The following is a 50,068-nucleotide window of genomic DNA, read 5'->3' on the forward strand; positions in this document are numbered from 1 at the left end:
CGTTACCCGCTCGACTACTTTGAGGCCTGGGTCCGCAGCCTGGCCTGGCGAAGCGTGTCCCTGTTGGGTGGCTTGCTCTTCTCCCTGCAGCCGGCCGAGCCCCTCTGGGCCGCCCCCACCTTGCTGGGCATGACCCTGGCGGCTGTGGCCATGGCCGAGGCCGCCCGCGCGTTCAGGCGGTGGCACTGGCCTCGGCAATGGGCGGCCGCCCTGAGCCTCCTTTGCTTGGGGACTGGCGGTTCGCTGGCGCTGTCGGGGGCTGCGGTCGGCACGCTCCTGTTCCCCGGTTTCGTCGCGCTGACCTTGGCGCAAGCGCTGGTCGCCTGGGCGTTCTATCCCGCAGGTCAGGAAGAGCGGAGCCTTGGGCGGGCGCTGGTTTCCGCCTTTGCAGCCCTTTGGGTGCTGGAGTCACTCAGTTATCCCCTGTTGATTCTTTACTTTCTGCCGGGGGTCGCCCCCCTGTTGCTCGCTTCCGGACTGCTGGTGCTGCTGGCAGGAACGGGCATGATCATCTGGCTGTTCGAGCAGTCCCTGTCCCGCGCCGAGCAACTGGGCCGGGAGCTTCAACAGCGCAATACCGAGATGTTCGCCGCCCTGCAGGACCTGGCGGAAAGCCGCAGCCAGACCGCCATCTACACCACCATCGCTCGCGAACAAGCGGCGTTGGTGCGCCAGATCCTGCACGACCTGCGCAATGCGCACCAGGCGATGCAGTTCATCGCGGAGAGCCTGGCGGACGAGACGGCGTCGGAGCCCCGGGCCCAAACCTTGCTGCGGGCCCTGGAACGACAATTGACCTTTGTCTCGAGCTTCCTCAAGGAAAAGCTGGGGCGCTTGATGGATCCGTCCGGGACCCGCTTGGTGGGGACGCCGCTGGCCCCCGTGTTCGAGTCGCTGGCGGCGACCTTCGAGCCGATCCTGCGCACGAAGGGGCAACGCCTCGAGATCGACTTGCCGCAGACCCCCTGTCACCTGCGCCTCTCGGCGATCGAACTGGACCAGATCCTGGGCAACTTGATCCGCAACGCCCATCAGCACGCGGGGCCTGGCGTCTTGGTGCGGCTCTGGGTCGAGGCCGGAGACGGCTGGGCCACCCTCTATGTGGAGGACGATGGCGTGGGCATGCCGTGGGAGGTCCAGGCGCGACTCGGACGTTCCGCGCCCCGACCGGACGGCTCCGGCATGGGCCTGTTGAATGTGGACGAACTGGTCACCCGGGCGGGAGGGGCCTTCGGGGTGGTCAGTGAGCCCGCCCGCGGTAGCACCTTCCACGTCCGCTTGCCGACGCTCACCTGGGGCGGTGCGGAACGGGAGGTTTCAGTGGAGAAGTCTGCCCCGAGTGGCAAGTGATGATACGATGAAGTATCAAATAAGGGGGGCTGTATCATGAGAACGACTATCCTCGCCGTTGGCTTGCTCGTCTGCCTGATGGGCTGCCGAACCAAGACGATCGGTGCGGTGGACCCCTCCGTGGCAGGTGCTTACGCCGACTCGAGCCGTCTGATTGGCATGGATGCGGCGACTGCGACCCAAAAGACGGGCGATTCATTTGGCGCCTCTTCGGCAGCACCAAAGCCGAAGAGTTCCAGCCAGCCGTCACCCGTCCCTGACCAGCCGGCCAGTGACACGGCCTGTGCGGATCAGGCAGCGGCGGACGCCAAGCGACCTGCGGCTTGTCGCTGAGCCGGCAGGGCGACTCTCGTGCGTCGCGTCGAGGAGGCTGTCACCGACATTTTGACGGCTCTGACGCCGCTGGCTGCCGAGGCTGTCGACCTTCGTGATGCGGTGGGCCGGGTCTCCGCCGAAGCGGTGCGAGCCCCGGGGGCCCTGCCCCCGTTCGACAATTCGGCCGTGGACGGTTACGCCGTATGCCTGGCCGACGTCGCCACGGCTCGGCCAGACGCGCCGGTCCGGCTGACCTTGCTCGGAGAGTGTCCCGCGGGCCCCAGGCGGGAGGTGCCGTCCTTGGTGGCGGGAGCCGCCTACCGCATCATGACCGGAGCCCCGCTCCCGCCTGGTTGCGAGGCGGTCGTCATGCGCGAGGATACCCTGGAAGCCCCCGACCACGTGCAGATTCTCGCTTCCGCCGAGGGCGGCGAGAACCTCCGCCGGGCCGGGGAAGATGTGCAGCCGGGGCAACTGGTGATGCCCGTTGGCACCGCCGTGACGCCGGCTCATGTGGCCTTGCTTTCCGGACTGGGCCTCACCCGGGTGCAGGTGGTGAGGCGCCCGCGCGTGGCGCTGATCGCCACGGGGGACGAGCTGGTCTGGCCAGACCAACCTCTGCTGCCTGGCCAGATTCGGGCTGCCAGTGCCTGGGCCTTGGAGGCGCTGGTGGTGGCGGCAGGTGGGGTGCCTTTGCAGTGGGGCATCGTCGGCGATCGCCCGGAGGACTTGCAAGCCCTCTTTGCACGCGCGGACGAGGTCGACCTGATCCTCACCACGGGGGGCGTCTCGGTGGGCGACCATGACCGGGTGCGCGAGGTGTTGGCCGCGGTGGGCCGTGTCGATTTCTGGCGGATCGATATGCAGCCGGGGAAGCCCCTGGCCTTCGGTCATCTCGGGAAGACCCCTGTGATCGGATTGCCGGGAAATCCGGTCAGCAGTTTGGTGGGGTTCAGTTTGTTCGCGCGTCCGGCCATTCGGTGTCTGGCGGGACAGCGGCAGTGCTTGCCCCCGCCCCTGCAGGCGCGCCTGCGGGAGGCCCATCGAAAAACCGCTTCGCGACGGCAATATCTGCGGGCGCGGGTGCAGTGGTCGTCCGAGGGGTTCCTGGTGGAACTGTCGACCCGACAGGGCTCCCACCAGCTGTCCGGCCTGGCCTGGGGCAACGCCCTCGCGGTGCTGCCGGAGGGCCCTCATGATTACCTGGCCGGCGAAGCGGTCGAGGTGTTGTTGATGGAGGAACTGGAGGCTTATGCGGGTAGCGATCCTGACCCTCAGCGATAGCCGCAGCCTGGCTGAGGACCTGAGCGGGCAGGGGCTGGTCGACTACCTGGCCGCCTGGCCGGATGTCGAACTGGTGGAACGCGCCCTGTTGCCGGACGAACGCGACCAGATCGAGGCGGCGCTGATCCGCTGCGTGGACGACCTGGCCTGTGCGCTGGTGCTGACCACGGGGGGCACCGGCCTGGCACCTCGCGACGTCACGCCCGAGGCCACCGAGGCGGTCAGCGACCGCCTCGTTCCAGGCTTGGCCGAGCGGATGCGTCAGCTCAGCCTGCAGAAGACCCCGCTGGCGGCGCTCAGCCGGGCGGTGGTGGGGCAGCGAGGACGAAGCCTGATCGTCAACCTGCCGGGGAGCCCGCGGGGGGCCCGGGAGTGCCTCGAGGCGATCGCGGCGGTCTTGCCGCACGCTCTGGCGATCGCCGGGGGGGAACGTCCCCACTGAACCTGGGCCGCGCGGGCGCGCCGCGCAGCCTCAGAATCGGGGCGCCCTCAGGCCTGACGCAGGGCCGTGAACCCGAGGATGAGCGGGGTGTCGCGAAGTTCGCTCGACAGCGGCACTTCACTCAAGATCGGCCCAGCGGCCTGGAACAGGGACGCTGCACGCGCTTCGGCCACGTTCAGTGCGGTCGCTTCGCTGGCGGGCACAGCCACGAAATGCAGGGGCACGGGGCGGGACGGCAATGCCCGAGGCGGCACGGCGGCGTTGGGCTTGACGATGCGCCAGGCGTGGGCGGCGTCGGAAGAGGTGGTGATGGCCATTCCGCTTGGTTTCTCCTTGAGTGCAGCGTGGGACCCCCCCCTTGTACCCTGCCGGCTCCACGAATCCACCGTCAAGGATGTCGCGCACGACACAGGCCTGCTGCGCGTGGTAAGGAAGCACCATGATGAAACGTCTCCAGGAACACCGCCCGCCGGACCAGGCGCCACGGGTGCCTCCAATCGGTCGAACCGACGCCCTCGTGCTGGGGCTGGCCGCCGTGTTTCTGCTTGCCTTTGTGGGCCTCACCTGGGGCCAATGGCCCTTGCTCACGGCCGATTCAGCCCGAGAACTGTACATCCCCTTCCAGGTGCGGCATGGCGCCCTGATCTATCAAGATTTTTACCATCTGTATGGCCCCCTGGCGCCTTGGACCTGGGCGACTCTGCTGGGCTTGTTGGGCGAACGTCTGGAGGTCCTGTATGGGGCTTCAGCCCTCCACCTGATGCTGATCAGCGGCTTGCTCTACGCCGTCGCGCGCCAGGTTTTGTCTGCGCTCCCCGCGGCCGCGGTGCTCGCGCTGTTTCTGAGTCACTTTGCCTTGGGACGTGATCTGGAGGGCTACCTGTGGCCCTACACCTTCGCCGCCACTTTCGGGGTGGCGCTCGGGCTGGGGACCTTGCTCGGCCTGCTCCGCCATCTGGTCACGGGGCGACGGCGCTGGTTGGCCCTGGCAGGGCTGTGCGTGGGCCTTTCCTGCGTGACCAAGCTGGAATTTGGTTTCGCCGCGGCGGCGGTAGCGCTGGTGTACGTGGGCCTCAGGACCTGGCTGGCGTGGTGGCGAGAACGTCCCTGGACCCTGGCCGACCTCCTCGCGGGCGTCGTCCCCGCTTTGCTGGTGGGGGGAGGCTTGCTGGCCTGGTTGCTTCATCAGGTGCCCCTCTCGGTGGTGCTGGAAAGTGTGTGGCCCCAGCGTTTGATGGCCCTCTGGAACAGTCGCGACGCCTGGCGGGGGAGCCTCGTGACGTGGCGCTTCAACCTGTTCTGGCTGATGGTAGACCTGGCCGCCCTGGCGCTTGCGCTGCTCGGGGGACGCTTCTGGGCCTGGGGACGCCAGCGTCCGTGGCGGATGGCTCTGGGCTTGTTGCCCCCCTTGCTGCTCGCCGGCGGCCTGGCCGCCCGTCCTGAACGGTGGCAGTTCTGGTGGGAATGGGCCCACCGCGTCTGGGTCAGTCCCAGTTTCTTGCTGCTCCTCGCCGTGGCATTGGGGGCCTGCTGGCAATGCCGTGCCCGCGGACGTTGGCACGACGTGACCTTGGCCTGGTTGCTGCTCTCGCTTTATGGCCTGCTGATCACCACCCGCACGCTGTTTCACGGGATCAACGAGTACACCGGTTACCAGGCACCGGTCGCCCTGATCGCCTGGGTGGCGCTGGCCACGCAATGGGGGCCGCGCGCGCTCGGGTTGCGCTTGTCTACCTTGGGCCAGCGTCTGCCGCTCTGCCTTCTGCTCGCGGCTCTGATGGGGCGCCACGGCTTGGACCTGGCCAACACCTATGCGGTGCGAATGGTCCGGGTCGATGGCCCGGCGGGGTCGGTGTGGGCCTTACCGGAACACGCGGAGCCGTTCAATGCGACGCTGCGCTTTTTGAAGGCTTCGCTCAAGCCCGGAGAGCGTTTCGTGGCGGCGCCCATGGAGCCCAGTCTCTACCTGTTCGCGGGGCAGGACAATCCGGTCAAGGAAAACCAGATTTTTTACGGATACCTGACCACCCCCGACGAGGAGCTGGACTTTCTGGCTCGCCTGAAGGCCGCGAGGGTCGCTTACTTTGTCCTGTCCAACTTCGGTGAGGAACGCTGGAAGTTCGGCGTCGGCTACATGCCTACCCTGGGGGCCTGGCTGGCTAAAGACTGCCGGGTTGCGGCCGAATTCGGGCGAGGTGCCTATCGAATTCGCATCTTCGCGACGCCCTTCGGGCAGGCGGGCGTGCCGCCTCAAGGGGGACTGGACGGGGGCGGATAGCGCATCCGCAAGGTGGGGGTCACACCACCTGCCCGGATGATCTCCCGGTAGACTTCCACCGCGGGCGTCGGATGCCGGGTCAGGTCCTTGTTGCGAATGTCGATTCGCCACAGCCCGAAGCGCGGGTCAAAGGAGCCCCATTCGTAATTGTCGGTCAGGGTCCAGTACATGTAGCCGAGAATCGGCAGTCCCTCGTCTTTCAATTTTCGCAGGGCGTCAATGTGGGCCACGAGGTAGGCCTCACGGGTCCATCCATCCGAGCGAGGTTCGCGATTGCGGGTCGCGAATCCATTTTCCGCGAGCAGGATCGGCAGGCGGAAGGCCTCGTGGTACGCACGAATGATCCGGTCCATGTGTTCCGGGCGCACGCCCCAGCGCCAGGGTTGAACCGGGAAGGAGGTGGCCGCGCCGGCATCGACGGCCCCGTAGTAATGAAGCGCCAGATAGTCCAGATAGCGGACCCGCGGTCGCCCATCCCAGCCGCGGTGCTTGTCCAGCACCAGATTGAGCAATTGACTCGGCATGTAGTGAATCCCCCCATCTGCGATCGGAAAGAGGGCGTTGTATTCGGCCAGCGAGACGCGAGCGTTGCCATCGAGTCGATGGATGGTCTTGTAAGCCTCCACGTGGGCCGTGACCAAATTGGCCGTCGCGCGCACGGTCGAAACAGGCCCCATTCGGTGGGGGAGGGTCCAACCCATCATGTAGCCACCCAGAATCAAGGTGGCTGGCTCGTTAAACGTGATGTACCAGTCGATCTTTTTGCCGAATTCCCGGGTGACAAAAGCGACGTAACGATTGTATCGTTCGACGATGCGGGGATTCTCCCAGCCGGCCAGACCGTCGGCGCTCGCTTCCATCGCCCAGCGGGGCGTGGCGAAGTGGTGAAGCGCGATCACGGGGGTCATCTTGCGTTTGCGGATGCCGTCCAGCAGGCGATGGAGGTGGGCGACCTCGGCCCGGTCGAATTGGCCTTCGACCGGTTCGATCCGACTCCATTCGATGCTGGTGCGAAACGCATTCAGGCCCAGTGAGGCCGCGCGGTCGAGGTCGGCCTGCATGTGGCCCCGGAAGTTGGCGCTCAGTCCGCTGCGTTCAGGCAAGCGTCCCGACCGCTCCAGTTCAGCCCAATCCATGGCGGGATGGGCCCCATCGTTCTGATAATCCGACAGCGTCACGCCCCACAGGAAAGGGGTCTGGCCCACCGGGGCTGGCGGCAACTCATCGGCGCCTTGGGCCCGGGCCGTGGGGGCCGGCAGGTGAAGGCCCACCGTGACACCGAGGAACAACGAAACCAGCCAGCGGAATGAGGCCACGGTGCTTCCCCGAGACGGACCTTTGCGACACCTTCGTCATGATGCCGGAAGCGGGCATCGATGTCACGATCAGGCGGGCCGCCGCTTGGATCGCCGACGGGGGAGAGCCAGACGGCAAGGCCAACCTTGGTCCGTGATGAAGGCGGGTGATGGTGGTTCGAAATGCGGCTGAAAAGGGAATGAACCAGACATCCCCCCTCGGTTCTGTGCATGGCCACCTGTTTCTACCACCCCGAAGCCAAAGCCAAATTCGTCTGTCCGGATTGCGGACAGGACGTGTGTGATAACTGCCGAATCGAAGGCGGATTGCAGCGCTGTGGACATTGCGCGACGCATGGGCCGCCGGCGCGTCCTGAAGAAGCCGGTGCGGAAGGGTTCGCTGCCGACTATTCGGGGGGGAGTTTCGCAGCAGGCGATGAATTGGACGCCGCTTTCTCCTTCGCCGAGGGGGGAGTGGCAGTGGCCAGTGAACCACCCGGCGCCTCGCATGGCTTCGACGGTGCGCTGGTGGATGACCTCAGCTTTGGTGCCACGGATTTCGCTGGTGAGCCATCCAGCAGTGGGTTCGACGATTTCATGGCGGGCGTCACGGAGGCCATGCCATCCTCCTTCGGGGCTGGCGTGGCGGCGCAGCCTGTGACCGAGGACCTGGTGATGTGCTCGTACCACGGCGATGTCGTGGCGGAGATCCAGTGCCTGAATTGCTATCAACCCTACTGCCTGGCCTGCTTGCCCTCCGGGACCCAGTGCGCGCCTTGCAAGGCCGACCCTAGCGGCCGGGCCTTGCAAGCCGAATCCTTCGGGCCATCGTCCGTGACCGAAGTGGGCTACGAACCCGGAATGGACTTCGCGGCCAGCTACGCCGATCGCGGTGGGATTCACGAAGGGCTCGAGGTGGCCGCGCAGGCGGCTGAGGTAGCGGCCGCGCGGCCTCGAAAACCGAAAAAATCGGCCAAGAAGGGCCAGGCTGTGGCACCCAAAAAGGCGGCCAAGAAGTTCAAAGGCCCACGCCTGTCCCCGAAGCTGCTGGTCGGGGGCCTGGCTGCCCTGGCCCTGGTGGGAGGGGTTGCCTGGTGGGTCACCGTCGGGCAGCAGCGATTCTTCCCGCCTCCTCCGCCTTTCAAAGGGCCGACCAAAGTGGCCATCGTGTCACCCAAGGCGGCAACCATCCGAGGCGTGCAGCAAATCCAGCTTCAAGTGGCGTCGCCGCAGCAGGTGGAACTCGTGCTGGTGACCATCGACAAGAAACATTGGGCCAAGTTTAAAAAGCCTCCCTTCAAGAGCGAGTGGCCGACCAACGTCCACAAGCCCGGCAAGCACGAGGTGGAAGCCAAGGCGACCTACAAGCACGGGGTGACGGTCACCCACAAGAAGACCTACGTGGTCAAATCAAAGTAGAGGTAACGCTTGGCGCAGTGCCATTACCACCCGGAGTCGAGAGCCTCGGCCTCCTGTGCCCATTGTCGCCAGCAGATTTGCGACCGCTGTCGGCTGAATGGCGCCGTCGGCCGCTGCATGAACTGCCACAGTCAGGCCGCCAAAGGCGGGGGGGATGCCGCCGGCAAGCCCAAGCGTCTGTTCTGCACCAATCACGATGGCGTGCCGGTGGATCGGCGCTGCAAGAGTTGCAACAAACCTCATTGCCCAGCCTGTCTCAATGGGGCACAGCATTGCTTTCGCTGTGCCCTGGAACCACGGGCTCGGGGCACCGGGAGCCTGGCTCGGCGGGGCACCGGGAAACTCACTGGCGCGACGGGTGCGCTGCAGGCGATGGAGGACATGGCCCGGCCTCTCCCACCGGCCGTACGGGCCGGCCTCGCCGCCGCCGGTGCGCTGGTGGTCGTCGTGGTGCTCTTGGTGGGGTATGTGAAAGTGAAGGCCGCGCTGACGCCGCCGCCGCCGCCACCCCCCTACACTGGAGTGGCCAAGGTTGCGTTTTCCCAGCCGACGGGCGCCAGGCCGCTGTCGGGGAACCAGGTCATCAAGCTGTCAGTTGCGGCACCCCAGCATCTGTCTTATGTGGAGCTGTCGGTCGACGGCAAGCACTGGGAGCGCTTCACCCGGCCGCCCTTCCAGACCGAATGGCCCACTCCTATCGTCAAGAACGGTCGCCACGTGCTGGAGGCCAAGGCTGTCTATCGCGGCGGCAAGCGCGTCGCTTTGGCGCGTCGGGTTTGCGTGACGCGCAATCGCTTCACCGCCCGCTGAGTCCCCTGGTCGTCATGGGCGGCGCGACCAGGAAGGTCACTGACGCCGCGGGAAAGGAGATCCCCCCGGCCAGGTCGAGCTCATCGGCTTCCAGGCGCTCGACCTCGTTCCAGGCGGCATTCCAGGGGTCAGTCAGTCCCGGTCGCGGCTGGAGCGTGTAACGCCGTCCGCGCGTCTCCGGCCGTGAGCTTCCCTTCAGCACGAGCTGGGCTTGGACAGGCTGGCGACTTCGGTTGACGACGAGCAGCGTGACCCCTCCATCCTGGCGCTGGGCGGCAGCCACGTGAAGCAAGCTGACTCGGGTGCGGCTGCCATCGGCTCCGACGTCCTCCCAAAAGCCGACATTCTGTACCTGAGAGGTCACGATCGTGTCGCCCCAATGATGTGCCAGCCAGCGGCGAAACGTGTAGATGGGAGAGGGCTGGGCGACCTGGTTTTCGGGAAAATAGAGCGAATCGGAGGCGCCACCACGGCCCGCATGCCAGGCGGCAAAGTCGGTGGTGATGGGCATAAGCTGGCGACCGTTCCGGCTCAGGTTGAAGGCCGTCACCACCGCATCGGCCGCATAGAGGGCACCGTACATCCCGGTGTTGCGAGGCAGGCCGCTGGCGGCGTGGAACTCGTCGTTCCAGATCTCGATGGGGTAGGGGGCCTGCGCAAGGGCTGGCATGATCTCGCGCGCCATCAACTCGGCCAGATAAGCATTCCCGGCCAGTTTTTCCCCGACCGGGTAACTGGGGTATCCGTGTAATTGCAGGGCATCGAAGCGGATTCCCTCGCGCTGAGCGGCCTGGATGAAATCGCGCACCATCTGCCCTTGCTGGCTCCAGAAGGTGTCGCGCAGAGGGTCGTGAGGCCCCCCCCAGAACACGTTGACCGCCGCCGCCAGCGCGACCTTGACCGGATGAGGACTGGCCTGCCGGACCTGCCTGACATAGGGAGCGGCGTTGGCCACGTAGCGCGCGATGTCCCGGGCCTTTTCGTGCCCTCGCACCACGCGCAACTGAACCTCGTTGCCAATTTCGAACAAGAAGGCCCCATCGGGCGGCGCGCTCTGCGCCCCGGAAAACGGGGGCCATTGCACGCGCAGCTCTGACCGCGCGCCATTCAGCCAGGCGGCCAGGTTGCCCGCGGCCTCTGGCGTGTCCGTGCCGAAATTGATGGTGACCAGCGGCTCGGCCTCCGCCTCGGTCGCTTCCTGCAGGCTGTAGCGGAGGTCGTCATAGGGATAGCCGTCCCAGGTGCTGTCCTGCCCATCGCGTCCCCAGTTTTCCAGGAAACGATAGCCGGTCAGGTACCAGTAGTCGTGCCGTCCATCGGTCGGCCCGTGTCCCGTGCGGTAGAGCCCCCGTCGCTGGGAGCGGGCGGGATAGCCGGCTTGCTGCAGTTCCGCCTGGTAGCGTTGGCCCCAGCGGGGCGCCAGTGCCTGTAACGCTTGCAGAAAGGCCTGGCGGTCGAACCCATGCACCCGGAACTGCCGATGGTTGTGGTTTCGATTGTATCCGTTGACGTAGGGACTGGCGGCGTGCAGAGGACGCGTCAGATCGATTTCGATGCGCGCGGTCGGCCGCGCGCGTGAACCCGCCAGTGGCGCAGGCGCTTGGACCGCCGACAGTGCGCCACGCCAGTTGGGCACCTGGCTACCACACGCGGCCAGAATGGCCAGACCGACGCCCGTGAAAATGGTCCATCGCACGATATGCTACCCCTCCCTGTCTGGCAGCTTAATCGAACAAGGTCCCATCACCAACAAAGAAGCATCGCCGTGCGTCTGCCACGCCGCCGGTAAGCGCCGCGCATGAGGGTGTCCGGGCGATCGCCCCCAGAGAAGAGGTGGACCTGCTTCGAACGCCATGAGCGCCGGGCCCCCTGTCCCTGGCTAACCTTGATTCAAATAGGGATGAAAGATCGCCAGCAGAGCCGCTTGGGCCTGCTCCAGGCTGATATTTTCCTCGACGCTCTGTCGCAGGAAGGCCTTGATCGGCTCGTTGAGGTCAATCGCCAGATCGATCTGGGGGTTGCTGCCGCGCTGGTAGGCGCCAATGTTGATCAGGTCCTGCGCGTTCTTATGAGTCGCCAGCGCTTCGCGCAAATAGCCGGCGGCCTGACGGTGGGACTCGTTCGTGATCTCCGGCATGACGCGGCTGACAGACTGCAGCACGTCGATGGCAGGGTAATGATTCTGAGCCGCGAGTTCGCGACTGAGGATCACGTGGCCGTCCAGAATGCCGCGCACCGCGTCGCTGATGGGTTCATTGAAGTCGTCGGCCTCGACCAGCACGGTGTAAAGTCCTGTGATGGAGCCTTGGGAGCCCGTCCCGGCCCGTTCCAGCAATTTCGGCAGGATGGCGAACACGGAGGGGGTGTAGCCCTTGGTGGCCGGAGGTTCCCCGATCGCCAGACCGACCTCGCGCTGGGCCATGGCAAAGCGCGTGACGGAATCCATCATGAGCATCACGTCTCGTCCCTGATCGCGGAAATGCTCGGCAATGGCTGTGGCGACCAGCGCGCACTTGATCCGCTGCAAGGCCGGCTGGTCGGAGGTCGCCACCACGACAATGGAGCGGGCCAGGCCCTCAGGGCCCAGATCGCGCTCGAGAAATTCACGCACTTCCCGGCCCCGTTCCCCCACCAGGCAGATGACATTCAACTCCGCCGCGGTGTTCCGTGCGATCATGCCGAGCGTGGTCGATTTGCCGACGCCGGATCCGGCAAAGATTCCCAGGCGTTGACCGCGACCGCAGGTCAGCAGCCCATCGAGGGCGCGCACGCCGAGGGAGAGGGGCTGCTTGATGCGGGCCCGCATCAGAGGATTGGGGGGGGCGCTGTCCACCGGGATCCGGCTCAGCTGGCGCAGCGGAGGGCCGCCATCGATCGGGCGCCCGAGGCCATCGAGGACCCGCCCCAGCAACGCGTCGCCCACCGGGACACTGAGCGGGCGTCCCGTGGCCACCACCTCGGAGCCAGGACGAATGCCTGCCATCTCGCCCAACGGCATGAGCAGCAGGCGATCGCCTCGAAAACCGACCACTTCAGCGGCCAGGGGGGGGCTGCTCGCCTCGGTGGCAATCAGGCAGATTTCGCCCATGCGTGCCGAGGGTCCATCGGATTCCACCACGAGGCCCACAATCTGGGCCACACGTCCCTCGACCCGGATCGGGTCAAGTTTTCCGAGGATGCGAAACTGACGGCCAAGCAGGCCGCCACCGGGAGAGTCCGATTGGTCCAGTCCGGCCATCACGCGATCACCAGCCTCGGCCTGACTTGGTCTTCTTTTTGCCCAGCATGCGGGCCAGCGAATCGGTGGCCTGCTCCAGATTGGGTTCCTGGTTGCGGTTGCTGGCGACATTGGGCAGCAACTGGTCGGCGGGAATCCGAGATTCCACGCCGCTGAGCAACTCGTCGATGGCCTGGTCCCCGAGCGGGGCTTCCAGGTGTTCTCGCTTGGCCGCTATCGGCGGTGGCGCGGGAGGCACGGGAGCAGGCGCGGGGGTGGCTCGCGGGGTAGGTGCCGGGGGAGGAGGGGCGGCTGGGGCTGCCGGGGGAGGCACGCTAGGCAGGGGTTGCGCGGACATGGCCAGGGCGCGCGCCTGAGCTTGGGCCTGGGCCAGCACGGCGGCGGCCTCGGCCTGAGCCGCCTGCACGACTTGCCGGGCTCGGGCCTCGGCCTCCGCTTGCGTCGCGGCGTCCCGCCGCATCAGGGCTTCCATGTGCGCGGCCGGATTGGCAGACGAGGAATCAATGGTCGACAGCATCGCGCTATGACCGAGCGCCTGCACCGCCGCGGCCACCATGGGATCGACGCCACTGCCCTCGTCGACCCCCAGCTGAACATCGAGCAGGCTGGTGGCGACCTCGGCCAGCTGGGTGGACAGCCGGGCATCGATCAGGCCGGAGCGACTTTCCACCAGGCAGCCTCCCAGCCCGACGTTGCTGTCCGGCACGATATCGAGCTGATTGAGCCCATCGATGCTGAGCATCAGCTGCTGCTTCACCGCCACGATCTGGTCCATGTCCAGGGGATGGACGCGCAAGCGCACCTGGGTCTTGTCGATCAGATGTTGGATGGCCACCCGCGCCAAGGGAAGCGCCGCTTCCCGTCCGTGCGCGAGTTCGATCGGCAGAAGTTTGGCCGCGATGGCGATCGACAATTTGCTGAGTTCCTGAATCAGGTTGTCTTCCCGCTGAGCCATCTCGGCGTGGAATTGCGCGATCGCCTGAGACAGGGCCCCCAGGATCTGACCGTACTCCTGAACCACCGTGCGTTTGGCTTCCTCCAGACCCATCGCGTAGCCCTCGGCGTGGCCGCGTGCGCGTCCCTCATCGAGGGCTACCTGCCGGATCTGTTCGGCGTCCTCTTCGGCCAGCGCGATGATGGCGCTGGCCTTGTCCTGAGCGGCCGAAACCTGGGGTTCGGGGCTGCGCGACGCGGCGGGACCGAAGGGGCGTTCGGCACTGCGGCCCGGGGTGCGAATCGTGTAGGTGCCATCCTCGAAGGCCGAGACCTTGATGATTTTCGGACGGATGGGCGGCACGCTCGACATGTCAGTACACCAGGTCGTCCTGACCCGCCCGGCTGATCATGATTTCGCCCGCCTCTTCGAGCTTGCGAATCACGGCCACGATCTTCTGTTGGACTTCTTCGATATCCTTCAGGCGCACCGGGCCCATGTAGCCCAGTTCGTCCTGGATCATGCCGGACATGCGTTCGGACATATTTCTGAAGATCTTGGCCTTGACCTCGTCGTTGGAGCCTTTTAGCGCGAGGGCGAGGTCCTTCGATTCGACGTCCTTGAGCACGCGCTGAATCGAGCGGTCGTCGAGCAAGACGATGTCCTCGAAGACGAACATGAGCTTCTTGATCTCGTCCGCGAGCTCGGGGTTCTGCTCTTCCAGCGATTCGATGATCGTCTTTTCGGTCGAGCGGTCGGCGCGGTTGAGCACCTCGACCAGATTCTTCACGCCGCCCGCGTTGAAGAAGTCCTGTGACACGACGGCGCTGAATTTACGTTCCAAGATGCGTTCGACCTCGCGAATGATGGCAGGACTGGTGCGATCCATCAGGGCGATGCGGGCGGCCACATCACTCTGAGCCTCGGGGCTCAACCCGCCGATGATGGTGGCACTCTGCTCCGGCTTCAGGTAGGCGCAAATCAGGGCGATCGTCTGGGGATGTTCGTTTTGAATGAAGTTGAGCAGCTGGTTGGCTTCGATCCGCCGCATGAATTCGAAGGGAATGGTCGCGAGCTGGTCCGTCAGCCGGCCGAGCAATTCCGCTGCGCGGTCTGCGCCCAGCGCCTTGCTGAGCAGGTCTCGAGCGGTTTCCACCCCGCCCATGGCGGTGGAGCGGGACGCCTGGTACAGCGCGTAGAACTCTTCGAGCACCGCCCGCGAGACGTCGCCGTCGACCCGCCCCATGTTGGCGATTTCCATCGTGAGCTGTTCGAGGTCGTCCTGGTCGGTGACGTTGCGCAGGAGTTCGCTGGCCACATCTTCGCCCAGGCTGACGAGCAGGATCGCCGCTTTCTCCCGCCCGCTCAGCTCGTTGACGGTCTTTTTCTTGGTGGCCATCGCTCAACCTCCTCAGTCGTCTGCGTTGACCCAGGTCTTGACGAGCTGGACCGCGTCCTTGGGGTTCTGCTTGATATATTGCGCGAGTTCGCGCTGCATGTTCAAGAGCTTGGCGTCATCGGGCCCCGGTGGATTGCCAACCCGCGCGCCGACGGCTCCCAGCAGGGCCTGGCTCACTTCCTCGGCGCTCATGCCCTGCATCGCGTTCGCACCCAGTTCATCCATGACGGCCTGGCGGCGGCGGAAGGCCGTCGAGAACATCAGGAAGACGATCAGCGCCAGGACGATGCTGGTGACCAGCGTGGCGATCCGGATGCCACGCGACCACATCGCGTCGCTGGCCGCCTGCGCCTCTCTTGCCTTCAGGTCGACGCCCTTGAAGATCATGGGGTTCACGACCACCTTGGTCGAATTTTGAGGGTCGGGGATGCCCGCCGCGGCACCGACCATCTGCTTGATCATGGGCGTGAGGTCCGGCGGCGGTGCGGCGTTGGCCGCGGCCTGCTGGGCCGCACGGCCCCGTGGGGCGGGCGGGGGCGTGACGTCGTAGGCCACCGAGACGAGCGTGTCGCGCAGCACGGCCGGTTCTTTGATGCGGCGCTGCACCTCTTTGTTGGTGTTGTAGTTGCGGGTGTATTCGTTGTTGCTATAGAGCCCGTTCTGCCCGCTCCCGCCGCCCGGGTAGCTGTTCGGTTGAACATTTTCGGTCGAACCGGGTACGCCGCCGTCGGTGGCGGCTTGCCCGTTGTACTGCTCGGTCTTGCCGCGCTCCGAAACGAGCAAGCCGCCGGTTCCCCCTGGCAAGGAAGGCGCATAAGACTCACTGTTGGTCTCGATCTGGGCGAAATCCCAGACGGTGCTGACGCGCACGACCGACTTTTCCGGGCCCAGCACGTCATCCAGCATGGCCTGAATGCGGCGCTCCAGGTCGCGTTCGTACTTGCGCTTGAGTTCGAGCTGACGGGCCGACAGGTCCGTTCCGCTGACGTCAATGCCGCCGGTGCTTTCGGTGTAATCGCGGCCCGACGTATCGGTCACGAACACGTTCTGCTGCTTCAGGCGGGGCACGGCCTTCGCGACGAGATGCTGGATCGTGCGCACCTGGCCCGGTTCGAGTTGATTGCCTGTGCCCATCGAGAGCATGACGGAGGCGGTGGTGGGTTGCTCGTCCGCCACGAACAGCGATTCCTTGGGAATCACGATGTGGACGCGGGCCTTGTCGACGCCCTCGAGGGCCTCGATCGTGCGGGATAGCTCTCCTTCGAGCCCGCGCTGATAGTTGAGGTTGCGCTCGAAGTCCGTCGCAGTCCAGTTGGCGTTGCCATTGAACAGGTCCTGAAATCCGACCGTCCCCCCGCTGGGCAGGCCCTCGGAGGCCAGGGCCAGCCGAATGTCGTGAACCTGGCCACTCGGGACCCCGATCGCCCCGCCACTCAGCTGGTAGGGGATGTTGCGCTCCTTGAGTTTTTCAACGATCGCACCCGCATCCTTATCTGAGAGCCGCGTATAGAGGGTCACGTAGGCTGGTTGCTGCGCCCACATCACGAGGATGCCGAACAGCAGCACGACGGCCACGCTCACCCCGACCAACATCAAGCGCTGACCGGCGCTCATCTGATTCCAGAGGCGCCCGAGGTCTTCGCTCAATTGTTGAAAGAAGCTGTTCATGCCGTCCGCAGCCAACGCCTGAGTGCGCTGAAACTAGATCTGCATCCGCATGACATCCTGGTAGACTTCCACCAGTTTGTTACGCACCTGCAGCGTGAGTTGCATGGCCACGCTGGCCTTCTCCGCCGCGATCATCACGTCGTGAAGGTCGACATCGCCCCCAATGGCCGCTTCGTTTGCCAGTTTCTCCGCGCCCTGATTGAGGCGCGTGACCTCAGCCAGTCCCGACTTCAGAGGCGTCAGGAATTCGAACGGATTTCCGCCTTGGGCCGGGTCCTTCAGAATCGCGGAGCCTTCCGGCAGCTTCAAGCCATCGGCCCCGACCGCTTGCGGGAATTCCACAAAGGGCTGGGAAAGCTGGCTGACTGGCGCAATCGGGGGACGCATCTCCATGCTGGTGGGCAGGCCCACCGGTCCCGCTTCACTGCGGGAGGCCCCCAGGGCGCGCTCATAGGCCTGGCTGAAGGGCACCTTGCTGGGGCCACTCGGCAGGGGCTGAGGGGGCAGGTTAGGGAGGGCGATCCGGTCAAGGCCGGGAGCGGGTATTGGCAGCATTCAATCAGATCTCCAGTGCTTTTGCGGCCATGCCCTTGACTGCGTTGATGACCGTGACGTTCGCCTCGTAGGAGCGGGTGGCCGAGATCATGTCGGTCATCTCCTGGACCACGTTCACGTTCGGGAAGGCGACGTATCCGTCGGGATTGGCATCCGGATGTTGGGGGTCATAGACCATCCGAAGTGGACTTTCGTCCTCGAAAATCTTGGTCACGCGGACCCCGAGCGGCGTGCCCTTGGTCTGCCCTTCGATGTCGCGTTGCTGAACCTCTCGCGATTCAAGCGCCACCAGTTGTCGGCGGTAGGCCTTGCCATCCTTGCCGCGGGTGGAGTTCGCGTTGGCGATGTTATTCGAAATCACGTCCATGCGCAGGCGTTGGGCCGTCAGGCCGGACGCACTGGCGTGCAGGCTATCGAAAAAGCTCATCAGCGTGCCTCTCTCAGCATGGTCTTCAGCCCTTCGAACTTGTTACGGGCCAGGGTGGCCATCGTGTTGTAGCGCATGTTGGTTTCGGCCAGTTTGGCCATTTCGGCGTCGATGTCTACGTTGTTGCCGTCGTTGCGCTGGACCTCGTCCGATACCGTCGTCAGCACGGTGCGAACATCTTCGACGCGTTCGGCCATCGGGCCGAGACTGAAATGAAGGGGGTTGCTGGTTTGCATGGGCAGCTCTTCGCGACCTGCTGAGCCCTTCACGGCCATTCTCAGCTGGGCCTCGTAGGCCACCTCCAGGCGCTTGAAGCGGGGGGTGTCGACATTGGCGATGTTTTCGCCGAGCGCCCGCTGGCGCGCCGACAGCCCGTTCAGGGCCCGTTCGATGATGGGGATATTTCCGTAGAGCGATTCCAGCAAGGGCATTCCTCCTGGCCACACCTCGGCCCACAGACCACGGCGCTGCTCATCGTAACAACCGGGATTATGTGAATAATAGGAAACGCGTCACAAATCCGCCCAAGCTGCATATACCCAGGCCATTTCAGGCATCTGGAGCAACATAATGGCCATTTGTAAAGATTTAAGAAGCCGGCCCTTGGGGGGGCCGGCTGCGGGGCGATCAGCGACTGTGGTCGATGTAGTAGGCGGGAGGGCTGCCTTCAATGCCGTAGGTATGGAGGGCTTGGAGTCCCATCTGGATGGTCTGGAGCTCCTCCAAGGTGCGGGCGGAGGCGGAGGCTAGCGCCGCTTGAAGTCGCTCGTCGGTGGCCAGCAGACTCTGGATCACTTCCCGAATCTGCGCGCGGGTTCTGGCTCCCAAGCTGCCCAGTTCGGACTCGCGGGCCCTGATCCCGGCGAACAGGCGTTCCCGTTCCGCGGTGGCGGCCTGGAACCCTTCCGAGTCATCCGCCTGGATCGTGTTCAGTTGCGCCTCGCCGGCCCGACGCAGAGCTTCATAGAGGGCCGGGAGGTCAGGCAGCGACATCATCACGCCGCGCCTGCGCCCAGCATGGTGGGCTGTGTCTTCACCACTTCGACCCAGGCCTCGCGCAGTTCGCGCAAGAGGCTGATGATCTCCCTGACGCCGGCCACGTCCCGTCGGATGTTCGACTGCACCAGGCGCCAGTTCATGTAGTCGTAGAGGCGGTAGAGGTTGTTGGCAATCTCGCCCGTCTCCATGTTCAGACAAAGCATCAGCTCGGTCACGATGTCCTGCGCGCGCAGGTTGGCTGTGTGGGCATCATTCCAGCGTTGTTGCTCCAGCGCGAATTGCGAGGTCAGCAGAAAGCGGATGGCTCCGTCGTAGAGCATGAGCAACAGTTTGCCCTGGCTGGCGGTCTCCAGGTTTGACTCTTGGTACTGCGTGTAGGGGTTGGAAAGCATGGGGGGCCTCGTGTACGGGGAAGGGCGGGCCTGATTCGACGGGTTCAGCGTTTCAGGTCGACATTGAGACCAGACAGTTCCTGTAGTTTCGCGACCATGTCCAACAGTTCCGAGTTGGGAAACTCCCGGATAATTTCCATGCTCTTGGGGTCCACCAGGCGCACCACGACCCGGTTGCTGCCTTCGTGGACGGCAAATTCGACGTTGCCGCCACCGCGCAATTTCTCGTTGGCGCGTTCGATCTCCGAGCGGAGTTGCTCGCTGCCGAGGGAGCCGCCCCGTCCGCCGCTGGCGTCCCCATCCGACCCGGTCTGCGTGGCAGGGGCGGGCTGAGGGGTCGACCCGAGCGCGGCGCCCACGGGGGCCATGCTGGGGGCTTCCTGGTTGGCTTGGGGCGCCACGCCGGGCATCTGCAGCGCGGGCGAGGCCATCAAGGGCGTGCTCGTCGTGATGTTCATGGCAAATTCCTCTGTGTGGTGGCCCCGGAGGGCCTGGCTCCTTCCTTGGTTCCACTCAGGTTATCGGCCATCGAGCAGGCCTGCTTTAGGTTGTTTGATCGGATTTTGCGATCCTGATCACGGTCGCGCGGGGCCTGCCCCCGTCAGGCCCCGCGCCACGGCTCATTTGGCGTCCATCCAGGTGGCCCCGCTGTGGATGTCGACGCGCAGCGGGACATCCAGGGCGAAGGCCCCCTCCATTTCCTGGCGAATCAGCGCGGTGACCTCCGGCAAGACCTGCGGCGCCACCTCGAACACCAGTTCGTCGTGAACCTGCAAGAGCATCACGGCCGGGAGGCCGGTGAGGCGGGGAGCCAGGCGCACCATGGCCAGCTTGATGATGTCGGCGGCCGTTCCCTGGATCGGCGCGTTGATGGCCATGCGTTCGCCGAAGTCGCGCACCTGGCGGTTGCTGGCATGGATTTCCGGGATGTAACGGCGGCGCCCTGACAGCGTCTCCACAAATCCGTCGCGCTTGGCCTGGGCGATCGTCCGGATCATGTAGTGCTGGATGCCCGGGTAACGGGCATTGAATCGTTCGATGAACTCGCGGGCCTCTTTGCGTGGGATTCCAAGGGCCTTCGACAGGCCGAAGTCCGACTGGCCATAGACGATGCCGAAGTTGGTGGTCTTGGCGCGGCGCCGCATCTCGGATGTGACCTCGGCGAGCGGCACGTTGAAGATCTCGGAGGCGGTCACGGCATGGATGTCGCGATCCTCCCGGAAGGCCTGAATGAACGTTGGATCGGCCGTGACGTGGGCCAGGATCCGCAGCTCGATCTGTGAGTAGTCCGCTGACACGATCACGCGGTTCGGCTCGCTCGGGATGAAGGCCCGGCGAATTTCTCGGCCCAGTTCCGTGCGAATGGGGATGTTCTGGAGATTCGGCTCCTGGGAACTGAGCCGGCCCGTCGCGGCGATCGTCTGGTTGAAGCTCGTATGCACCCGGCCCGTCGCCGGGTTCACCATGGTGGGCAGGGCGTCCACGTAGGTGTTTTTGAGCTTCACCAGCTGGCGGTATTCCAGGATTCGCCGCACCACCTCGTGGCTGTCGGAGAGTTCTTCAAGGACCTCGGCATCGGTGCTGGGACCGGTTTTGGTGCGCTTGATGACGGGCAGTTGTAGCTTCTCGAACAGCACCACCGCCAGTTGCTTGGGGGAGTTGATGTTGAAGCCGCCGCCCGCCAAGGTGTGGATCTCGCTCTCCGCTGCTGCGATGCGCGAGCCCAACGTCTCACTCAGGGAGGCCAGCCACGCGAGGTCCAGCTTGACGCCGTGTCGCTCCATCGCGGCCAGCACCGGCACCAGCGGCAACTCCACCTGGTCGAACAGGGCACGTTGTCCCCGTGCGTCAAGCAATGGATCGAGAAAATGACGCAGTTCGGCCGTGACGGCCACATCCGCAGCGGCATAGGGAGCCGCCTTGTCCAGCGGGACCTCTGCCATCGTGATCGCCTTCTGCCCTGTCCCGATCAGGGCCTTGATCTCGGTCATTTCGTAGCGCAGGTGTTCCCAGGCCAGTTCCTTCAGCGCATGGCTTTGCCGCCCGGATTCGACCAGGTAATCCGCGATCATCGTGTCGTAAGTGGGGGGAGCGATCACGAGCCCGTGCCGCGTCAGCACCTGCAGGTCGAACTTCTCGTTGTGGGCGACCTTGAGTTTGTGGGGGTCGGCAAAGGCGGGAGCCAGCGCGGTGCGCACCGCTTCCCATTCCAAGTTGGTCGCGCCCGCGTGTCCGAGGGGGATGTAAAAGGTGCGGCAGGCGGCGACGTCAGGACCGCCCACGGCGATCGCCAGCCCCACCAGATCGCAGCGCAGGGCCTGCAGCCCCGTCGTCTCGACGTCGTAGACGAAGGTCTCGGACTGGGTCAAGGTATCGACCAGCTGCGCCAGCGCCGTCGGGGTGTCCACCAGGGTCAGGTTCAGGGCCAGCGGCCGGGCCACCTGCACCACCGGCTCGGGGGTCATCGGCAGCGCGTCGAACAGGCCCGCCTGGCCTGCCTGGTTGAGTGGCGCTGCGCCCACGCCCGCGCTGACGACCGACGGCACGGTGGCACCGGCCGGGGCAAAAGCGGCCAGCGATTGTGGCAACTGCCGAATGATGCTGGTGAATTCCAGTGCTTCGAGGGTCTGCGTCAGACGGCCGAGATCGGGCATGGTCAGATGGCAGCGCGCGGCATCGAAGCGAATCGGGGCATCCCGATCGATCGTGGCCAGTCGCAGGCTGAGCTGAGCCAGTTCGGTGTGGTCCCGAAGTTTCTCACCGAGCTTACCGGGGACCTCCCCCAAGTGCTCATACAGGTTGGCAATCGTGCCGTAGGCCTGCAGCAGCTTGACGGCGCTTTTCTCCCCTACCCCGGGGACTCCCGGAATGTTATCGGAGGCATCCCCCATCAGGCCCTTCAGGTCCGGGATCTGGGCCGGCGTGACCCCCATCTTGGCCAGCACGGCGTCGGGACCGAAGACCTCCAGGTCCCCCACCCCGGAACGCGGCAGCAACACGCTGGTGCGCTCGCTGACCAGTTGGAAGGCGTCGCGATCGCCCGTCAGGATCTCGACGTCGAATCCCTCGGCCTCGGCTTGGCGGGAAAGCGTGCCGATCAGGTCGTCTGCTTCAAAACCGTCCAGTTCGTACATCGGCACGTCAAAGGCGGCCACCACCTCCCGCAAGGGAGCCATTTGCGCGATCATGTCGTCGTCCATCCTGGCCCGGTGTGCCTTGTAACGGTCATAGGCCTCGTGCCGGAAGGTCGGCGCCGCGCGGTCAAAGGCCACTGCCAGGCAGGTTGGCCGCAGGTTGCCGACGGCCTCGAGCATCATCTTCACGAAGCCGAAGATGGCCCCGGTGGGACGCCCATCGCGGGTGGCGAAGCCCCGTCGCATCAAGGCGAAGTAGGCCCGGTAGGCCAGGGCATGACCGTCGATCAGCAGCAGACGAGGCGGGGTGGGCATGGAACCTCCGGGCAGGGACGGCCCATTGTACCCCAGGCCCTTCCGCCTCGGCTTCGCTCAGTGACCGGCGCCGATGCGGTTGGCTGCCGCCCGCTGCGCCTCGACGGCGCGGGCACGCAGCGGCTCCCACCAGGCTGCGTTGGCCTGGTACCAGGCGATCGTCTCGGCCAGGCCTTGGGCGAAGTCGAAGCGGGGACGCCAGCCCAACTCGCGTTCGATCTTGCTGGCGTCGATGGCGTAGCGGCGATCGTGCCCCGGACGGTCCTGCACGTGCCGCACCAGGCTGTCCGGTTTGCCGAGGGCGCGCAGGATCAGGGCGGTGATGGCCTGGTTGGTCTGCTCGTTGTGCCCCCCGATGTTGTAGACCTCGCCGGCTTGCCCCGCTTCCAGCACGCGGGCGATCGCCCGGCAGTGGTCCTCCACGTGCAGCCAGTCGCGGACGTTCAGCCCGTCGCCGTACAGGGGCAACGGCTCATCGTGCATGGCGTTGGTGATGAAGAGCGGAATCAGCTTCTCCGGAAATTGATAGGGGCCATAGTTGTTGCTGCAGCGCGTGATCACGGTGTGCAGGCCGAAGGTCTCGTGGTAACTGCGCACCAGCAGGTCCGAGGCCGCCTTGCTGGCCGCGTAGGGGCTGTTGGGGGCCAGGGGCGAGTTCTCACTGAACAGCCCGGTCGGCCCCAAGGAGCCGTAGACCTCGTCGGTGCTGATGTGAACGAAGCGGGACACGCCCAGGCGCCGGGCTGCATCCAGCAGCACCACGGTTCCTTCCACATTGGTCTGCACGAAGGCGGTCGGGTCGCTGATCGAGCGGTCGACGTGGCTCTCGGCCGCGAAGTGCACGACAGCGTCATGGCCCGCCAGCAAGCTGTTCACCAGTCGGCTGTCGCGGATGTCACCGTGCTCGAAGCGGAAGCGCGGCTGGCTTTGCAGATCGCGCAGGCTGTTGAGGTTACCGGCATAGGTCAGCGCATCGAGGACCGTGATGCGGCAGTTGGGCTGCGCCTGCAGGAGCAGGCGCACGAAGTTGCTGCCGATGAATCCGGCCCCGCCGGTGACGAAAACTTTCATGGTCCTCTCCTTCTGGGGGGGGCGCCTCGCCGACGGCCTGAGCGACGGCCCTCGATTCAGGGCACGCGGAGGCTGGGCTCGACGACTGGCGGGAATTCCGGCAGGTATAGCTGGTCCGGCAGCGCCGGCAAATGACGGTCTTTGTCTGACAGCACCACTTCTCCAGCATCGACGGGCCAGGCGATGCCCAGACTGGCATCGTCCCAACGCACGCCCTGTTCCGCAGCCGGATCGTAGGGAGCGGTGCACTTGTACACCACGTCGGCTTGCTCGGACAGCACCAGGAAACCGTGCGCGAAGCCGGGCGGAATCCACAGTTGCTGGTGCCGATCGGCATCGAGTTCGACCCCCACCCACAGCCCGAAATGGGGAGAGCCCCGGCGGACATCGACGGCCACATCGAAGATGCGCCCGCGCTTGACCTCGATCAGCTTGCCCTGGGCGTTGCGCAGTTGATAATGCAGCCCCCTCAGGACGTGGCGTCGCGAATGGCTGTGGTTGTCCTGCACGAAGGGGGCTGTGATGCCTGCCTGCCGATAGCGTTCGGCGTGAAAGGTTTCCAGAAAGAATCCCCGCTCATCGTGAAACAGCCGGGGCTCGATCAGCGTCACCTCCGGATGGCGCGTGGGAACCAGCTTCATTCGGCCGTCCTCGCAACACTCAGGGCCAGATTGGGTGGCAAGCCGGCCTCCAGCAAGCGCAAGAGGTAGGCTCCGTAACCATTGCGGGCCAGGGGGGCTGCCAGCCGCGCCAGTTGCCGATCGTCGATCCAGCCCATGCGCCAGGCGACCTCCTCCGGACAGCCGATTTTCAGCCCCTGGCGCTCCTCGATCACCTGGATGAACTGGGAGGCCTGCAGCAGCGCGTCGACGGTGCCCGTATCCAACCATGCGAATCCGCGGCGAAGAATCTCCACCTGCAGCGCCCCGTGGGTGAGGTAGTGGCGATTGACGTCGGTGATCTCCAGTTCTCCGCGCGCAGAGGGTTTCAGGGCGCGGGCCACCTCGATCACGCTGTTGTCGTAAAAATACAGTCCGGTGACCGCGTAGTGGCTGCGGGGGCGGCTGGGTTTCTCTTCGATGTCCACCGCCCGCCCCGCGGGGTCAAAGCTCACCACACCATAGCGTTCCGGGTCCTGCACCCAGTATCCGAAGACCGTCGCCCCGGAGGGCCGGGCGCTGGCGGATTGTAGCAATTTGGAGAAGCCGTCACCGTAGAACAGGTTGTCCCCGAGGACCAGGGCCACCGGCGCCTCACCCAGAAAGGGGGCCCCGATCGTGAAGGCCTGAGCCAGACCGTCCGGCGATGGCTGCACGGCATACTGCAGCGAGAGGCCCCAGCGACTGCCGTCGCCGAGCAAGGCCTGGAATGCTTCCTGGTCGCGCGGGGTGGTGATGATCAGGATCTCTCGGATGCCTGCCAGCATCAGCGTGCTCAGCGGATAGTAAATCATCGGTTTGTCGTAGACGCCGAGCAGTTGCTTGGAGGTCGCGACCGTCAGAGGATGCAGGCGGGTGCCTGACCCCCCTGCCAGAATGATGCCTTTGCGTTGCATAGTCACCTCCCCGCCTGACCCCTTGGACCAGTTTACCCGTCAGCTGCCTTCTCCATCTTCGGTCGATTTGCACGAACTCCTAAGGGCGTATCGCTGAGGCGGTAGGGTTGGCCTCTCGTCGCCTCAACGCGGCGCCGGTTGGGTCGGTGCGGGGCGCAGGGTGATGTCCAGCACCACGCGGGCGCCTTCGCGCAGCACTTCCACGCGCACCACCGTCCCGGCCGGCTTGGCATTCAGGTAGGCCAGAAGGTCCCGGGCCGAGCGCATCGCTTGCTGGTCCACCTTGATGATGACATCGCCCGGCAAGACCCCCCCCAGCTTGGCGGGGCCATCGGGGGCGGTGTTGACCACCAGCACGCCCGCCTGGTCGTCCGCGCGGACATCGCGGATGGAGACCCCCAGCCAGGTGCGCTCCACCCGTCCGCGCTGTTTCAATTGCTCGATCACGGCCCGGGCGGTCCAGGCCGGAATCGCAAAACCGATCCCCTGGCCACGCGCCGCGACCGCAGTGTTGACGCCCACCACCTCGCCGGACAGGTTCAGCAGGGGGCCTCCGCTGTTGCCGGGGTTGATGGCGGCATCGGTCTGGATGAAGTTGACCCGCTCATTGATGGCAATGCCGCGATTGATCGCGCTGATGATGCCGGCCGAAACGGTGTGGGAGAGCCCCAAAGGGGAGCCGATCGCGACCACCCACTCGCCCACGCGGAGGTGGTCGCCCGGGATGAACTTCAGGGCCTGCAGGCCCCTGGCGTTGACCTTGATCAGGGCCAGGTCGGTGGCAGGGTCCGCCCCCAGAATGCGCCCCCGATACTGCTGTCCGGTGTGGGTGGTGACGCGAATGTCTGCCGCCCCGCGCACGACGTGATAGTTCGTCACCACCAGCCCACCGGGATCGATCACGAAGCCCGAACCCACGCCTTTTTGCTCCGGGGGCGCCGGCATTTCCTCGAAAAACATCTCGAACAGCGGATCACGGGCGGGGCGGGCGATCGTGTCGATGTTCACCACCGCCCCGTCCACCTGCTCCACCAGATCGGCGATCGCCGGGGCACCCCAGGGGGTGCCAGCTGCCAGCGCTCGCTGCGGTTTGCCGGGCTCGGTCAGGCCCGCCAAACTCCCCAGAAAGACGAGCCCGGCGAACAGCAGGCGGCAGGGAGGGAACCATCGCATGGCAGACATCCTTTCAGGAAACAGGTTCAGAACAGGGGGCCGGGAGGCGTCGCCGAAGCGCGCGGTCACGATATGTTACAATGATGCCAGACCGGGTCCCATGCGGCGCGGCCCGTGAACCTCGCTAGGCCCGGAAGGGAGCAACGATAAGCGGTTCACCGCGGGTGTTGTGGGGGTGCCCGGTCGCCTTTTTGGCCTGGCCGTGACGCGGGTCCGCGCCTCTGCTGTCCCGCAGGAGCGAGAAACGCACCGATGAAGGATTTCTACAAGATTCTCGGGGTGTCGCGTAGCGCCACGGATGAGCAAATTCGCAAGGCCTACCGTCGCCTGGCCCGTCGCTTTCATCCGGACCTCTCGCCGGATGATCCGGCCGCGCTCGAGCGCTTCAAGGAACTGGCCGAGGCCTACGAGACCTTGGGGGACGCGGCCAAGCGGCGGCGCTACGATGCCTCCGCCGCAGGCTGGCCTTTTTCTCGCTCCCAGCCCTCCGCCCAGCCTGGCGCGCCCTCGGCTTTCTCGGGCATCGAAGACCTGCTGACCGGGATTTTCGGCCAGCCCCTCGGGCCAAGACCGGGCCGACCGCGCAAGGGGGCCGACCTGCAGGCCGAAGCCAACATCACGCTCGAGGAGGTGAATCAGGGCACCACGCTCACCCTGTCCCTCACGCCGCCGTCGGGTGAGACGCGGCGGTTGCGGGTCAAGGTGCCGATGGGGATCGCGTCGAATACCCGCATTCGCGTGGCCGGCGAGGGAGACCCCGGGGATTTCGGGGGCCAGCCGGGGGACCTGTACGTCCGGGTCAATGTCAAACCTCATCCGGTATTTCGTCGCGAGGGCCTCGACCTGCACACCGATCTGCCGGTCTCGGTCTTCGACGCCGTGCTGGGGGCGCGATTGATGGTGCCGACCTTGACCGAGCCCGTCGAGCTGTCGCTCGAACCGGGCACCCAGGGCGACACGGTGCTGCGGTTGCGCGGGAAGGGCCTCAATGCGGCCCAGGGGGCGGCACACGGCGACTTGTTCGTGCACGTCGTGATCCGGGTGCCCAACCCGCTCTCGCCCCGAGACCGTGCCGACTGGGAGGCCCTGGCGGCGCGGGCCACCGACGCGCGCTCTGAGCGTCCCGTCTCGCCTGTCTAACGCGCACGCGGGCGTGCTACCATAAGCGAGCCTGCGCGTCGCTGGCTGTCCGCTGGGGGGCACCGAAGCCGCGTGAGGTGTGTTGATGGGGTCCCGTGTCACCATGGCGACAAGAACTCCGGACATCAAAAAACTGCTTCAGCACGTTCCCCTGTTCAGGGACCTGGACACGCCGGAACTGGAACAGCTCGCCTCATTGGCCCGGCACCGGGTGCTGGGCAAAGGCAACGTCATCTTTTACGAGGATGACCCGGGCACCAGTTGCTACCTGATCGTCAAGGGCAAGGTGAAGATTGTCGTCAATGCCGACGATGGTCGGGAGCACATCCTGGGGGTGCTGCAGGACGGGGACTTCTTTGGCGAGATGTCGCTGATTGACGGAGAGTCGCGCTCGGCCTCGGCGATCGCCGTGGACGAGGTCCAGATGGTCACGGTCCAGCGAGACGAATTTCTGAAGTTGCTGCGCTCGAACCCCGAAATCTCGCTCAAGCTGCTGGTGACGCTGTCCCAACGCCTGCGGGCCGCAGACCGGAACATGGAAAGCCTGGCGTTCCTGTCGGCTCCCGGACGGGTGGCCCGACTGCTGCTCGAACTGGCCAAGGAGCATGGGGAAGCCTCGCCGGAGGGTGTCGTGTTCACGCACACCATGACGCGGCAGGAACTGGCGAGCCTGGCGGGCACCAGTCGCGAGACGCTCACGCGGGTGCTCATGGACTATCAAGACCGTGGCATCATCTTGCTCGACAAGAACCGACTGGTCCTGCGCAATGAAGGTAAGTTGCGGGATATGATGGTCTGACGGCCTGGCGGTGCATCACAGCCGCTCGCCACGGAGGGCCCTATGCTGAGGACCGATCGGGAGGCTGAATCCGTGTTTCGTCGAAGCTTGTTCACCCTGGCATGGCTGCTGAGCGCTTGCACGCTGCCCGGTGCCCCCGCTGTCCCGGTCGCCTCGTCAGGGGCATGGAACCTGGACGTCTTGGCCGTGACGACCATGGACGTCGAAACCCAGAACCCGAAATATCGTGTTCACCTGCGCTGGCCGTCGGCTCCCAATGCGCGAATTTACGAGGTGGTGCGCAAGCTGGACGGCAAGCCGGCCAACGTCAAGGCCACCCTGACCACGCCGGGCTGGTTGGACGATGCGCTGGGGGCGGGGCAAAGCGCCAGCTACAAGGTGCATACGCTGTCAGGCGAGAGCAAGTTGCTGACGGCCTCGGATGAGCGCCCCGTGACGGTCCTCAAGAACGAGGTGCCGGCGCCTGTGGGGCTCAAACCGGCAGACAATGCCGTGCTGGGCGTGGGGGAATTGCCCCTGCTGAGCTGGGACCGCGTGGAGAATGCTGACTGGTACTACGTCCAGGTCAGCCGAGCCGACGATGACCGGATGGTCTATTCGGCGCTGACCACCAGCACCTCCCTGAAATTTGGCGATCGCAGTCCGCTGCAACTGGACAAGTTTCCCGACATCCTGCCCGTTCAGGCCAATGCCGGGATCGCCCGCGGGGTGGTCCACCGCTGGACCGTCTCGTCGGTCCGGACCACGGGCGGCTCGGATCCGGCACGGGTGACCGCCGTCGACATCCGTTCCTCCGAGGTGCATCGCTTCAGTCCGGGGGGCTGATGCCTGACCGGCCGCGCGTGGCGCTGTAGGCGCCCGTTTGCTGGCTGCTTTGCCCAGCCGGCTGGGACGAGTCTCACGAAGACCCCGGCCTCCGCATCCCTTACGCTGGCGGGCCCAGGGGACAAGGAGGCACGCCGATGACCATGCATGTGGACGAGGTGGATGAAGCCACCTGGCAGGCCGCCTGGCTGGCCTGTCCCGCCGCCACCTTCTTTCACTCGCCGGCCTGGTATCGCCTGGCGTGCGAGTTGGAGGGTGGCCGGGCGACAGCGCACCGATTTCGCTTTGCCGATGGCCGGGAGGCCGTGCTACCGATGCGTCTGAGCCGCTCTTTTCGGGGCCTGGTGTCGCGGGTGGAATGTGGCGTTCAGAACGGGTATGGGGGCTTGCTGGAAGCGCGTCCCCTGGACGGCGCGCAGCGACGGGCGATCGCCGCCTGGCTGACTTCGCGCTGGCAAGACGTCGTCTGGACGGGCAATCCCCACGATCCGTCGGAACCCTTCTGGGGCGCGGGGGTGGCGGCTCAGGATGAAACCCGCGTGGTCGACTTGCAGCCTTTCGCTGACCAGCTGGCCGCCTGTCACGCCACGCGACGTCGACATTGGCGCCGAGCGGAACAAGACCACCTCTCCGTGCGCCTGGTCGACGCGCCCGACGGTGCCTTGCTGCAGGCCATTTATTCGCTCTACCGCGACCACGCGACGCGCTGGCAGTACACTCGCTGGTTGCGCGAGGCATCTTATTTTCGTCAGCTGTTTGCCTGGGGCGGGCCGCACGTCCAGCTCGTCGTGATGTATCGCGAGGCCCATTTGCTGGGCTTTCAGATGGTGGCGACAGGCCCTGCGGCGGCCTTGCAGCTCAACCTGGCCACCGACCCGGAGGCGGCGGAGGCTCATGCCGGGACCTACCTGGCGCTGGAAACCATGCGACTCTTGCAGGCGCGCGCGGTGGCGCGGGTCGACTTGTTGCCGAGTGGACGCCTCACGACGGTCCGCCAGTACAAGGAGTCCCTGGGGGCCCGCCCGCTGCCCTTTCTGCGAGAAAGGGTCATGGGCCCTTGGGCCTCCGCGCTGAGGTCCCTGCGTCGCGGCGCCTGAACGGCTCTCGTTAGCAGGGACGACCCGCTTCGCGGCCGCTGGCCAGGCCGTTCATCCCACTTGCAGGTAGAACAGGAACTCCTCCACCTCGTCGTGGGGATAGTGTCGCTCGGCATGGTTGCGGTCCGCGCGGAAGCGTTTGTAGGGAATCCGCTTGTATTCGCGCACACCCGAAGGGCTTTTGGCGTCGAGCATGGCGATCAGGTCGGCCTCCGAAATCAGACCCTCGTTGCTGTAAGACAGCAGCAGATGGCGGCAACGCGCTTGGCTGATGAGGGTCGCCATGGCCTGGGTGGCCTGGCTGCCCCGGGTGAACGCCGAGGGGGCCTCTGCATCTGCGCGGAGCCCGGTCACGCCGACGGGTTCGAAGGCGTCGAGGTCCCAGCGGGCGATCGTCTCCAGCAGGTGGTAGTTGGTGTGATACTGGCGCCGGTTGTAAGGCGGGTCGACATACAGCACGCCGAGCTCACCCTCGCTGGCCAGCTCTTGCAACAACGCGACGGCGTCGCGCTGATAGGCGCGCTGGGGCAGGGACGAAGGCAGCAAAACGGGCAACTTCAGGCGGAGCGTCTGCCGGGCGCTGCGCTTGAGGCGCTTCAAGAAGGCCCCGTAGACGCTGGCTGTGTTGGCCACCGCGTCCATGGATTCGAGCAGTGACGCCAGCAGCACGTGGAACTCCTCGTCGGACAGCCAGCCCGCCTGTTGCCAGCGGCCAAGGGCGTCCCGCACCGCCTGGCAGGCCTGCCCATTCTCTCGGCTGAAATACTGGCGACCGGCCTCTCCTCCTTCGCAATACTGCTCGAAGAATCGGCCCTTGCTCGGCGGCAGGCGCTCCAGGAATCGCAGGACCGCCAGCAGGGGCAGGGCCTCACGCGGCAGGTCCGACGGGTTCCCGCTGGCCAGTCCGAAGGTCGGTCCCACCTGAACGGCCTCCGGACCGCTCGCGTGTGCTGCGCGCAGCGCTTCCAGCCCCTGCGCGATCACCGGTTCGTGGCGTCGCAGCTTGGCGAAGTCAGGCCAGGCGTTGGTCGCCACAAAGGCCATCTGCAGGGCATAAGAGTAACCCTGCATGTCGTTCGAGATGACCTGAAAACCTTGTTGCTTGGCCCACTGCGCCACGATGCTGGTGCCGGAGAACACGTCACAGAAGGTCTGGTCCCGGCGTACCTGATGTCGCCCGAGGATGGCCTCGATCTCACCCAGGAGTTTGAACTTGCTGCCGATGTAGTTCATGTGCCTAGCAGGGTACACCAAAATGCCCAGGCGCGGCGCCGGCACGCCCCTTGACCCGGGAGACGGTCACAGCGCCAGGAGCCGCCGCGTGTTACGAGGGAGACATGAAGCGTTTTGTCTTTCGATACCAGACCTTGCTGGAGGTGCGGGAGCGCCAGCAGGCCAAGGAGGAGGAAGTCCTTCAACGCCTGCTAGGTGCCCAGGAGCAGGAGCGCCTGGCCGTGTTGCGCCTGGAGGCCGAAGCGGAGGAGCAGCGAGCCGCCTTCAGCGGGGTGGTTCAGGGGCGTGTGGACGTGGATACGGTGCTGACCATGCACGACTGCCTGGCGGCCAAGGAACGGGAGATTCTCCGACAGCGCCAGGCCCACGACCTGGCCTGTGCACGGAGCGAAAACCAGCGTGAAATCTTGCTGGCGGCACTTCAGGCGGCGGAGGTGCTGCGCAAGCTGAAAGAGCGGGACTGGAACGCCTGGCGGCAAGCCTTGGAACGAGCCGAAACCGCCCAGCTGGATGAGCTGGCCACGCTGCGTCACACCCGGCGGGCACTCTGACCGTAGCGTTCTGAGCCGACGTCGGCGTCGACTCCGGCCCTTCGATGGAAGCCCGAAACGGGCCAGGCGGTAAGGGGCGGAACCCTCAACTTTCCGCTCTGGCCGCCGATAGATCCGAGGTGACCCGTTCTGCGCCCGTGCGCGATCCCAGAAAGAGGTGACCCTCCGTGCCGTTCACTCCCCCGATTGAACTGGGGGCATTGGCCGCAAGGCCAGCTCCCCGGCCCTCGGGCCCACCCAAGTCCGGCGCCGATTTCGGTGCGGCGCTGTTCGCAGCCGACCGACGTGACCCGGTTGCGCCAGTCCAGACTCCCGTCAGCCGACAGGTCGACTCCCCGGCGCGCGAGCCGGACAGAGAGAACAGCTTCTCCCCGCAGGCGGATGACGCCACCCAGGCGGCTGCTACCCCGGTGGAGCACGGCTCGGTCGAGGAATCCGGTCCCGACCAGCCTCAAACGAAGGCCGAGGCGGCTGCCGGCGGCGAGGCGGGTAAACCCGCCAGCGATACCTCCTCCGAATCGGCTGACCAGGCCTCCAAGCCCGACCAGGAGCAAGGGGCCGAGGGCCCGCCCGCTGCTGCTCCCAGTCTGGAAGATCTCGTGCTGGCTGGACCGGCCTTTCCGGTTGGGGTAGACCCCAACCTGGCGGTGGCCCCCGGTTTGATCGTCTCGTGGCTCAACGCGCCCACTCAGACGGTGGGGGGGACCACGGAGACGCTCTCCGGCGAATTTCCCCAGGCCTTGCTCACGGCTCCTGGCATCGCGGTGGAAGGCGGGGCGCAGGCGGCCGGCGCAACCGCGGGACTGACCTCCCTGCCACCAGCGACCGCTGATGCCCCGGACGCGGCGGAGTTTGCGGCCTGGTTGACCTCCACGCCTGAGGGCACCGCCGCGCAGCAATCGCTCAGGTCGACAGGCGCCCAGCGGGGGAGCGGTGAATGGCAGGCGATGGCCCAGGCCCTCGGTGTGACCCAGCTTCAGACCGAAACGAGCACCCCGGAGGGTGCCACGCCTGCCCAGGTCAGCGCTGGCGAGCCCGCGGCCATGATGATCAACTGGGCTCAGGCCGCCGAAGCGCCGGCCGAAGCCCCAGTCGCGGAAGGGTCGAATACCCTGGCGGCGTCGTTGGACGAGGGCCCCGCCCTCGAAACGGCCTCCCCCGCGATGCCCCAGGTCGACGTGGCTCTCGAGTCCGAGACGGAGCAGGTTGTCTCGACCGCCGCTCCGGAGGCCCGCCCCGAGACGGTCGGCCTGAATGCGCCCTCCGGCGACAAGGCCCTGGGGGACACCACCCGGACGGGGGCCGCGCCCGCGGCGCCTCAGACCCCGGTCCGGGCCGAGGAGGTGCTGCCTCAGATCTTGAAGCAGGCCGAATTGATGAAGGCCCAGCAGCAAAATACGCTCAAGCTCCAGCTCTACCCCGAGCATCTGGGCAAGCTTGAGATCAAGGTGGTATCCCATCAAGGGGTATTGAGTGCGCAGTTGACCGCCGACTCCACCCAGGTCAAGGGCTTGCTCGAAAACCAGGTGGTGGCGCTGCAACGCAGCCTCCAGGAACTGGGCCTGAAGGTCGACCGCGTCGAGGTCGCGCTGAACAGCGCAGGCTTGGGCGGCTTTGACATGGGCAGTTCCCCCTTCGCTGACCAGCAGCAACAGCAGCAGGGCCAGCGAACGGCCTCAGGGGGGCGCCAGGTGAATGACTACGGCACCTGGAACGGCAACGACGAGACCCTGGCGGAACTGGTGGCCACGCCTGGCGACCGGGCGCAAGGCATCGACTTCGTCGCGTGAGGGGGGGGGCCGCTCGAGCGGCCCTGCCCATTCAAGTCGACGGCACGCTTGGCCGACTATTGAACTGACAGCGCCGTGCGCGCTCGGTTCCGGTCAGCCCGGCAGAAAGGAACGCCACAATGGCCAATGACACTGCCCTGGTGGGCACCCTGAAGGACCTGATGGGCCAGGCTGAGACCCGCAGCAAGGCCAAGGCGGTCAGCAAAGAACTCGGCAAGGATGCCTTTCTGAACTTGCTGGTCGCGCAGCTCAAAAACCAGGATCCACTCAAGCCGATGGAAGACCAGCAGTTCATCGCGGAGATGGCGCAGTTTTCTTCCTTGGAACAGATGCAGAACCTCAACAAGCTGATGGCCAGCCAATCTCAGTTTTCCGCCTTGAGTCAGGCCAGCGGCCTGATCGGCAAGGAGGTCAAGCTGGTTTCCCCGGAAGCGGATGGCAAGGTCGTGACCGGGGTGGTCTCGGAGGTCCGGCAGATCGAGGGCGCCGTCAAGCTGGTGGTCAACGGCCAGGCTTACGACACGTCCTGGATCAGCACCGTCGCCCAACCCGGGGCCCAGCCCCCTGCGCCAGCGGCTCCCAAGGGCTGATTCGGGGAACACACGGTGGACGAGATCTATCTCAATCAGGCGCTGGGGCCCGTGGGGCCCCTGGGACCCGGGAGCAGTGCCCGCAAGCCTGCCCCGACCACCGGGCCGAGTTTCGGCAGCGTCCTGGCGGACAAGCTGGCGGCCCCCCCTCTCAAGCTCAGTGCGCACGCTCAGCAGCGCTTACAGTCGCGTCGCATTGACCTCGACGCCCAGGATTGGGCTCGCATCCATGACGGCGTGGAGCGGGCGGCGGCCAAAGGGGCGCGGGAGGCATTGGTTCTGAGTGACAAGGCGGCCCTGGTGGTGAGTGTGAAGAATCGCACCGTGATCACGGCCGTCGACCCGGCCGGTATGAAGGAGAACGTGTTCACCAACATCGACAGCGCCGTCATCATCTGAAACGAAACAACCGAGCAGGAATGCGATGGCTGGACCGACGCTTCACCGACCGTGAAGCCAGGAGGCCCTCTCGAGCGCCGAATGTGGCTCGAGCCTGCTCACCATCAACGGTATTCGCTTGCAGGTAACAGGAGGAAGTCCCCATGATTCGGTCCATATTCACCGGCGTGAGCGGGATGCGGAACCATCAAGCCCGCATGGACGTGATCGGTAACAACATCGCCAACGTCAACACATCCGGCTTCAAGTACAGTCGCGTCGCCTTCGCCGACAAGGTCTCGCAACTCATCAGCCCCTCGACGGCGCCTGGCGGTTCGATCGACCGCGGGGGCGTGAACCTCAAGCAGGTGGGCCTCGGCATGTCGGTGGCGACGGTGGACACCGTCAACACGCAGGGCACGATCCAGACGACGGGCAAGGTGACGGACCTGGCCTTGCAGGGCAACGGCTATTTCGTCATGCAGGATGGCCCACAGCGCTACTATACGCGCAACGGCGGGTTCGATTTCGACCGCAACGGCAACCTGGTGGCGCCGGGGAGTGGTCTGAAGGTCATGGGCTACCAGTCGGTCGAACGCAAGGACCAGGCGGGTGAGCCTTACCGGGAGATTGACCAGGCCGCGCCGATCCGGGAGGTCAAGGTGCCCAGCGGTTCCTTCATTCCGCCGCGCAAGACCACCGAGGTGGTGTTCAGCGGGAACCTCGATCAGCGCATCACGACCACGGCTCCGGTCAATGCCAACGACCCGCCGAACTACTTCGAGACCAGCACCGACGTGTTCGATTCGCTCGGCACCTCGCATGTGGTCACCTTCCGTTTCACCCACACGGCGGCTGGCGAGTGGACCTGGAACGTCATCAACAATGACCCGACCTATGTCGACCCGGCCTCTGGTAACCCTCGTGCGCCCTTGATGAAGCCGGCCACTGCGCCCAATCCCAGCGACAACAAGCTGGTCTTCGGGGCCAACGGCTTGCTGGTGGACCGTCCGCCGCCGTCGGCGACGCCCGGCATCCGTTACGACGCGGGCAGTGTCGAGATCGGCTGGAAGCTTCCGAGCGGCGACATCGCCAGCACCACGATCATTCCCAACTTCGGTTCTGAGGGCAAACCTGAGGGCGTGACCCAATTCGCGACGGCGTCCACCGCTGTGTCCACCGACCAGAACGGCTTTCCGCGCGGCGACCTGACGGGCATCACGATCGACAAGAGCGGGCTGGTCAGTGGTGTCTATTCCAACGGTCGGCAGCAGTTGCTGGCCCAGATGGCGATCGCCACCTTCGCCAACCCCGGCGGCTTGCAGAAGGAAGGTGACAACATCTTCATCAAATCCAACAACAGCGGCGACGCGGTGGTGCGTCCGCCCGGCCTGGGCGATGCCGGCACGCTGATTTCCGGTGCATTGGAGAATTCCAACGTCGACCTGGCCGAGCAGTTCGCCGACATGATCACCACGCAACGCGGATTTCAGGCCTCTTCGCGGGTGATCACCACCAGTGACGAGGTCCTGCAAGAACTGCTCAATCTGAAGCGCTGATCCAGGTGGGGGCGCGTCGCACCAGCGCGCGCCCCCCCGCCACCCAGATGACGGAATGCCTTGGCCGTGAGGCTTTCAGGCTGCTCGTCGGAAGTTCGGGGGTGAGCCGTGTTCATCCGCGGCATCGATTTTTCCAGACACAGCGTCGTGGTGGGGAGCCAGGCCGAGCAACCCACCCCGACCACGACCAACCCCAACACCCTGCAGAACAATCAGGTCGTCGAGGCGCGCGTGATCGCCGCCGCCGGCGGCGAGGCGACGCTGGACATTGCGGGCGAGCGAGTCGTGGCGGAAGCCCACACGGCATTGAATGTCGGCGACAAGCTGTTCGTGCGGGTCGAGATGCTGAAAGACGGCATGATCCGGCTGGCCATCCAGGCCAGCGCGCCGCAGGACGGCCACACGCCCAAGCTCCCCGAGGCAGCCATCGACACGTTTCTGCGGGAAGCCGGCTTGCCGGTCGACGACCGCAGTCGCCTGGTGGCACGGATCCTGATTGCCCGCGATGGCTCCCTCGACCGCGCCTCGGCCCTGCGCCTGCTGGCCGCGCTGAGGCCATTTGAACAGGCTGGGCCCAGAGAAACGGCCGCCGCGGCGCTGTTGCAGCGAGCCGGGGTGGCCCTGACGCCACCGACCATCGCCCTGCTGGCCGCCCGCGAAATGCCGGAGGCTCCGCCCAGGCTCGGCGCCATCTTGAGGGACCTGCTGCCGGCCGTGGCGGCCCGTGCGGCTGCACCGCGTGCCCCGGAGGCCGAGGCGGCGCGTGCCTTGCTGGTGTTGCTGCGTGGCTCGGCCCCCAGTGCCCCGGTGTCCGAGTTTCGGAAAAATTTCGAAGCCTGGATCAAGGCCCTCGTTCCTCAGGTCTACCCGTTCCGCGCCGGGGACGGCGGCAAGGCCGAGCCCGCCCGTCCGGAGGTGAGGCCGGCGGCTGCCGGTGCGGCGGCAACCGCTTCCGACGCGGTCGCGGAACCAAGCGTCTCAGAGGTCGAACGGCCACCAGCGGCGCCGGTGCGGGTACCCGCATCACAGTCCGGGGCGCCGGTACCGACGCATACTGAGACCAGAGCGGGCGGGCCCGCGCCCCGTGTTCCAGACCTCGCCAGCTTGCTTGAAGGCCTGGCCCGTGCGCTGGGCCCAGAGCACAAGGGGCTCAAGCAACGGCTGAACGAGGCCGTTGCGGAAGTTCGTTACATCCAGCTCATGCACACTGCCGCGCCCACGCCCTCTCAGCCCGAGCAACCGCTCGCCTTGCCTTTGTGGCTGCCTCAACTGGGGGGGCAGCAGGGCGAATCGGAATTGCAGGTGCACGCCAGGGCACAGGAGAACGCGCGCCCCGAGCCCTCGGACGTGAGCCGTCTGGTCTTCGTGCTGGACACCGAGCACCTGGGCACGGTGCAAGCGGACCTGGCGCTGTCCGACGGGGTCCTCAACCTGTCCCTCGGCCTGGCGGACCAGGCCGACCGTTTGTTCGTCGAGCAGCAGCTGGAGGAGTTCAAGGCGGCGATCGCCCGATTGGGCCTTTCGCCCGGCCGGGTCGGCACGCGCCTGGCTCGCTCCCTCCCGCCTGGCAGCCCGCGGGTGGCTGGCCTGGGGGATGTGTTGCAGTTCGACCGGAAGGTGTGACCATGGCTCCGTCCGATGACGCGACAGACGCCAAAATTCGCGCCGTGGCCCTGCGTTACGAGCACGGCATCGACGAGGCCCCCACCGTCGTGGCCCGCGGCGAAGGCCTGATAGCCGACCGGATCGTGGCGTTGGCGCGCGAGGCCGGGGTGCCGGTCGAGTCCAATCCTGAGCTGGCAGAAGCCCTCTCCCTGGTTGAAATCGGCACGGCCATCCCGGAAGACCTCTATCCGGTGGTGGCGGAACTCTTGGTTTTCATCACACGCGTCAATGCGCGGCGTGCCGCCGCAAAGGGAGGAATGCCGTGATCAACTTGACCCGCCTGACCGGGGCACCGTTCATTCTCAACTCGGATCTCATCAGCACCATCGAGGCCACGCCCGACACGGTGTTGAGCCTGACGACCGACCACAAGCTGGTCGTCAAGGAAAGTCCGGATGAGGTTGTGGCCCGGATTGTCGCCTACAAGCGTTCCATTTATCTGAATGGCCCGGAGGCCATCGCCAATCGTTAGCCAATGCGGGCGGCTGGTTCGCTCGTTGAACAAGGGGTTGAACGTCCATGGAAATTTCGACCGCACTGGGGTTGCTCGTCGGCTTCGGATCGATGCTGGTGGCCCACATCTGGGAAAACGGCTGGGACGTGATGGCCGTGTTGAGCTTGCTCAATCCATCCGCGGCCCTGATCGTGCTGGGCGGCACCCTAGGCTGCGCCTTGCTGGGTTTCCCGATGCACGAGTTGAAGAATCTGCCCACCTGTATGGGGATGTCCTTCAAGAAAAACGGCTTTGAAGAGACGGATATCGTCAACAAACTGGTTCGGTTTGCAGAAAAGGCTCGCCGCGAGGGCCTGCTGTCGCTGGAATCCGAGGTGCAGGCGGCCGGTGACCCCTTCCTCCAGAAAGGCATCCAGCTGGTGGCAGACGGTCTTGACCAGGACACCATCAAGGAAATGTTGGAGACCGAATTGGACTTCCTGGCGTCTCGTCACGCCGTTCCGGCCGCCATTCTGGACGGTCTGGGAGGCTTCGCCCCGACCATGGGCATCATCGGTACCGTGATGGGCCTGATCTCGTTGCTGGGCAACCTGGGTGGCTCGATTGAACAGATGGGCGCCGGGATTGCGGTCGCCTTCACGGCCACGCTCTACGGCGTGTGGACGGCCAACCTGCTCTGGCTGCCGATGGCGCAGAAGCTCAAACGCCGCAGTGAAGAAGAGATGCACGTGCGTGAGATTATGATCGCTGGTATCATCGCCATTCAGGCGGGTGACAATCCGCAGATTGTCGAGGAGAAGCTGAAGAGCTACCTGTCCCCCTCGCACCGCAAGCACATCGGCAAAGACAAGCATTGAGGAGCGCCTCCCCGGTCCATGAGCAGAAAGAAAAAGCACGGAGGACATGCCAACCACGAACGCTGGTTGCTCACTTACGCCGACCTCATCACGCTGCTGATGGCCTTTTTCGTGATCCTCTACGCGCTGTCGGTGACGGAACATCGGAAGGTGTCCGAACTTCAAAACGCCCTGCGCAATGCCTTTCATATCACCTCAGGGGCGGGTGAAGCGCCTATCAATGGCTCACCCAACGTGTTGGTCGGGGGCGCTACCCCGATGGACTTCGCGCTCATCGAGATGCAAAAACAAATTGAAAAGGCCTCCCGTGAAGAGGGGGCGCGTGGCGAGGACGGGGAACTCGCCATTTCAACCAAAATGACCGAGCGAGGGTTGGTCGTATCACTCGCGAGTAGCGCCTTCTTTGACGCCGGCGACGCCTATCTCAAGCCGGAAGCGGTACGTATCATGCACCGCGTGGCGGGTTTGCTGAAGCAGAGCAAGCGCAACATCCTGGTCGAGGGCCACACCGATAACACGCCCATCCGCACGCGGCAGTACCCGAGCAACTGGGAACTCTCCACCGCCCGCGCGACCAGCGTGGTGCGCTACTTCGTCGAGGCCCATCGAATCCCGCCGAACTGGTTATCAGCAGCGGGTTACGGGGAATACAAACCGATAGTCTCCAATGACAGCCCCGCGAATCGCGCCAAGAATCGCCGCGTCGACATCGTCATCCTGAAGACCGATTTCAAAGGCCAGCGCCCCGCGGGCCAGCTGTAGTTATGTTGCAGGTGTGAGGCACCCCACTGACTGGCGCCGCTTCCCGGGCGACGATGGGAGGGCGCTGGGCGTTTGACGAGGCCGGAATGCGATGGCAGAAAACCTGAAAAAAGACGGAAAAGACGAGAAGAAGAAGGGCGGGATGTCTCCCGACCTGAAGTGGATCGCGTTGGGCTTGGGATTCGCGCTGACCACGGTGGGGGCGACCTTTCTTGGCGTCCACTTTTATGTCTCGCGCTTCATGCTGGCAAAGTCCCAGATGGACGCCCAGGCCGTGGCCGCGATGCACAAGCACAAAGCGCGCATGCCCGGTCCGACCGTGCCGATCCTGACCTCTCAGATCGTCAATCTGAAGGGCGGACGCTTTCTGAAGTTCTCGGTGAGCTTCCAGTTCCTCGCCGACGAGGCGCTGTGGCCGACGGGGGGCGGCGGCAGCCACGGCGCCAAGGCCGTCAACCCGCTGGAGAAGTTTGAGGCGTTCTTCAAGGACACGGCCATCGAGACGATTGCGGGTTACTCCGCCGAGGAACTCAAAACCGATGCCGGTCGCATCGGGCTACGCAAGAAGCTCAAGGACAACATCAATCAGGGCTTGAAGCGGATGTATCCGCCGCCGCCCGACCCCCACGCGGCGCCCCATACCCCTCCCGAACCGGAAAAGAAACCGGCCGCGGAGGAAGAACCGCCTGCCGAGGAGGCCGGTGGGGGTGGTGGCGACGCTGCGGCTGATCCGCACGCGCCGAAGCCATTGCCGGAAGTCATGAACGTGTTCTTCACGGAGTTCGTCGTCTCTTAATCGACGAAGCCTGAACTCCCTCCGCGACGCTCTCCCCTCGCTGGAACCTGCGGCCCCCATGGCAGAAATTCTCTCGCAAAATGAGATCGATGCCCTTCTGTCGGCTTTGTCGACGGGAGAACTCACGGCCGAGAAGATGAACGAGGAGACGGGCGCGCGCGAGCGAAACGTCCGGGCCTACGACTTCAAGCGGCAGAACAAGTTTTCCAAGGAACACATTCGCACCCTGTCGATGATGCACGAGAACTTCGCGCGCATCCTCAGCACGGTGCTGTCGGCCCATCTGCGCATGGTGGTGCAGATCGAGGTGGCGTCGGTCGAGCAGCTGACCTACGACGAGTTCATTCGCTCGGTGCCGTCTCCTACCATTGTCAACATCTTCTCCATCGCCCCGCTGGTGGGAAACTGCATCTTCGAGATCAACCTCGATATCGCCTCGGCCATCATCGACCGGATGCTGGGGGGGCCGGGCAAGGTCAGTCGCATGCGACGCGACCTCACGGAGATCGAGCGGGCGCTGGTGGGCACCATCTTGCTGCGCGCCCTGGAAGCGTTCAAGGAAGCCTGGAGCACCGTGGTGAAGGTGCAGCCCAAACAGGAGTCCATGGAGACCAACCCCCGCTTCATCCAGATTGTGCCACCGACCGACGTGGTGGTGCTGATCACCTTCGAAGCCAAATTCGGCGAGTCCGCCGGACCGCTCTCCATCTGTATTCCTTACGTGGTGCTTGAACCGGTCATCAACATGATCAGTTCGCAAATGATGTTCACGCTCGCCAAGCAGCAACAGAGCCCCGAGCATGCGCGTGACATTCGACAGAAGGTTGAACAGGCGAAAATCCCGTTTCAGGTGTTGCTGGGCACCGCTGACCTGACGGTGGGCGATATTCTCAAGGTGGGGGTAGGCGACGTGGTGCCGCTCAATTCATACGTGGATGACGATCTGCCTGTCCTGGTGGCGGACAAGCTGAAATTCAAAGGGCGCCCTGGCCTGATTCGCAACAAGATGGCCGTGCAACTGACCCGCGTGATTGCCGACAGAGAACTGGATGACGAATGACTGAAAGCACCAACCCGACCCCGCTGGGCCCGCTGGAAGAGGCCGAACGGGCCTCCTTCTCGGATCTCAGCAATTACGCGCTCGGGGCAAGCGCGTCGACGATGTCCATGCTGCTGAACAAGACGGTTCAGTTTGCCGTGGCGGAGGTGCGTGCCGGCGCCTGGGAGTCCGTCGTCCAGGAACACGGCGAACCCATGTTGCTGGTCTCGCTCGATTTCCAGATCGGGCGTTCCTTCCCCCACCTGTTCTTGCTGAAACCGACTGACGCGGCCATCCTCTGCGACCTGATGATGGGAGGCGATGGCACGACCCCTCCCGCGGAGCTGGGAGATGAACACCTCTCGGCCGTGGGCGAGGCCTTCAACCAGGGATTGGGCAATGCCGCCAATACCTTGAGCACCTTGATGCTTCGTCGCGTCGGCATTTCGGCCCCGCGCATTGCCGTTGAGATGCCAGCGATGTTTGCCGCTGCCGCCACGCTCTTTCCGGACGGCGCCCTGACCTTGGTGCGGCATCAGTTCAAGATCGAAAACCTGCTCGACAGCGAGCTGCTCGAGCTGGTGCCGGACCAGGCCGCTCGTGAGATGGTCCAGATTCTCCAGCTGGCTGCCGACGACCCCGAGGCGGCCAAAGCAGCGGCCGAACGGGATGAGGCCGCCGCTGCAGGCGTGGCAGAAGCCACCGTGCCTCAAGCCTTTGCGGACGATCTGGCCGCCTCCGCGGTGTCGGGGGGCATGGCCGCAGGGCTCGCCGATCTGCCTGGCGGGCTTCCGCCGGGGGGCTTGCCGCCAGGGCTGTCGGACCTGCCTGGGGGGCTCGCGCCTGCCGGCTTGACGGCGGCCGCACCCGGGGCGCTGGAACTGGCCATGGCGGCGGGGGCCTTTCCCCAGCAGGACGCGGTGGCCGTCAAGCAGGCTCAGTTTGCGCCTCTCACGCGCCAGCCAAGCGGCGAGGGCATCAGCGGCCTCGACCTGATTCTCGACGTGGCGCTCAAGGTCACGGTTGAACTGGGCCGTACGCGCCTGCCCATTCGGGACATCCTCGACCTCGGCAAGGGCTCGGTCGTCGAACTTGACAAGCTGGCTGGAGAACCGGTAGACATGCTAGTGAACGGCAAGTTGATCGCCAAGGGCGAGGTCGTCGTGATCGACGAGAGCTTTGGCATTCGTCTCACCGAAATCGTGAGCCCGCAGGAACGCTTCAACCATCTCAAGTTGTAGCGGCGGCGCGGGTGAGCTTCCCTCAGAGAGTGCTCCGCCCGCCCCCATGAAAATTCTCATCGCCGATGATGCCGCCTTCATGCGGATGATGATCAAGGACATCCTGTTCAAACATGGCTTCGAGGTCTGTGCGGAGGCTGCCACGGGACTGGAGGCGGTCCAGCGCTTTCGTGAGCAAGAGCCGGACCTGGTGTTGATGGACATCACCATGCCGGAGATGGACGGCATCACGGCCTTGAAGGCGATCCGCCGCACCCATCCCGCGGCCAGCGTGATCATGTGCAGCGCCATGGGGCAGCAAAACATGGTGATCGAAGCCATTCGAGAGGGCGCACGCGATTTCGTGGTGAAGCCCTTTGAGGCGATCCGGGTGGTCGACGCGGTGCGCAAGATCTTGCCGCAATCGCAGGCGTCGCAGTCTGAACCTGCGCCCGCTGAAACCCCCGCGAACGACGCGGTGGCGGAAGAGACTGCTTCCTGACCTCCCCACGTCCGTGTATCCGTCACAAGTTTCTCAGGGCGGATTTGTTATGTTGATGAGCGTTATGTCGCTCATCAGCCCGGTGGACCCAGGCTTGGCCCGCGTCAAACCGGCCACGGGAGGGTAAGCGGCACCCGGCCCCCTTTGTCGAACGTGTCGTGCTGAGTCGTCTGCGAACGCTTCTTGTCAGCTTGCTGCTCCCCCTGCTGTGGGGAGCGTTGGGGGCTGCCTCTCCGGTCTGTGCCCAGACGCCCGCGGACGGGGGCGAAGGCTGGAAGGTCATGGCCCCGGTGGAATTGCAGCAGGCGGCCGAGGCCGGCCTGAAGCAAGCGCCACTGCCTCCGAGCGGCCTGGCGCCTCCCCCGGGCGCGGCTCCGCCGGCGGAGCCGCCTGCTCCGATGAACCCGCCCCCCGCCGCCGTCGCGCCGGCCGTTACCCCGCCCGTGGCCAAGGCCAAACCCGCGGGGCCTGCTTACATGCAGGAGGACCAGCCCTTCAAGCTGAGGGATTACGAGGAGCCCAAGTTGAATGCCGATGCCCCGTGGTGGGATCGCACCGGTGGGATGCTACTGAAACTCGCGCTGGTGGTGGGAATGTTGCTGGCTGCCCTGTTTGCGTTGCGCAAGCTTACTGCCGGCGGCGGCCCCCTGGGCCTGTCGCTCGCCAAGGGGCGCAACCTGGTGGTGCTGGAAACCACCACCCTCGGCCCCGGGCAGGCGATGCATCTGGTGAGTGTCGGGGGCGACCGCTTGCTGGTCGTGGGGGCCTCGCCCCAGGGGCTGACCACGCTGGCGTGCATCGATGAGCCGGGACAGGTCCAGCTGTTGCTGGCTGCCAGTCGGGGGCAGAGCACGGGGTTCAACCAGGTCTATGATCTGGAAAGCGTGGTGCAAGGCCAGGGGGGCGACATGTTCCGCGGGGCCCTCAGTGACTTGAATCGCCGGGGCGGGTGGGACTGATGTGGCGCTGGGCCGCAGCGGCCGTGGCCGCCACCTTGTTGTTTGCGATGGGGGCGCCGGCGCTGGCGGCACCCGTGCCGGTGCCCAACGTCAACATCGGCTTGAGTGGCTCGGAATCGCCTCAAGACATTTCCGTGACCTTGCAGGTCCTGGCCATGCTCACGATCCTGAGCCTGGCGCCCGCCATCCTGGTGTTGATGACGGCGTTCACGCGCATCGTGATCGTGTTGTCGTTCGTGCGTCAGGCGATCGGGACGCAGGTGATGCCCCCCAACCAGGTGGTCATCGGGCTGGCGCTGTTTCTGACCTTTTTCGTGATGGCGCCCGTGGCCAATGACATCTACACCAACGCGTGGAAGCCGCTGTCGGACAAGGCCATTTCCCAGGATGTCGCGTTTGCGCGGGCTGAGGCGCCGATCCGGCAGTTCATGTTCCGTCAGACCCGGGAAAAAGACCTGGCCCTGTTCGTGAAGATGGCCAACATCAAGCGTCCCAAGCTGGCGAAGGAAGTGCCCACGTACGTGCTCATCCCTGCCTTCGTGACCAGCGAACTCAAGACCGCTTTTCAGATCGGTTTCGTGATCTATCTGCCGTTTCTGGTCATCGATATGGTCGTGGCCAGCATCTTGATGTCGATGGGCATGATGATGCTCCCCCCAGTGGTGATCTCCTTGCCCTTCAAGATCATCCTGTTCGTGCTGGTGGACGGCTGGCATCTGCTCAGCCGTGCCCTGGTCACGAGCTTCATGTGATCGGGAGGCGCGCGTCATGACACAGGCCATCGTGCTGGAACTGACCCAGCGGGGACTCTGGATCCTGCTGCAACTGGCCATGCCCACCCTGGTGTTGAGCCTGATCATCGGTCTGGCGGTGTCGGTCTTCCAGGCCGTCACGCAGATCAACGAGATGACCCTGACCTTCATTCCCAAGATCGTCACGGTGTTTGCGGCGCTGGCTTTTTTCGGGCCCTGGATGCTCAACGTGACGATCGACTACACCACCTCCCTGCTCGTGAACCTGCCCACCTACGCGCGCTGAAGGACCTCATTCGATGAACCTCGCCGCGTGGATGCAGATGCCCCCTCAAGGACTGGCCGTGTTTTTGTTGGTGCTGGTCCGGGCCTCTGCGATCTTCCTGGTGGCTCCGGTGCTGGGCAATGCCAATGTTCCGCCGCGCGTGAAGATTGGCCTGGCGGCCTTGCTTGCGCTGATGCTCTCGCCCCTGGTCGCCCAGGTTCCCATTCGTGGAGACACCGAGTCCATCTGGGGCATCCTGCCGCTGGTCCTGTCGGAAATGATGCTGGGCCTGTTGATTGGCTTCCTGTGCCAGCTTTTCTTCGTGGCCGTTCAGTTTGCCGGGCAACTGGTCGGCTTGCAAATGGGCTTCAGCATGGCCAGTGTTTTCGACCCGACAGCGGGCGGTCAGATTTCCGTGGTGGCCCAGTTCTATCTGCTCTTGGGGGTGCTGATTTTTCTGTTGCTGGATGGCCATCACTGGCTGTTGATCGCCTTGCAGAAAAGCTTCCAATCGGTTCCCTTGGGCTCTTTCCTGTTCGATGAGCAGGCCTTGTCGGTGTTACTCAAGTCGGCCAGCGATCTGTTCTGGATTTCCATGATGATTTCAGCCCCGGTGCTGGGGGTGCTGGCCTTGGGGGAAGTGGCGATGGCCATCGTGGCGCGCATTCTGCCCCAGATGAACATCTTCGTGGCCTCGTTCCCCGTGAAGATCGTCCTCGGCATCATGACCATGGCGCTCTCGTTCCCCTTGATTGCCGGCTACCTGGCCACGGAAACCGAGCGGACCTTTGGCGGGATTTTGAAGTTTTTGGCGCCCTAGAAGGGAGGTGATGGCGAACCGTGGCTGAATCCGGGGGGCAAGAACGCACCGAAAAGCCCACTCCACGAAGGCTGCAGGAGGCGCGCAAGAAGGGCAACATTGCCCGCAGCATGGACGTGAACACAGCGGTGGTGCTGCTGGCGGCCATCACGGGGATTCGCCTGCAGTTCGACGATATGGGCACGCGCCTGCTCGATCTGGCACGGGAAGCCTTCTCGGTCTTTCCGAGGGACGACATGACGGTGGGGATGTTGCACCGGGTGTTCGTCACGCTGGGCTGGGAATTCTTCCTGATCGTGGGACCGTGCCTGCTCATGCTCATGGGAGCCGGTCTCGTGGCCAATTACCTTCAGGTGGGCGTCATCTTCACGACCGAGCCGTTGCGGCCGTCGCTCGAGAAAATCAATCCGATTGCCGGGTTCAAGCGGATCCTCTCGCTTCGCTCGGTGGTGGAGGTTCTCAAGGCGATCGTGAAGATGATCGTGGTTGCCATCATCGCTTACAGGACGATCGAGGACCGCTACGACCAGCTGGTCGCCACGGTCCTGATGGACCGCGAGGGCGTGGCCTGGTTGTACGGGGACCTGGCCTGGACGATCGGCTGGCGGGCCGTTCTGGCGCTGGTTTTCTTTGCCGCCCTGGACTTCTTCTACCAGCGCTGGGAGTACGAACGTGGCCTGCGCATGACCAAGCAAGAAATCAAGGACGAGGCCAAGCAGAGTGAAGGTGATCCGATCGTGCGGGGCCGGATCCGCCGTGCGCAGCGAGAGGCAGCGCGGCGTCGGATGATGGCCGATGTGCCCTCCGCGACCGTGGTCGTGACCAACCCGACCCACGTGGCGGTCGCGCTGAAGTATGACCGTGACAGTATGGTGGCGCCGGTGGTGGTGGCGAAGGGGCTCGACCTGATCGCGCAACGCATCAAGACCATCGCCGCCGAAGCGGGTGTTCCGATGATTGAAAATGTCCCACTGGCCCGTGAACTGTACCGACGACTCGAGATTCAAGACGAGATTCCAGAAGATCTCTACGCCGCAGTGGCCGAAATTCTGGTGATGGTGCAGAAGCTCAATTCCCGTGGGCACGCCCTGCCGACGGCAGGCAGTGGCCTGCAGATGCCGGCGGATCTGTTCGAAACGACGGCTCAGGGACGTTGAGGCCCCGCGAGGTGGCGAGGTGACTGTAATTGTAGGCCAGCGGCGGCGTTCAGCCCGTGCCCTCGCTGGGCGTGAAGCGCGGAATCGAGACTTCGCCCACCTCCGCGTGAAACCGGCTGGCGAAGGCCGTCTCGAATCGCGTGACCGCGAAATCGAGCACCTTCAATTTGCCCAGCAGTTCGGCTTCCAGGCGCCGCCACTCCCGTTCGGTCGCCTCTTCCGCCGGGACGGGTTCAAGTTCGGGCCGGGGCGGCAGGGTCAGGCGAGAGGGGATGCGGGTAGTCAGCTTTTCGGCGTCACGCCCCAGAGCCTCTGCGGAGAAGCGGACCTGGTCTTGCGAGGCTGCGCCCGGCGCGGGGGCCTCCGGCTCCTCTTCCTCCTGATTTTCGCCGTCCTTCTGGCCGCGGCCGAAATAAAAGCCTCCCTGGCCCCCGCCCGAAGAATTGAACAGGGTCCCGCTGATTTTCAGGTCCATCTCTGCTATGTCCTCTGTGTGGGCAGCAGGGGCTCCAGCGCCGGGCGCGGGCGGCTTCGACAGAACGGAACGAGCAGATGAGACGTCTCAGGGGCGGCCATGATTTGCGCTGATTGTCGCGAGCCCATTCAGGGACGCTACCTTCGCGTCGGGCGCCTGACCTTTCATCCCGAACATTTTCGCTGTCGCCATTGTCGCGCGGTCATCATCGGTCAGTATCACGCTCACGAGGGGACGTTTCTGGACCCGACCTGCTTTGCGGCCCATTACGCCCCGCGCTGTGAGATCTGTACCCAGCCCGTGCTCGATCGCTACGTGGAACACCGTGGCAAGCCGGTGCATGTCGCCTGTTACGGCAAGCATCTTGCCCAGCACTGTGTGGTGTGTCGCCGAGCGATCGTCGGGACGTGGGTCAAGGACCACTGGGGTCACGTCTATCACGCGGAGCACACACGGGAATACGCCACCTGCCAGTATTGCAGCCGGCTCTGCCACGATGCGATCGGCGGCGGAGGCGTGCGCTATCCCGATGGGCGCGCGATCTGTCGCCAGTGTCATCGCACGGCCGTGCAGCGCGAGGGCGACGTTCAACGCGTGGTCGAGGGGATGAAGGGCCGCATGGCTGGCTGGGGCATCGATCTGCGTGACGTGGCGGTTCCCGTCGGGATGGTGGATCGCCATCGCCTGGGCCAGTTGCTCGGGCGCAGTCACGCGGGCATCAAGAGCGTCAGTGGGGTGGCCCAGATGCACTGGGAGCGTCATGGACGTGAAACACGTCATCGCAGGGCCTCGATCTTCCTGCTTCACGGACTTCCGCTGCACTGGCTCGAGGCCACGGCCGCGCACGAGTTGATGCACGTGTGGAACTTTCACCGCTGTCCACCCCACAGCTTTGAACTGGAGGAGGGAGCCTGCAACTACATGAGCTACCGTGTTCATCTGGAGAAAAATGACGCCCTCGCGCAATACCATATCGAAGCCCTCATGCGGGACCCGCATCCCGCTTACGGTCAGGGCTTTCGACGGGTCAAGCGGCTGGTCGACAGCAAGGGCTTCGACACCCTGCTCACGGTCTTGCAGCGCAGTCGCGACTTTCCCTGGTTTTGAGCGCGACGCCCGGCGGCTGGACTTTGCTCACAGTTTGCGTGGGGGGGGCCGTGTTATGTTCCTCTCGGGCAGGCCTGGAAAAGGCCTGGAAGCCCCGTGCTGATTGAACGCTGAAGGGTACACCTCCACCATGGCCGCGAACATCAACCCGGCACAACCTGTCGGGCTTGCCCAGTTCCTGAGGTCCGGCGACTTCGTGCTCGCCGTCGCGATGGTGCTGGTGGTGGGCATGATGGTGGTGCCACTGCCATCGCCGCTGCTCGACCTGCTGCTGGTCACCAACATCACCCTGGCGCTGACCATGCTCATGGTCAGCCTGTACGTGCAGCGTCCCCTCGAATTCAGCACGTTTCCGTCCTTATTGCTGATCCTGACGCTTTTCCGCCTGGCTTTGAACGTGGCCACCACCCGTCTCGTGCTGCTGAACGCCGAGGCCGGTCGCGTGATCGAGGCCTTCGGCACCTTCGTGGTGGGGGGCAACTATGCGGTGGGCGTGGTCATCTTCATCATTCTGATCGTGATCCAGTTCATCGTGGTGACGAGCGGCGCGGGGCGCATTTCCGAAGTCGCCGCCCGCTTCACCTTGGACGCCATGCCCGGCAAGCAGATGGCCGTCGACGCCGACCTCAACGCCGGCATCATCGACGAAGCCGAAGCCAAGAAGCGCCGTTCCGACATCGCCCGCGAATCCGATTTCTTCGGAGCCATGGACGGTGCCTCCAAGTTCGTGCGGGGCGATGCCGTGGCCGGCATCGTGATCACGCTGGTGAACATCGTGGGCGGGTTCGTGGTGGGCATGCTGATGCTCGACATGGACGCCCTCACGAGTCTGGAGACCTTCACCCACCTCACCATCGGTGACGGCCTGGTGGGACAGATCCCGTCGCTCATGATCTCGACGGCAGCAGGCATCATCGTGACACGGGCGGCCTCGAAAGCCAACCTGGGCGAAGAAATCACGGGCCAGCTCACCCAGTCGCCTTCGGCCTTGTATGTGTCGGCGGTGGTCATGGGCGGGTTGGCGCTGGTGCCGGGGCTGCCGCACCTGCCCTTCTTCCTGCTGGCAGTGGGAACGGCAGCGGTGGCCTACGGCAAGACCCGGGCGCAGCAGCAAGAAAAGCTGGAGGCCGAGACCCCCAAGCCCCAGGCGGCCCGTGCTCCTGAGGAGGACCGCATCGAGAACTACCTGGCCATCGACCAGATGGAACTCGAGATCGGCTACG

Annotated in this window: 51 protein-coding genes, 1 other RNA gene and 1 pseudogene; 33 read left to right on the forward strand and 20 right to left on the reverse strand. The window is 65.0% G+C overall.

Annotation, left to right across the window (positions count from 1 at the left end; genetic code table 11):
- From VKP62_12895 to VKP62_12910, 4 genes are all read left to right on the forward strand, one after another.
- Positions 1 to 1,350: HAMP domain-containing sensor histidine kinase (locus VKP62_12895; protein MEB3198091.1), on the forward strand; the 1,350-nt coding region annotated here is incomplete at its 5' end.
- A gap of 36 nt (positions 1,351 to 1,386) precedes the next feature.
- Entirely contained in the window at positions 1,387 to 1,683 is a 297-nt protein-coding gene (locus VKP62_12900) for a hypothetical protein (GenBank protein MEB3198092.1), read from the forward strand.
- An 18-nt stretch (positions 1,684 to 1,701) separates the two neighbouring features.
- Positions 1,702 to 2,949, forward strand: a complete 1,248-nt coding sequence (gene glp / locus VKP62_12905) for a gephyrin-like molybdotransferase Glp (GenBank protein ID MEB3198093.1) — start codon at positions 1,702 to 1,704, stop codon at positions 2,947 to 2,949.
- Positions 2,918 to 3,391, forward strand: a complete 474-nt coding sequence (locus VKP62_12910; GenBank protein ID MEB3198094.1) for a MogA/MoaB family molybdenum cofactor biosynthesis protein — start codon at positions 2,918 to 2,920, stop codon at positions 3,389 to 3,391. The genes glp and VKP62_12910 overlap by 32 nt, the downstream gene beginning before the upstream one ends.
- A 47-nt stretch (positions 3,392 to 3,438) precedes the next feature.
- Here the strand turns inward: VKP62_12910 and VKP62_12915 are convergent, their stop codons facing one another.
- Complete coding sequence (locus VKP62_12915; protein MEB3198095.1) at positions 3,439 to 3,708, reverse strand: hypothetical protein; 270 nt, start codon at positions 3,706 to 3,708, stop codon at positions 3,439 to 3,441.
- Between the two features lie 122 nt (positions 3,709 to 3,830).
- On the opposite strand from VKP62_12915, the gene VKP62_12920 reads away from it, so the two are divergent.
- The gene (locus VKP62_12920; protein MEB3198096.1) at positions 3,831 to 5,669 is read left to right on the forward strand and encodes a glycosyltransferase family 39 protein; all 1,839 of its coding nucleotides are present in this window, start codon (positions 3,831 to 3,833) and stop codon (positions 5,667 to 5,669) included.
- Here the strand turns inward: VKP62_12920 and VKP62_12925 are convergent.
- Positions 5,642 to 6,985: a family 1 glycosylhydrolase gene (locus VKP62_12925; GenBank protein ID MEB3198097.1), complete on the reverse strand. Its 1,344-nt coding sequence runs from the start codon at positions 6,983 to 6,985 to the stop codon at positions 5,642 to 5,644. The genes VKP62_12920 and VKP62_12925 overlap by 28 nt on opposite strands.
- 210 nt (positions 6,986 to 7,195) lie before the next feature.
- Between VKP62_12925 and VKP62_12930 the strand changes: the two genes are divergently transcribed.
- Together VKP62_12930 and VKP62_12935 are read left to right on the forward strand one after the other, a co-directional pair.
- Complete coding sequence (locus VKP62_12930; GenBank protein MEB3198098.1) at positions 7,196 to 8,383, forward strand: B-box zinc finger protein; 1,188 nt, start codon at positions 7,196 to 7,198, stop codon at positions 8,381 to 8,383.
- 9 nt (positions 8,384 to 8,392) lie between these two features.
- Entirely contained in the window at positions 8,393 to 9,193 is an 801-nt protein-coding gene (locus tag VKP62_12935) for a hypothetical protein (protein ID MEB3198099.1), read from the forward strand.
- Here VKP62_12935 and VKP62_12940 read toward each other — a convergent pair.
- The 16 genes from VKP62_12940 to VKP62_13015 all read right to left on the reverse strand — a co-directional run bounded on the left by VKP62_12940 (position 9,180) and on the right by VKP62_13015 (position 26,053).
- Complete coding sequence (locus tag VKP62_12940; protein MEB3198100.1) at positions 9,180 to 10,889, reverse strand: hypothetical protein; 1,710 nt, start codon at positions 10,887 to 10,889, stop codon at positions 9,180 to 9,182. The two genes, VKP62_12935 and VKP62_12940, sit on opposite strands and share 14 nt — an antisense overlap.
- Positions 10,890 to 11,072: 183 nt before the next feature.
- Positions 11,073 to 12,431 (reverse strand): flagellar protein export ATPase FliI, encoded by a 1,359-nt coding sequence (fliI, locus tag VKP62_12945; protein MEB3198101.1) that lies wholly within the window; start codon positions 12,429 to 12,431, stop codon positions 11,073 to 11,075.
- A gap of 7 nt (positions 12,432 to 12,438) precedes the next feature.
- The gene (locus VKP62_12950; GenBank protein MEB3198102.1) at positions 12,439 to 13,737 is read right to left on the reverse strand and encodes a FliH/SctL family protein; all 1,299 of its coding nucleotides are present in this window, start codon (positions 13,735 to 13,737) and stop codon (positions 12,439 to 12,441) included.
- 1 nt (position 13,738) lies between these two features.
- Positions 13,739 to 14,764: a flagellar motor switch protein FliG gene (gene fliG, locus VKP62_12955; GenBank protein MEB3198103.1), complete on the reverse strand. Its 1,026-nt coding sequence runs from the start codon at positions 14,762 to 14,764 to the stop codon at positions 13,739 to 13,741.
- A 12-nt stretch (positions 14,765 to 14,776) separates the two neighbouring features.
- Complete coding sequence (gene fliF, locus VKP62_12960; GenBank protein ID MEB3198104.1) at positions 14,777 to 16,432, reverse strand: flagellar basal-body MS-ring/collar protein FliF; 1,656 nt, start codon at positions 16,430 to 16,432, stop codon at positions 14,777 to 14,779.
- A gap of 33 nt (positions 16,433 to 16,465) precedes the next feature.
- The gene (gene fliE / locus VKP62_12965; protein ID MEB3198105.1) at positions 16,466 to 16,987 is read right to left on the reverse strand and encodes a flagellar hook-basal body complex protein FliE; all 522 of its coding nucleotides are present in this window, start codon (positions 16,985 to 16,987) and stop codon (positions 16,466 to 16,468) included.
- A 4-nt stretch (positions 16,988 to 16,991) separates the two neighbouring features.
- Complete coding sequence (gene flgC / locus VKP62_12970; GenBank protein ID MEB3198106.1) at positions 16,992 to 17,414, reverse strand: flagellar basal body rod protein FlgC; 423 nt, start codon at positions 17,412 to 17,414, stop codon at positions 16,992 to 16,994.
- On the reverse strand, positions 17,414 to 17,845 hold the full coding sequence (gene flgB / locus VKP62_12975; protein ID MEB3198107.1) for a flagellar basal body rod protein FlgB: 432 nt from the start codon (positions 17,843 to 17,845) through the stop codon (positions 17,414 to 17,416). The genes flgC and flgB overlap by 1 nt, the downstream gene beginning before the upstream one ends.
- Before the next feature lie 196 nt (positions 17,846 to 18,041).
- On the reverse strand, positions 18,042 to 18,410 hold the full coding sequence (locus VKP62_12980) for a hypothetical protein (protein MEB3198108.1): 369 nt from the start codon (positions 18,408 to 18,410) through the stop codon (positions 18,042 to 18,044).
- Complete coding sequence (gene fliS, locus VKP62_12985; GenBank protein ID MEB3198109.1) at positions 18,410 to 18,805, reverse strand: flagellar export chaperone FliS; 396 nt, start codon at positions 18,803 to 18,805, stop codon at positions 18,410 to 18,412. The genes VKP62_12980 and fliS overlap by 1 nt, the downstream gene beginning before the upstream one ends.
- A gap of 44 nt (positions 18,806 to 18,849) precedes the next feature.
- Entirely contained in the window at positions 18,850 to 19,263 is a 414-nt protein-coding gene (locus VKP62_12990) for a flagellar protein FlaG (GenBank protein ID MEB3198110.1), read from the reverse strand.
- A gap of 162 nt (positions 19,264 to 19,425) precedes the next feature.
- Entirely contained in the window at positions 19,426 to 22,254 is a 2,829-nt protein-coding gene (gene polA, locus VKP62_12995; GenBank protein MEB3198111.1) for a DNA polymerase I, read from the reverse strand.
- A gap of 57 nt (positions 22,255 to 22,311) precedes the next feature.
- Complete coding sequence (gene rfbB, locus VKP62_13000) at positions 22,312 to 23,325, reverse strand: dTDP-glucose 4,6-dehydratase (protein MEB3198112.1); 1,014 nt, start codon at positions 23,323 to 23,325, stop codon at positions 22,312 to 22,314.
- Positions 23,326 to 23,381: 56 nt separating this feature from the next.
- Positions 23,382 to 23,966, reverse strand: a complete 585-nt coding sequence (gene rfbC / locus VKP62_13005; GenBank protein ID MEB3198113.1) for a dTDP-4-dehydrorhamnose 3,5-epimerase — start codon at positions 23,964 to 23,966, stop codon at positions 23,382 to 23,384.
- Positions 23,963 to 24,880, reverse strand: a complete 918-nt coding sequence (rfbA, locus tag VKP62_13010; GenBank protein MEB3198114.1) for a glucose-1-phosphate thymidylyltransferase RfbA — start codon at positions 24,878 to 24,880, stop codon at positions 23,963 to 23,965. The genes rfbC and rfbA overlap by 4 nt, the downstream gene beginning before the upstream one ends.
- A gap of 123 nt (positions 24,881 to 25,003) precedes the next feature.
- A complete protein-coding gene (locus VKP62_13015) occupies positions 25,004 to 26,053 on the reverse strand; it encodes a trypsin-like peptidase domain-containing protein (protein MEB3198115.1) in 1,050 nt (349 codons plus the stop codon).
- Positions 26,054 to 26,142: 89 nt separating this feature from the next.
- Between VKP62_13015 and ffs the strand changes: the two genes are divergently transcribed.
- The 5 genes from ffs (at position 26,143) to VKP62_13040 (ending at position 29,914) form a co-directional block, all read left to right on the forward strand.
- Positions 26,143 to 26,241: signal recognition particle sRNA small type (gene ffs / locus VKP62_13020), an RNA gene on the forward strand.
- A 64-nt stretch (positions 26,242 to 26,305) separates the two neighbouring features.
- Entirely contained in the window at positions 26,306 to 27,193 is an 888-nt protein-coding gene (locus tag VKP62_13025; GenBank protein ID MEB3198116.1) for a J domain-containing protein, read from the forward strand.
- A gap of 103 nt (positions 27,194 to 27,296) precedes the next feature.
- Positions 27,297 to 27,992, forward strand: a complete 696-nt coding sequence (locus tag VKP62_13030) for a Crp/Fnr family transcriptional regulator (protein MEB3198117.1) — start codon at positions 27,297 to 27,299, stop codon at positions 27,990 to 27,992.
- 42 nt (positions 27,993 to 28,034) lie between these two features.
- On the forward strand, positions 28,035 to 28,817 hold the full coding sequence (locus VKP62_13035; protein ID MEB3198118.1) for a hypothetical protein: 783 nt from the start codon (positions 28,035 to 28,037) through the stop codon (positions 28,815 to 28,817).
- A gap of 137 nt (positions 28,818 to 28,954) precedes the next feature.
- Positions 28,955 to 29,914, forward strand: coding sequence for a GNAT family N-acetyltransferase (locus VKP62_13040; protein ID MEB3198119.1), 960 nt, complete (start codon positions 28,955 to 28,957; stop codon positions 29,912 to 29,914).
- Between the two features lie 51 nt (positions 29,915 to 29,965).
- Here VKP62_13040 and VKP62_13045 read toward each other — a convergent pair whose 3' ends face one another.
- Positions 29,966 to 31,147 carry a DNA adenine methylase gene (locus VKP62_13045; GenBank protein ID MEB3198120.1) on the reverse strand — a complete coding sequence of 394 codons (1,182 nt, stop codon included), beginning with the start codon at positions 31,145 to 31,147 and terminating at the stop codon, positions 29,966 to 29,968.
- A gap of 104 nt (positions 31,148 to 31,251) precedes the next feature.
- Between VKP62_13045 and VKP62_13050 the strand changes: the two genes are divergently transcribed.
- From VKP62_13050 to flhB, 19 genes and pseudogenes are all read left to right on the forward strand, one after another.
- The gene (locus VKP62_13050; protein ID MEB3198121.1) at positions 31,252 to 31,698 is read left to right on the forward strand and encodes a flagellar FliJ family protein; all 447 of its coding nucleotides are present in this window, start codon (positions 31,252 to 31,254) and stop codon (positions 31,696 to 31,698) included.
- A gap of 167 nt (positions 31,699 to 31,865) precedes the next feature.
- Positions 31,866 to 33,488 (forward strand): flagellar hook-length control protein FliK, encoded by a 1,623-nt coding sequence (locus tag VKP62_13055; protein ID MEB3198122.1) that lies wholly within the window; start codon positions 31,866 to 31,868, stop codon positions 33,486 to 33,488.
- A 119-nt stretch (positions 33,489 to 33,607) separates the two neighbouring features.
- Positions 33,608 to 34,078: a flagellar hook assembly protein FlgD gene (gene flgD, locus VKP62_13060; protein MEB3198123.1), complete on the forward strand. Its 471-nt coding sequence runs from the start codon at positions 33,608 to 33,610 to the stop codon at positions 34,076 to 34,078.
- Between the two features lie 15 nt (positions 34,079 to 34,093).
- Complete coding sequence (locus VKP62_13065; GenBank protein MEB3198124.1) at positions 34,094 to 34,477, forward strand: TIGR02530 family flagellar biosynthesis protein; 384 nt, start codon at positions 34,094 to 34,096, stop codon at positions 34,475 to 34,477.
- A 143-nt stretch (positions 34,478 to 34,620) separates the two neighbouring features.
- Entirely contained in the window at positions 34,621 to 36,015 is a 1,395-nt protein-coding gene (locus tag VKP62_13070; protein MEB3198125.1) for a flagellar hook protein FlgE, read from the forward strand.
- A 108-nt stretch (positions 36,016 to 36,123) separates the two neighbouring features.
- On the forward strand, positions 36,124 to 37,638 hold the full coding sequence (locus tag VKP62_13075; protein ID MEB3198126.1) for a flagellar hook-length control protein FliK: 1,515 nt from the start codon (positions 36,124 to 36,126) through the stop codon (positions 37,636 to 37,638).
- Positions 37,639 to 37,640: 2 nt separating this feature from the next.
- Complete coding sequence (locus tag VKP62_13080; protein MEB3198127.1) at positions 37,641 to 37,946, forward strand: EscU/YscU/HrcU family type III secretion system export apparatus switch protein; 306 nt, start codon at positions 37,641 to 37,643, stop codon at positions 37,944 to 37,946.
- The gene (locus tag VKP62_13085; protein MEB3198128.1) at positions 37,943 to 38,152 is read left to right on the forward strand and encodes a flagellar FlbD family protein; all 210 of its coding nucleotides are present in this window, start codon (positions 37,943 to 37,945) and stop codon (positions 38,150 to 38,152) included. Before VKP62_13080 ends, VKP62_13085 begins: the two co-directional genes overlap by 4 nt.
- 47 nt (positions 38,153 to 38,199) lie before the next feature.
- Positions 38,200 to 38,991 (forward strand): motility protein A, encoded by a 792-nt coding sequence (locus VKP62_13090; protein MEB3198129.1) that lies wholly within the window; start codon positions 38,200 to 38,202, stop codon positions 38,989 to 38,991.
- Positions 38,992 to 39,009: 18 nt separating this feature from the next.
- Positions 39,010 to 39,753 carry an OmpA family protein gene (locus VKP62_13095; protein ID MEB3198130.1) on the forward strand — a complete coding sequence of 248 codons (744 nt, stop codon included), beginning with the start codon at positions 39,010 to 39,012 and terminating at the stop codon, positions 39,751 to 39,753.
- 91 nt (positions 39,754 to 39,844) lie between these two features.
- Complete coding sequence (locus VKP62_13100; GenBank protein ID MEB3198131.1) at positions 39,845 to 40,549, forward strand: flagellar basal body-associated FliL family protein; 705 nt, start codon at positions 39,845 to 39,847, stop codon at positions 40,547 to 40,549.
- Positions 40,550 to 40,607: 58 nt separating this feature from the next.
- A complete protein-coding gene (fliM, locus tag VKP62_13105; GenBank protein ID MEB3198132.1) occupies positions 40,608 to 41,609 on the forward strand; it encodes a flagellar motor switch protein FliM in 1,002 nt (333 codons plus the stop codon).
- Positions 41,606 to 42,829 carry a flagellar motor switch phosphatase FliY gene (gene fliY / locus VKP62_13110; GenBank protein ID MEB3198133.1) on the forward strand — a complete coding sequence of 408 codons (1,224 nt, stop codon included), beginning with the start codon at positions 41,606 to 41,608 and terminating at the stop codon, positions 42,827 to 42,829. Before fliM ends, fliY begins: the two co-directional genes overlap by 4 nt.
- A gap of 46 nt (positions 42,830 to 42,875) precedes the next feature.
- Positions 42,876 to 43,226: pseudogene (locus VKP62_13115) on the forward strand (response regulator).
- 242 nt (positions 43,227 to 43,468) lie between these two features.
- Positions 43,469 to 44,269, forward strand: coding sequence for a flagellar biosynthetic protein FliO (locus VKP62_13120; protein ID MEB3198134.1), 801 nt, complete (start codon positions 43,469 to 43,471; stop codon positions 44,267 to 44,269).
- Positions 44,270 to 44,316: 47 nt separating this feature from the next.
- Positions 44,317 to 45,021 carry a flagellar type III secretion system pore protein FliP gene (gene fliP / locus VKP62_13125; GenBank protein ID MEB3198135.1) on the forward strand — a complete coding sequence of 235 codons (705 nt, stop codon included), beginning with the start codon at positions 44,317 to 44,319 and terminating at the stop codon, positions 45,019 to 45,021.
- A 16-nt stretch (positions 45,022 to 45,037) separates the two neighbouring features.
- Complete coding sequence (gene fliQ / locus VKP62_13130) at positions 45,038 to 45,307, forward strand: flagellar biosynthesis protein FliQ (protein MEB3198136.1); 270 nt, start codon at positions 45,038 to 45,040, stop codon at positions 45,305 to 45,307.
- Between the two features lie 13 nt (positions 45,308 to 45,320).
- On the forward strand, positions 45,321 to 46,106 hold the full coding sequence (fliR, locus tag VKP62_13135) for a flagellar biosynthetic protein FliR (GenBank protein MEB3198137.1): 786 nt from the start codon (positions 45,321 to 45,323) through the stop codon (positions 46,104 to 46,106).
- A 20-nt stretch (positions 46,107 to 46,126) separates the two neighbouring features.
- The gene (gene flhB / locus VKP62_13140) at positions 46,127 to 47,263 is read left to right on the forward strand and encodes a flagellar biosynthesis protein FlhB (GenBank protein ID MEB3198138.1); all 1,137 of its coding nucleotides are present in this window, start codon (positions 46,127 to 46,129) and stop codon (positions 47,261 to 47,263) included.
- Positions 47,264 to 47,312: 49 nt separating this feature from the next.
- On the opposite strand, the gene VKP62_13145 is transcribed toward flhB, so the two are convergent.
- Entirely contained in the window at positions 47,313 to 47,738 is a 426-nt protein-coding gene (locus VKP62_13145; protein MEB3198139.1) for a hypothetical protein, read from the reverse strand.
- 99 nt (positions 47,739 to 47,837) lie between these two features.
- Here VKP62_13145 and VKP62_13150 point away from each other — a divergent pair, with 99 nt between their 5' ends.
- Together VKP62_13150 and VKP62_13155 are read left to right on the forward strand one after the other, a co-directional pair.
- A complete protein-coding gene (locus VKP62_13150) occupies positions 47,838 to 48,845 on the forward strand; it encodes an LIM domain-containing protein (protein ID MEB3198140.1) in 1,008 nt (335 codons plus the stop codon).
- Positions 48,846 to 48,948: 103 nt separating this feature from the next.
- The coding region (locus VKP62_13155; protein MEB3198141.1) for a flagellar biosynthesis protein FlhA at positions 48,949 to 50,068 on the forward strand (1,120 nt) is incomplete at its 3' end.

It is taken from the genome of Candidatus Sericytochromatia bacterium (genome assembly GCA_035285325.1).
Taxonomy (GTDB): Bacteria; Cyanobacteriota; Sericytochromatia; order S15B-MN24; family JAQBPE01; genus JAYKJB01.

Bases quoted from the DNA above. Each gene is read 5' to 3' on its own strand.
- VKP62_12900 (MEB3198092.1), top strand. From the start codon at position 1,387: ATGAGAACGACTATCCTCGCCGTTGGCTTGCTCGTCTGCCTGATGGGC.
- VKP62_12910 (MEB3198094.1), top strand. From the start codon at position 2,918: ATGCGGGTAGCGATCCTGACCCTCAGCGATAGCCGCAGCCTGGCTGAG.
- VKP62_12915 (MEB3198095.1), bottom strand. From the start codon at position 3,708: ATGGCCATCACCACCTCTTCCGACGCCGCCCACGCCTGGCGCATCGTC.
- VKP62_12920 (MEB3198096.1), top strand. From the start codon at position 3,831: ATGATGAAACGTCTCCAGGAACACCGCCCGCCGGACCAGGCGCCACGG.
- VKP62_12930 (MEB3198098.1), top strand. From the start codon at position 7,196: ATGGCCACCTGTTTCTACCACCCCGAAGCCAAAGCCAAATTCGTCTGT.
- fliI (MEB3198101.1), bottom strand. From the start codon at position 12,431: ATGGCCGGACTGGACCAATCGGACTCTCCCGGTGGCGGCCTGCTTGGC.
- VKP62_12950 (MEB3198102.1), bottom strand. From the start codon at position 13,737: ATGTCGAGCGTGCCGCCCATCCGTCCGAAAATCATCAAGGTCTCGGCC.
- fliG (MEB3198103.1), bottom strand. From the start codon at position 14,764: ATGGCCACCAAGAAAAAGACCGTCAACGAGCTGAGCGGGCGGGAGAAA.
- fliF (MEB3198104.1), bottom strand. From the start codon at position 16,432: ATGAACAGCTTCTTTCAACAATTGAGCGAAGACCTCGGGCGCCTCTGG.
- fliE (MEB3198105.1), bottom strand. From the start codon at position 16,987: ATGCTGCCAATACCCGCTCCCGGCCTTGACCGGATCGCCCTCCCTAAC.
- flgC (MEB3198106.1), bottom strand. From the start codon at position 17,414: ATGAGCTTTTTCGATAGCCTGCACGCCAGTGCGTCCGGCCTGACGGCC.
- flgB (MEB3198107.1), bottom strand. From the start codon at position 17,845: ATGCCCTTGCTGGAATCGCTCTACGGAAATATCCCCATCATCGAACGG.
- VKP62_12980 (MEB3198108.1), bottom strand. From the start codon at position 18,410: ATGATGTCGCTGCCTGACCTCCCGGCCCTCTATGAAGCTCTGCGTCGG.
- fliS (MEB3198109.1), bottom strand. From the start codon at position 18,805: ATGCTTTCCAACCCCTACACGCAGTACCAAGAGTCAAACCTGGAGACC.
- VKP62_12990 (MEB3198110.1), bottom strand. From the start codon at position 19,263: ATGAACATCACGACGAGCACGCCCTTGATGGCCTCGCCCGCGCTGCAG.
- polA (MEB3198111.1), bottom strand. From the start codon at position 22,254: ATGCCCACCCCGCCTCGTCTGCTGCTGATCGACGGTCATGCCCTGGCC.
- rfbB (MEB3198112.1), bottom strand. From the start codon at position 23,325: ATGAAAGTTTTCGTCACCGGCGGGGCCGGATTCATCGGCAGCAACTTC.
- rfbC (MEB3198113.1), bottom strand. From the start codon at position 23,966: ATGAAGCTGGTTCCCACGCGCCATCCGGAGGTGACGCTGATCGAGCCC.
- rfbA (MEB3198114.1), bottom strand. From the start codon at position 24,880: ATGCAACGCAAAGGCATCATTCTGGCAGGGGGGTCAGGCACCCGCCTG.
- VKP62_13015 (MEB3198115.1), bottom strand. From the start codon at position 26,053: ATGCGATGGTTCCCTCCCTGCCGCCTGCTGTTCGCCGGGCTCGTCTTT.
- VKP62_13025 (MEB3198116.1), top strand. From the start codon at position 26,306: ATGAAGGATTTCTACAAGATTCTCGGGGTGTCGCGTAGCGCCACGGAT.
- VKP62_13030 (MEB3198117.1), top strand. From the start codon at position 27,297: ATGGCGACAAGAACTCCGGACATCAAAAAACTGCTTCAGCACGTTCCC.
- VKP62_13035 (MEB3198118.1), top strand. From the start codon at position 28,035: ATGCTGAGGACCGATCGGGAGGCTGAATCCGTGTTTCGTCGAAGCTTG.
- VKP62_13040 (MEB3198119.1), top strand. From the start codon at position 28,955: ATGACCATGCATGTGGACGAGGTGGATGAAGCCACCTGGCAGGCCGCC.
- VKP62_13045 (MEB3198120.1), bottom strand. From the start codon at position 31,147: ATGAACTACATCGGCAGCAAGTTCAAACTCCTGGGTGAGATCGAGGCC.
- VKP62_13050 (MEB3198121.1), top strand. From the start codon at position 31,252: ATGAAGCGTTTTGTCTTTCGATACCAGACCTTGCTGGAGGTGCGGGAG.
- flgD (MEB3198123.1), top strand. From the start codon at position 33,608: ATGGCCAATGACACTGCCCTGGTGGGCACCCTGAAGGACCTGATGGGC.
- VKP62_13070 (MEB3198125.1), top strand. From the start codon at position 34,621: ATGATTCGGTCCATATTCACCGGCGTGAGCGGGATGCGGAACCATCAA.
- VKP62_13080 (MEB3198127.1), top strand. From the start codon at position 37,641: ATGGCTCCGTCCGATGACGCGACAGACGCCAAAATTCGCGCCGTGGCC.
- VKP62_13090 (MEB3198129.1), top strand. From the start codon at position 38,200: ATGGAAATTTCGACCGCACTGGGGTTGCTCGTCGGCTTCGGATCGATG.
- VKP62_13095 (MEB3198130.1), top strand. From the start codon at position 39,010: ATGAGCAGAAAGAAAAAGCACGGAGGACATGCCAACCACGAACGCTGG.
- VKP62_13100 (MEB3198131.1), top strand. From the start codon at position 39,845: ATGGCAGAAAACCTGAAAAAAGACGGAAAAGACGAGAAGAAGAAGGGC.
- fliM (MEB3198132.1), top strand. From the start codon at position 40,608: ATGGCAGAAATTCTCTCGCAAAATGAGATCGATGCCCTTCTGTCGGCT.
- fliY (MEB3198133.1), top strand. From the start codon at position 41,606: ATGACTGAAAGCACCAACCCGACCCCGCTGGGCCCGCTGGAAGAGGCC.
- fliP (MEB3198135.1), top strand. From the start codon at position 44,317: ATGGGGGCGCCGGCGCTGGCGGCACCCGTGCCGGTGCCCAACGTCAAC.
- fliQ (MEB3198136.1), top strand. From the start codon at position 45,038: ATGACACAGGCCATCGTGCTGGAACTGACCCAGCGGGGACTCTGGATC.
- fliR (MEB3198137.1), top strand. From the start codon at position 45,321: ATGAACCTCGCCGCGTGGATGCAGATGCCCCCTCAAGGACTGGCCGTG.
- VKP62_13145 (MEB3198139.1), bottom strand. From the start codon at position 47,738: ATGGACCTGAAAATCAGCGGGACCCTGTTCAATTCTTCGGGCGGGGGC.
- VKP62_13150 (MEB3198140.1), top strand. From the start codon at position 47,838: ATGATTTGCGCTGATTGTCGCGAGCCCATTCAGGGACGCTACCTTCGC.